Raw genomic sequence first — 49,338 nt, 5'->3', positions numbered from 1 at the left:
TCGCCGCATCGCAGCGAAGGCGTCGCGTCAGCCACTCAGCCGCTTGTGTTGTTCGCTGATCACCCGCCGAATCACATCCATCAACGCCTGCGCCACAGGCGAGTGCAGGCAGCCATTGCGATACGTCAGGCCGATGGCGCGGGTGGTTTGTTTCAGCTCCAGCGGCAGGATGCACAACTCGCCCGAAGCTATCTCCTGTTCCAGCTGGTGGGCGGACACTGCCGCGAGCATGTCCGAGCGCAGCAACAGCCCCCGGATGATTGCCATGTCGGCGCTTTCCACCACCGGCCGTGGCGGTGCAATGCTGAATCGGCTGAAGCATTCATCGAGCATCCGTCGGGCTGGCGAGCCGGCGCGAGGCAGCACCCATCGGGCGGCGCCAAGTTCATCGTGCAGGGGCGTTGTCGAAGAGAGCGGATGATCACGCCGCGCCACCACCACCATGTCTTCCGTGAGCAGTGCTTCACCGGTCAGGTCACTGGCGTAAGTGTTCGAACGCAGCGCACCGAAAATGAAGTCGACATCGCCGGCCCGCAACTCGGTCGCCAGCAGATCGAACGGGCTTTCATTGGTGATCACCTGGATCTGCGGGTGCTCGGCCATCAGGCGCACGATGGCTTCAGGCAATATGCGCGAACGGCCCAAGGGCAGGGCGCCGACCTGCACCACGCCTTGCAGGGTGCCGCGGATGGCGGTGATGTCCGTCTCGATGTGGCGCAATTCGTTGAGCGCCCGGCGTATCGGGAACAGGATTTCCTGGCTGGCGTGCGTCGGCTGCAAACCGCGAGGGGTACGCTCGAAGAGTGTCTGGCCGCAGCCGTTTTCCATGACCTTGATGGTCGAACTGATCGCCGGCTGGCTCAGGCCGAGGAGGCTGGCCACGGTCTGCATATGACGGGTTTCACAGAGTTTGACGAACACTTGCAGGCGCCGGGCCTGGAACAGATACAGCGGTTCGACCGGGCGCTTGTCCGCTGCGCTTAACAGTCGTGGCACGCTTTCCAGTTCCGCCAGAACCCGTCGCGCCCGCGGCAGCAAGCGGTCACCGTAATCGGTCAGGCGCATACCGTTGGCGTGGCGTTCGAACAGCGGCACATCGAGCCGGGTTTCCAGCTCGCCAATCGACCGGGTCACTACTGACTGTGCGCGGAACAGCACCTCGGATGCCTTGGAGACGCTGCCGTGATCGGCCACCCTGACGAAGGCTCGCACTTGCATCAGGCTGGGGAGTTCACTGGATTCCATGGCGCTCGGACTCTGCAAATGTGTGTTCGAGCCGGACTATGCCGCTGCCCCGTTCGAGTGGCAATAAAAAAAACGCATGGCTCCAACACTGCAACGCATTACTCCGCCGGCAGGTCGCGATGCGATGCTCGTTCGAAACGCAGGAGGAGTATCCGCAATGATCGAGTCAACGAAAAACGCGCTGGTGGTCAGCGCTCACTCTGCCGATTTCGTCTGGCGCGCGGGCGGTGCCATCGCGCTGCATGCGCAGCAGGGCTACAACGTGCACATCGTCTGCCTGTCGTTCGGCGAGCGCGGCGAGTCGGCCAAGTTGTGGCGCAAGGGCGAGATGAGCGAAGAGACAGTCAAGGTCGCCCGCCGTGAAGAGGCCCAGGCGGCTGCCGACATACTGGGTGCCAGCGTCGAGTTCTTCGACATCGGCGACTACCCGATGCGCGCCGACAAGGACACGCTGTTTCGCCTCGCGGACGTGTTTCGTCGCGTCCAGCCCGGGTTCGTCCTCAGCCATTCGCTGAACGATCCCTACAACTATGATCACCCGCTGGCCATGAACCTGACGCAAGAGGCACGCATCATCGCCCAGGCCGAAGGCTACAAGCCGGGCGAGAAGATCGTCGGCGCGCCACCGGTCTACAGCTTCGAACCGCACCAGCCCGAGCAATGCCAATGGCGTCCCGACGTATTGCTGGACATCACCCCGGTCTGGGACAAGAAGTACGCGGCGATCCAGTGCATGGCCGGTCAGGAACACCTCTGGGAGTATTACACCCGCGTCGCCTTGCAACGCGGCGTGCAGGCCAAGCGCAACGTCGGGATCACCTCCAGTCGTGACATCGTTTATGGCGAGGGCTACCAAAGCCTCTTCCCGCGCGTGACGGAGACTCTGGCATGAGCGAGCTGATTGGAAAAACCGGCATCGTCGTACGCAACATCGCCCGGGCCGAACGGGTACTGGTCGATGAGCTGGCGCGCTACGGCGTCGCGACCGTCCACGAGTCGCAGGGGCGAAAGGGCCTGCTGTCGCCTTCGATCACACCGATCCAACGGGGCATCGCCATCAGCGGCTCGGCGGTCACGGTGCTGGTGGCCCCAGGCGATAACTGGATGTTCCATGTGGCGGTGGAGCAGTGCCGGCCCGGCGATGTTCTGGTGGTTGCCCCCAGTTCACCCTGCACCGACGGTTACTTCGGCGACCTGCTCGCCACATCGCTCAAGGCCCACGGCGTGCGCGCGCTGGTGATCGATGCCGGCGTGCGCGACACCCATACCCTGCGCGAGATGGGCTTCCCGGTCTGGTCCCGCGCCATCAGTGCCCAGGGCACGATCAAGGAGACCCTCGGCTCGGTCAACCTGCCGCTGGTGTGCGGCGGTCAATTGGTCAACCCCGGCGACGTGGTGGTCGCCGATGACGATGGCGTGGTCATCGTGCGTCGCGGCGAAGTTGCAGAGGTTGTCGAAGCCAGTCGCGCCCGTGCCGACCTGGAAGAGCAGAAGGCGTTGCGCCTGGCCGAGGGCGAACTGGGGCTGGACATCTACAACATGCGCCAGCGGCTTGCGGAAAAGGGCTTGCGCTATGTCGACAGCCTCGACGAAATCGGAGACTGAGCATGGGCCAGACACGTATTCCTTGCCTGTTGATGCGTGGCGGGACGTCGAAAGGCGCTTACTTCCTGGCCCGCGACTTGCCGGAAGAGCCCGTGCTTCGAGACCGCGTACTGCTGGCGGTCATGGGGTCGCCGGATGCGCGGCAAATCGATGGCCTCGGTGGCGGCGACTCGCTGACCAGCAAAGTGGCGATCATCCAGCCCTCCGCCCGCGCCGACGCCGACGTGGACTACCTGTTCGCGCAAGTGCTGGTCGATGAACCGCGTGTCGATTACGGCCAGAACTGCGGCAACATCCTCGCCGGTGTCGGGCCGTTCGCCATTGAGCGTGGACTGGTGGCCGCGACGGGTGATGTCACCCCGGTGCGCATTTACATGGAAAACACCGGGCAGATCGCGATTGCTCAGGTGCCCACGCCGCATGGCACCGTCAGCTATTCGGGCCAGGCACGGATCGACGGCGTACCCGGCTGCGGTGCGCCGTTGGTCGTGGAGTTCGAGGACATCGCGGGTTCCAGTTGTGGAGCACTACTCCCCACCGGCAACGTTGTCGATGTGTTCGATGGTGTAGAGGTCACCTGCGTCGACAACGGCATGCCGGTCGTTCTGGTCCGCGCCGAAGACCTCGGGCTCAGTGGCTATGAACACCCTGAGCAACTGGATGCCGACACCCCGTTGAAAGCCCGGCTTGAATCGATCCGCTTGCAGGCCGGTCCGCGCATGAACCTGGGCGACGTGCGCCAGCGCAACGTGCCCAAGATGTGCCTGATTGCGCCAGCACAAACAGGTGGCGCATTGAGTACCCGTACCTTCATTCCGCACCGATGCCATACCAGCATCGGCGTGTTCGGGGCGGTCAGTGTGGCGGTTGCCTGTTTGATCGAGGGCAGTGTTGCAGCAGGGGTGACGAGTGTCGTTGAGGGCGACATCAAGCAACTGTCGATAGAACACCCCACGGGAGAATTCACCGTAGAATTGCGCCTTGAAAACGCTCGCTTGATGAGTTGCGGCCTGCTGAGAACGGCCCGATTGTTATTGGACGGAGGCGTTTTTATTCCGCAAACGGTATGGGAAGGTAATTAGGGTGATGAACGTTTCATGATCGTTGACTGAGGGAAAGGATCTGCCTATACAATCCGTTCTTTCAATTTTTGTTGCGGTCAGTCATGAGTGAAGAACGAGACATTCCCGAGCCCGAGCACGACCATTTGCTCGATCATGAATTCCATGATGATGAGTCATGGGGTGAAGAAGACGCTCAAGCCATTTTTGACGACGAAGAGGATGACGTTGATTTTCTTGATCAGATAGATGAAGAGGAGTGAATGGGCGGGAGGAGGAATCGCCGTGATAGGCGATTCCTCCTCCTGGCGTTCATGCCGATGATCAGGCTTGCGCCGCGCTCATCCCGCCAGTGGCCATGGATTTTTTGCGCACCGCTTGATAGAGCAGGCTGGACACCATGAAGCCCACAATGGCCAGCAGGCTCATCAGGGTGAAGACATAGTTGTAACCCTGCTCACCGGGGAAGTGGTCGAGGATTGCGCCATAGATGACGTAGGCAAACATGCCCGGCGCATAGCCAATCAGGCAACCGATGCCGAAGGCCGAGCCGGTGATGTGCTGGGGAATGCCGACTTCGCCCATGGGTGCCCAGAACACGCCGCGCATGGAGAACACGATCAGGGCGAAGGACAGGGTCGCGGCCATCCCCGCATAGATGAAGCCCGGGCTTTTCGGAATCAGCATGATCACGCCCATCAGCGGCAACAGCGCCAGGAATGCCCACTTCAGGTAGCGGCTGGTGCTCTTGAACTGTTTGTCGGCAATGAAACCGCCGGCAGGCCCGCCGAGGATCTTCAGGAAGTACTGGTTGATGATGCCGTAGGCGCCCACCAATGCCACGGGCAAGCCGTACATTTCCTTGAGGTAGGGAATGAAATAGGTCAGGCCGCAGTAGACGATGTAGACCATGAACACGTTGAGGCTGACCAGCCAGATTCCCGGAACCTTGATCGCTTCCATCAGGTTCGCCAGGCCATTCTTCGGCTTGGCCACTGACTGCGCGTTGCCGCCCTTGAGCAGGAACCAGGTGAGGGTGCCGGCCAGAATGTCGATGACCGAGTAGAACAGGATTGCCGACTTCAGGCCGGTTTCCCCCGACCCCATGGCGACGAACACGCCCAGGGCGGAAAAGGCCACCAATGTATCCACCACGCCACGCCCGCCTTCGAGCAGGCCGAACAACCGGCCTTGCTCCTGATCGTCACCCAGATTGCGGATGGCTTTGAGCAGCGATGGCCAGAACAGGCAGTCGGCACAGACGGCCAACAGGCTGAACACGATCAGCAAACTGCTGAAGGGCGGAAAGGTCGCCAGGTACAACCCCAGGCTACCGGTCCCGATCAGGCCGAGGGGGATCAGTTTGCGCGTGTCGTAGCGATCGGCGAGCAGGCCGCCAACCACAAACAGCGCAGTCGCGATGATCGCGTTGGCACTCAGCAATACGCCGATTTCAGTGTGACTCAAGCCCATGAATTCCTGCATGGGCACATAGAAGGCGTCCTTGAGGTTCGCCAGCTTGTAGATGGTGCCGCCACCGAGGATGAGGATCAGGAATCTGAGCCATTTGGCCTTGTTTTGCGTTGTCATTATTGTTCTCCGGGCGTAATCGGGTCGTCAGGTTCAGGCGTTGGAAGGGCTGGCCAGGGTCAATTCGGCCAAGGTGCGAAACTCGGCCAGCACGCTGCGGACCCAAGCCACCTGGTTGTTCGCCCAGCGGTGTTCATCGGCCAGCATTCGTTCAAGCGAGTAGCCGCTCGGAAGCGGCGTTTCGCTCATCTCCCGGTAAGCAATGAAGGGATCGGCCGCTTCAAGGCTCTGGCGGAAGGCCGGGGCCACGTAGTGGTTTTCCTGCTCGAGAATGAACGCGATCACCTGTGGCGTTGCTTCGCCCAGCATCAACAGTTCGAACAACAGGCGGGCGCCGGGCAGATCGTCCTCGTCGCTGCCCTGCAATACGCCGTAATGGCCGAAGCCGTTCTGTTCGGGGACGATGCGCACGCCCTTGAGGTGAGTCTGGCGGATGTGCGGCGCCAGGTTGCGCAGGGCCAGCAGGGGTTGTTCGCAGGCATTGATCATGTTGCCGAAGTCGAACAGGGCATGCAGGCGAGGGTGGTTGAGGCGGTTGAGCAGTTGCGCGATTTCGCCGCTCTTGAGTTCTTCATGCTGCTCGAAATCAAAGTACAGATCGTGCTCGTCGGCCTGCTGTGCGAGGTAGTGCAGGTCGGTCTCAATCACGTCCATGACCTGCGACAGCGTGCCCTCGTAACGGGAGTAAACACGGATGTTGCGCACCCCCAGGGCCTTGGCGATGGCGATCACCTGGTCGACATCCTTTTTCAGCGTGCTGCTGATTTCCAGGTGCACTTCCAGCCCCAGCGCCTTGGCCTTGATGGCAAATACCTGGAGCTGCGCGGGTGACATTTGGCTCAGGCTGTTTTCCTCGCCGTCGAGCAAGTGCAGGCTCAGGCCTTGCAGCTCGTGGCGATAGGCGAAGTCCAGCAGGTCGGCAGGGGTGACACGGCCGTGGGTGAGGTTGGTCAGTAGCGGGTAGGCGTGGGCAAACAGGCGCATTTGCCCGAGGCGCTCAAGCAACCGCCGGGCCAGTGCCTCCGTCAGCACGGGAGCAGCCCCGTGTTCGACCACCTTATGGCTCAGCAAGGCGTTGAATCGTTCCTGGATCTTATTGTTCATTAGCGTCGTTCCTGGTTCAGACACCGGGTCTACCGGCGCAGCCTTTATCGCGCCAGTCAGGAACTCTCGATAGATCCATTATCCGTTAATTGATAAGACCACTTGCCGCGCATCAAGGGGGCGGCGGCAGATAACCCAATGTGCGCAAGGTCCGGGCCAGTGCTTCGACGCGCTCCCGGGCCTGGCTTTCAGGCGTGCCGGCAAAGCCGATCAGCAGGGCGGGCGGCAGCTCATGCTGGATGCGGTAGTCGCTCAAGGCGTAGGTGTGAATGTTGTGCCGGGCCAGTTGCCGGGCGAGGTCAGTGTCACTGAGTCCGGCGGGCAGCCAGGCGATCAGGTGCATGCCGGCATCCGTCGGCGTGATCCTGAAGAAGCTGCCAATCTGCCTTTCAAGTTGTTCGATCAAGGCCTGCTGGCGCGCCTTGTACAGTGCACGCATGCGGCGGATGTGCCCCAGGAAGTGGCCTTCGCTCATGAAGTCCGCCGTTGTGGCCTGAAGCAGTGTGGGCGGACTGCGATCCATGACCGCGCGCAGGGTGCAAAAGGGCTCGACCAGGGCTTGCGGCAAAATCACGTAACCCAGTCTCAGTGACGGAAACAGCACTTTGCTGAACGTGCCGACGTAGATCACCCGGGCCATCTGATCCATGGCATACAGTGCCGGGAGAAGTCGACCGCTGTAGCGAAATTCACTGTCGCAATCGTCCTCGATGATCCAGCTCTGATGCTGTGCAGCCCAGTCGATGAGTGCTTGGCGCCGCGCATAACTCAGGGTGACACCCAAAGGATGCTGGCGCGAAGGCGTACAAAACACCAGGCGCGCATCAGGGCACTCGGTCAGGCCTTGCTCGACATCGATCCCCTGTTCATCAATACGCAACGGAACCACCCGGGCGCCTTGAGCTTGCAACGCAATGCGCGCGGCGATGTGCCCCGGGTCCTCCATCCAGACACTGTCCTGCGGATTGAGCAGCAGCATGCCCAGCAGGTTGAATGCTTGCTGCGCGCCGGAAACGATCACCACTTGTTCGGAACTGCAGTCGATGCCCCGCGCATCGAAGACGTATTCGGCAATTGCCGTGCGAAATGCCTGCAAGCCTTGCAACTCGCCATACCCCAGAATCGCCTTGGTTGGCTTTAGCAAATGACGGTTCATCAGGCGGCGCCAGACCGCCTGCGGAAATCCGTCATAGGTACTGTGGCTAGGCAGGAAGGAGGTCGGCGTCGCGGGATCCCAGTCGGCATAGGACACCCCGCGAAAATGATCGCTGCGCAGCGACAGCATGGACTGGCTCAGGTCGGACAGGCGCGGTGGCTGGCGCTGTTGCTCGTCCTCGACACCCCGGCTTTCCCACTCCGTGCCGACATACGTACCTGCGCCCGTGCGCGAGGCCAGGAAACCTTCGGCAATCAACTGATCGAACGCATTGAGAATGGTGATCCGCGACAACCCCAACTCATTGCTCAAGGTCCGGGTCGACGGCAGGCGCACGCCCCCCTGGATTCTGCCATTGAGTATCTGTTTGCGAATCTGCAGATACAGCTGGCGATACAGGGGGATGGCACTGGCACGGTCCAGCTCGATAGCCGACAGCAGCAAACCTGCGGGGGATTTCATGACATGCTCGTTTGGTGAAATTGGATTTGACCTGGAAACCGTCAGGCGACGGGGAGGTCAGGGTAGCGAGCGATACCCGATAAGTCATCCGCCGGGCGTTGATGTCCGGCGCAGTCCGGTGGCGGGATATTCCGAAAAGGGGGCGAACCACTGACCACTCACGCGGGGAAATGGGCGATCCAGTGCCTGGCAATGTCTTCGCGCCGGCAAATCCACACCGCGTCGTGGCCTTGCACGTAATCGAGAAAGCGCGCCAGCGCCATCGCGCGACCGGGATGGCCGCTGATCCGCCCATGCAGGCCGACGCTCATCATTTTCGGGTGTTGCGCGCCCTCCTGCCACAGCAGGTCGAACGCATCCTTGAGCAGCCGGAAGAAGTCTTCACCGCAGGCGAAACCATTCGGTAGCAGATAGCGGGCGTCGTTGTTGACCAGTGTGTAAGGGATCACTAGGTGGGCGGGCGAGCCTGGGAGCCAATAGGGCAGATCATCGTTGTAGGCGTCCGAGCTATAGAGAAACCCGCCTTCCTCACGCAACAGGCGGCGGGTGTTCTGGCTGACCCGTCCTGTGTACCAACCGACGGGGCGTTTACCGCAGATCTGCTCGATCACGTCGAGGGTGAGGCGGATATGACGCCGCTCCTGGTCTTCGGGCATGTCGCGATAGTCCAGCCAACGGTAGCCATGCCCGGCAATCTCATGTTCGGCCGCGCAGAGCGCATGGCCAATCGCCGGGGTGAGCTCCAGTGCCCGGCCGACGGCGAAGGCGGTCAGCGGCAGGCCTCGGGCGCTGAACAGCTCCAGAATGCGCCACACACCTGCGCGCGATCCGTATTCGTACATGCCCTCGACGCTCAAGTCCGGTTCCCCCACACGCGGCGGGCGGCCCGGTAGCTCGTGCAACCAGGCCTCCGACTGTGCATCGCCATTGTGGATGCATGACTCCGCACCTTCTTCGATGTTGAGTACGAACTGGATCGCGACGCGCGCCTCACCGGGCCATCGCGGGTGGGGTGGGCAGCCGCCGTATCCGGTGAGGTCGCGAGCGGACATCAGCCCAGCTCGAAAGTCGTGACGCCGAACACACGTTCGTGCGCGATCGCCGGGGGAGGGCCGAGGTACATGCGTGCGCAGCCGAACACCTCGATCATGCCCTGTTGGCGCACGAGCGCCATCGCGGCGGGGTTATTCTCCGGGGCATCGAGAAACAACGGGCCACCCTCTGCAAATTGCGCCAGGCGCGCGTAGAGGGCATTGGCTGCCAGGGCGTCATCGGCGAACAAGGGGCCGATCTTGTAGCCTTCCCGGCAGCGTCTTGCTACGCCATAGCCGCTGAGCCTGCCCTCGCGCCGGCAGCCCACGGCGAGTGCATCGGCTTGGGCGATCCACCCGCTCAGGAAGGTTTCGCGCGCGGCGGGAAAGCAGGTGCGGTCGTAATCGACAACCTGATCGAACGGGAAGGTGGCCAACGGGAAGATGTCCTGGTCGTCTACCGGCGAGGTCGCCGGGCGTTCGGTGATTTCGGTACGAAAACGCAGGTTGCGATGGGAGAAGACGAAACCACCCTTGGCGTAGTAGTCCTGCATCGCGAAGACGCCGTCCATGCCGATGCTCGCGCCTGGGCGCAGGCGGGCGAGGAGTCGCTCGCGGCGTGCGTGCCAGAGGGTATTGCCCAGACCTTGACCGCGATATTCAGGCCGGACGATGAAAAAACCCATGAAACCGAATTCGCCATTGTAGGAAGTGATGGCTCCGCCGCCGATCAATTCGCCACCCCGGGTGGCCGCGATGAAGGCGGCCGGGTCCGTCGCCCAGAACAGCTCGGCATCGTGAAAACCGGGATTCCACCCCTCACGGGCAGCCCAATCGACAAGCTCGTCCAGCTCGGGACGGGTCATGTTGCGTATGACCAGCTGATTCGACACCGCGAAGTACTCCTCAGTCGCTGATCGAGCGTGGGGGCCATCCCCACTCTGAACCCTTTCGGTATAGCTTCAACCCGGGTATTGATCCAGGCCGTCGCGTCACCTGCGGAATGGGGTTGTTCGCCAGTGCTTTAGTCGTGTCGTGCTTGCCAGTCATTGGCGACCCAGTTGACGAAGGCTTCTGCGACCGGTGATGGATGCATCACCCGGGATTGGGCCAGAACCACTCGCTGAGGTGATACGTCTTCGATGACAGGGAGGCATGTCAGGGGCGTGCCGTCATAACAATGATCGCCGACAGGCCGGGTGCAAGACAGCGCCACGCCGTACCCGTGAGCCACCAGACCTCGCTGCATTTCGAAGGTCTGGGTGTACTGCTGGGTGCGCGGCCGAAGGTCATGGGCCCAGAACAGCGACAGGAAATACTCGCGAGTCTGGGCGATGTCCTCAAGAATCAGGCACTCCTGGGCAAGCTCATGGAGCGAAACGGCTTCGTGCGTGGCCAATCGATGATCCTTCGATAACAACGCATAGGGTGTCAGTTCCGCCAGCACTTGCCGGGGAAGGAGAGGGTCCAGCCCCAAGTCGTACGTGAGTGCCAGCTCCGCCTTACCTGCGGTGATGCTCCTGTGAACGCCCGCCAGATCCGTTTCGAACAGCGTGACCTCAATTTCAGGATGCGCCTTTCTGAACCCCGACAGCAGACGCGGGGCGTAATACGGCCCCAAATCCTGAAAGCAGATCAGCGACAGGTTTCCGCGCAGCACTTGAGGCTGGGAATCAGCTTGAACGCTCATTTTCGCGGCCATGCTCAGGATGTCTCTCGCCTGACTGAGCAAGCGCGTGCCAGCGGGCGTCAATTCGAGCCCTCGACTGACCTGGCGCCGGAACAATCGGTCATTCACGGCATCCTCCAGTTGCGAGATGGCGATGGAAACGGATGGCTGCGAGACATGCCGCGCCCTGGCGGCTGCACTGATGCTCCCATGCTCGGCCACTGCCACGAAGTACTCGAGTTGTCTGAACGAGAAGCCTATCAATTTTTTTTATACTCCAGAATAGGATATATATTCTTTTCCTATTGAAGGCGAAAAGCAATACTGCGATCACGTTACAGCAACGCGGTTACAGATCGGGAGGGATCAGGATTTGAAGTTGCGCCGGCTTATCGAATCAGCCGCAAGTTTGTACCACTGAGCGGAGCTGCGTAATGTTTTAACAACGGGCATGGATGCGTTCGCGACAGCGCGGTCATTAGATTGACCAATAACGAAAATAATAATTACAAGAGAGGTAGACATGGCCATTTTTACCCACGTTAGTGTCGGCACTAATGATTTGAATAAAGCCCGTGACTTCTATGATGAAGTCTTGAGCAAGTTGAATCTCAAGCGCATTGCCGACCTTGATGATAACGGCTCGATCTGGGGTGAAGCTGCACCTTCCTTTTTCGTCCTCAAACCTGCCAATGGTGCGCCTGCCAGTGTAGGGAACGGTGTGACCGTGAGTTTCGAAGCTCCGAATCGCGCTTCGATCGATGCATTCCACAAGGCCGCCCTGGCCGCTGGCGGTGTCTGCGAAGGCGCGCCAGGTCCTCGCGGTTGGGCGCCACATGCCTACGCCGCTTACGCTCGTGATCTGGACGGCAACAAGCTGGCCGCTTACTGCTTCAGGCCCGTCTGAGTCCTCAAAGTGCAGTAGGGTCGAGTGACCGTTCGCTCGGCCTGCATGAGTGCGATGTCGGCAGGTAACTGAGTTCTGTCGACGGTCGCGCTGTCACAAGCGCGAGAGATGACTATGGAACTTATTTCCAGCAACAAAACCTTTGGCGGTCATTTAAACAAGTACAGGCACGCGTCTAGCGTTGTGGCGTGCGAGATGACCTTTTCCGTATTTCTCCCTGCGCAGGCTGACGTTGGTGCTCGACTCCCTGTTCTGTATTGGCTGGCAGGGCTGACGGGCAATGAAGATACCTTCGTTCAAAAAGCGGGTGCGCTTCGTGTCGCAGCGGACTTGGGCCTGATCATTGTCGCCCCTGATACCAGCCCTCGCGGCAGCGAAGTTCCTGACTCGGCTCCCGAGGAGTGGGCGTGCGGGCAAAGCGCCGGTTTCTACGTCAACGCAACCGAAAAACCCTGGTCAGATCATTACAACATGTACGACTACGTTGTGAATGAGCTTCCCGGGCTGATCGACCGCCATTTCCCGACGTCGGGTCGGTGTGGCATTTCCGGTCACTCAATGGGTGGTCACGGAGCATTGGTCTGTGCATTGAGAAACCCGCAGAAGTATCTCTCGATATCGGCGTTTGAACCGATCTGTAACCCCGCCAGGACTCCCTGGGGGATCCAGGCTTTTTCGGGCTACCTGGGTGCCGATCGACAATCCTGGCTGTCTTGGGACGCTTCTGAGTTATTAGCGAGTTGCCAGTCGAATTTATCGATTCTCGTTGAATTTGGCGGCGCCGACGAATACCTCGATGAAGAACTTAAACCCTGTACGTTACTGGGGGCGATGAGCAACAGTCATTGCGAACTCGAGATCAGGGTGCGTCAGGGTTATGACCATAGTCATTACTTCATTGCTTCTTTTATAGAAGACCATTTGCGTTATCACTACAAGAAGCTCGTGAGTTCAACACTATAAGTGGGTGAGGTTTGTTTAATCGACCTGTCGACAGTGCGCGTTGGGCGGTGGCGTGGCGGCGAATGAATATTGAATTTTCACTTAATAAGTAACGTATTTGCCAAGAGGTGCCAGATGGAAAAAGTCTCAGCATTTAAACTTCCCGCCGGAACGGAGGAGGCGTTTCAACGTGATGGCGCAGTATGCGTTCGCCAACTGTTCTCTGCAGAAGAGGTGGCGTTGCTGGAATCAGGAATCGAGCAAAATCTCAGGCATCCAAGCCCTCGCGCCAAGGTCGCCAGCCGCCCGGACGATCCCGGCTGGTTCTTCGAAGACTTCTGCAATTGGGAAGACATCGATGCCTACAAGACCTTCATTTTCGAAAGCCGGGTCGGTCATGTTGCCGCGCAACTGATGGGAAGTGACTCCGCCAGGCTTTATCACGACCACTTGCTGGTCAAGGAAGCGAACACGCGTCAACGCACCCCTTGGCATCAGGACCAGCCGTACTACAACGTCGATGGCCGTCAGAACTGCAGCATGTGGATGCCGATTGACCCGGTCGCCCGCGAGTCGACGCTGGAGTTTGTCGCCGGATCGCATCTGGGGCCCTGGCTGATGCCCCGTAGCTTCATGGACAGCCAGGCCCAATGGTTTCCCGAAGGCACCTTGAGCGACCTGCCTGACATCGAAGCGGATCGCAGTGCATGGAACATTCTGGGTTGGGAGCTCAACCCGGGCGACGTCGTGTTTTTCCACATGCTCACATTGCATGCTTCTGGTGGGGTGGGGGGCAACAGACGTCGGCGCGCGTTCTCGGTGCGTTTCCTCGGTGATGACGTTACCCATGCACCACGGCAGTGGAAAACCTCCCCCGACTTCCCGGGGCTCGAAGCTGAACTCGCGGCCGGGGCCAGGATGGAACACGCGCGGTTCCCGGTGCTCTGGTCCAAGCCCTGATCCGAGGCACGAGTGTGAGGATGGCCGGCTATTTGGCGGTTGAGGAGGCGAATGGCAGACACCGCCTGTGTGTGATCGAAAAACGTAAATCCCATGTAAAACCATTGATTAGCTATGCAGGATAAAAATATGAAAAAGATTGTGTTAGCTACGGTATTGGCTGTCGTTTCGTCCGGTGTCATGGCCAGGGATATGACGGAAATAAAGTTCGGTGTGGACCCGACCTTCGCGCCTTTCGAGTCCAAGGCGCCTGACGGCAGCCTCGTGGGTTTCGATATCGATCTCGGCAACGCGATCTGCGCCCAGCTCAAGGCCAAATGCGTGTGGGTCGAAACGTCGTTCGACAGCATCATTCCGGCGCTGCGTGCGAAGAAGTTCGACGGGATCATGTCCGCACTGTCGATCAACGAAAAACGTAAAGCGCAGATCGATTTTTCCGATCGCCTTTATAACTCCCCGACCAAGCTCATCGTCAAAAAGGGCAGCGACCTCGATGCGACGGTCGAGTCGCTGAAGGGCAAGCACGTGGGGGTGACGCAAGGCACCACGCAGGAGGCCTACATGAAATCGGCCTGGGCCCCGGGTGGTGTCGTCATCAGGTCCTATCAGACGCAGGACCTGGTGTATCAAGACCTGATGTCTGGTCGCCTGGATGCCACGCTGACGGACGCACCCGTGGCGGATATCGGGTTTATCCAGACGCCCAGAGGCGCGGGCTACACCTTCTCCAAGACAGAGGTGAAAGACGAAAAGATCCTGGGTGAAGGCATTGCGATCGGGCTGCGCAAGGGCGACGGCGAGCTTGAGACTGCGGTCAACGGGGCACTCAAGGCGTTGCATGAAAACGGCACGTACAAACAGCTGGCCGATAAATATTTCTCGTTCGACATCTACAACTGAGCTCACGGTTTTCTACTGAATACAACGATGGGTTCCCAAGCCTTTCCTGGGCGCCCATCGCGCACGATCATTTCATATAGGAACGAGAGCCATGTTTCTAGAAGGGTTCGGGTCGATCATCCTCGACGGGACAATATCCACGATCAAACTGGCATTACTGTCCATGCTGTTCTCGGTCGTGCTGGGTTTGATAGGCGCATCTGCCAAACTTTCAAAGAATCGAACGCTACGAAATCTGGCGACGGCGTATACCACGCTGATTCGCAGCGTGCCTGATCTGGTGATCATGTTGCTGTTGTTTTACAGCCTGCAAATGGGGCTGAACAACATCACCGAGGCACTCGGTTTTAATCAGATCGACATCAACCCGTTTCTTGCCGGGGTCATCACGCTAGGGTTCATTTACGGCGCTTACTTCACCGAGACGTTTCGTGGGGCGTATCAGTCCGTTCACGCAGGTCAACACGAAGCCGCAATCGCTTACGGCCTGACGCCGGCGAAGGCGTTCTGCAGAATCATGTTCCCGCAAATGATGCGTTACGCACTACCGGGCATTGGCAACAACTGGCAGGTGGTCGTCAAGGCGACCGCATTGGTCTCCATCATTGGTCTGACGGACATCGTCAAAGTGACCCAGGACGCCGGCAAAAGCACGATGCAGCTCTTTTACTTCAGTCTGGTAGGAGGGCTTATTTACCTGGCAATCACCACCGTCTCCAATGGTGTTCTCGTCTGGCTGCAGATTCATTATTCGGCGGGCGTGAGGAAGGCGGACCTATGAACATGCATGAGTTCATTGCCCAATACTGGAAAGCGTACCTGTGGACGGACGGCTACCAGCTATCCGGCGTCGCCATGACGTTGTGGCTGTTGGTCGCTTCGATCGCCATCGGTTTTCTGCTCTCGATTCCCATGTCGGTAGCGCGGGTGGCGAAGAACCCGTTCATTCGCGGGCCGGTGTGGTTCTACACCTATGTCTTCAGAGGCACGCCGCTGTATATCCAGATGCTCGTTCTCTACACGGGCGTCTACAGTCTGAGCTATGTGCGTGATCAGCCCTTGCTGGATGCTTTCTTCCGAGAGGGCTTCAACTGCACGTTACTGGCGTTTGCGCTGAACACCTGTGCCTACACGACCGAGATCTTCGCCGGGGCCATCCGGGCCACGCCCTATGGGGAAATCGAAGCCGCCCGGGCTTATGGCCTGTCGCCGTTCAAGGTCTACAAACGGGTGATTTTGCCCTCGGCGTTGAGGCGGGCGCTGCCGGCCTACAGTAATGAAGTCATCCTCATGCTGCACTCCACGACCCTGGCGTTCACCGCCACCGTGCCCGACCTCTTGAAAGTGGCTCGAGACGTCAACGCTGAAACCTATGCAACCTTCGAAGCATTTGGCGTCGCTGCCGTGCTCTATGCCGTGATGGTGTTCGGGCTGGTCTGGTTGTTCCGCAAGGGTGAGTCCCGTTGGCTCGCGTTTTTGAAGCCTCAAACACATTGATGGAGAGCACGATGTACAAGCTGAACGTAGAAAACCTCCACAAAAAATACGGCCCTCACGAGGTGTTGAAAGGCGTCTCGCTCAATGCGAAAGCCGGCGATGTCATCAGCATCATCGGTTCCAGCGGTTCAGGTAAAAGCACCTTCCTGCGGTGCATCAATTTTCTTGAGCAGCCCTGCGCCGGGAAAATCACCGTGAGCGGCGAGGAAATCAGGACCCGGCTGGACATGTCAGGTTCGATGATCGTGGCGGACACCCGGCAGCTTCAGAAGGTGAGAACCAAACTGGCGATGGTGTTTCAACACTTCAATCTCTGGCAGCACATGACGGTGCTGGAAAACGTCATCGAGGCGCCCATCCAGGCGCTGGGACTGAGCCGAAAAGACGCAGAGGAACGGGCTCGTAAGTACCTGGAAAAAGTGGGCCTGGCCGCGAGCGTTGAAAAGAAATACCCGTCCCACATGTCCGGTGGACAACAGCAACGGGTCGCGATCGCTCGAGCCCTCGCCATGGAACCTGAGGTGATGCTCTTCGACGAGCCCACGTCCGCGCTTGATCCCGAACTGGTCGGCGAGGTCCTCAAGGTCATGCAAGCGCTGGCCGAAGAAGGGCGAACCATGGTCGTGGTCACCCATGAAATGGGGTTCGCTCGACATGTCTCCAATCACGTCATGTTTTTGCACCAGGGCCTGGTAGAAGAAGAGGGCAACCCTGCTGAGGTATTGACCAATCCCCGGAGTGAGCGACTGGGCCAGTTCCTGTCGGGGCGGTTGAAGTAGCCGTGGCGTATGCGAGTGCGCTGAACCTGGCGCCCCGCGACCTTTCCAGCCCTTTATTTTCCTTGCGTCTGCCCAGGAGCACACCAATGTCCTCACCCATACCTGAACTGCTTGAAGTGCAAGATGAAATCCAGCAGATACGCCATCTGATTCACTCCCGTCCAGAGTTGGGCTACGAGGAGTACCTGACCAGCGATCTGGTGGCGCAACGGCTGACCTCATGGGGTTACGAAGTGACCCGAGGGATCGCCAAGACCGGCGTCGTCGCGGTGCTGACCCGAGGAAGCGGAACTCGCAAGATCGGGCTGCGTGCCGACATGGATGCCTTGCCGATCCATGAAGACACGCACCTTCCCTGGCGCAGCCAGGTCGACGGAAAAATGCATGCCTGTGGCCATGATGGCCATACGGCGATGCTGCTGGGTGCGGCCTATGCCCTGGCCAAGCGAAGTCTCTTCGATGGCACGCTCACCTTGATTTTTCAACCCGCGGAAGAAGGCCTGGCCGGGGCGCGCCAGATGATCAGGGAAGGCATACTCGAGCAGTTTCCCTGTGACGCGCTGTTCGCCCTGCATAACATGCCGGGCTACAAGACCGGGACCTTCGGCTTCCGTCCGGGCGCTTTCATGGCATCGGCCGATCAGGTCGATGTGACCATTCGGGGGAAGGGCGGGCATGGTGCGATGCCCCATCTGGCCGTCGACCCGATCGTGGTGTGCGCGAGCATCATCATGGCCTTGCAGACGCTGGTGTCCAGAACCGTCTCTCCCCAGGAGATGAGTGTCATCACCGTGGGTGCGATCCACGCCGGTCGGGCGTCCAATGTGATCCCCGACAGCGCACACATGCTCATCTCGGTGCGCGCGCTGAATCAGCAAGTTCGCGATCAGCTCGAGATCGACATCACTCGGGTGATCGAGTCGCAAGCGACCGGTTACGGCGCCACGGCAGAGATCAAATACAGCGCGGATTATCCCTTGCTGGTGAACGATCCCGCCGCGACGGCATTTGCCGCAAGCGTGGCGCGGGACTGGCTGGGCGATGCCGAGGTCCTGGAAAACGTTACTCCCTTCAACGGCAGCGAAGACTTCGCTTATTTCCTGCAGGAGCGGCCGGGCTGTTACCTGATTCTGGGCAATGGAGATGGGGAAGGGGGCTGCATGATCCATGATCCCCGATACGACTTTAACGACGAAATACTCATGCGCGGAGCGGAGTATTGGGTCCGCCTGGCCGAGTGCTTTCTCAAGAAAGATGCGTGAAATCTCAACCCCGTAGAGCGAGGCTTTGACATGTACAAGAAAGTTGCATCAGCACTCACCCTGGCATCCCTCTTCGTTGCACTCGGCGTTCAAGCCGAGCCCACGCTGAGGTTCGGTGTGGACCCAAGCTATCCGCCTTTCGAGAAGAAGATGCCTGATGGGTCCCTGAGTGGATTCGACATCGACCTCGGGGAGGCCATTTGCGCGAACCTGCAAGTCAAGTGCGTGTGGGTGGAGCAGAACTTCGACTCGATGATCCCAGCGTTGAAGGCCAGGAAGTTCGACGCCATTCTCTCGGCCTTCAGCGCCACGCCCGTGCGCCGTCAGCAGGTGGACTTCACCAACAAGATTTACGTGGCCCCGTCTGCATTGATTGCAAAAACCGATTCCGGGATTCTGCCGGACGACGACTCGTTGAATGGCAAGTCGGTCGGGGTCATCCAGGGTTCATTGCAGGAAGCGTACGCAAAAAGCGTGTGGGCCCCGAAAGGCGCTCGTATCCAGTCTTACCAGACTCAGGATCAGATCTTTCAGGACCTGATCACAGGTCGCCTGCAAGCCTCTTTCCAGGCGGCGGTTCAAGGCGATATCGGTTTACTGCAAACGCCTAGAGGCGCTGGTTACGCGTTTGCCGGGCCACCGATAACGGACAAGAGCATTATCGGAGACGGTGTCGCGATCGGCGTGCGAAAAGGGCAGGACGATTTGGTGCAGAAAATCAACGCGTCGATCGTCGCGATCCGGCAGTCAGGTGAATACGACAAAATCGCCAGCAGATACTTCAGCTTCAATGTCTACGGCGACTGATCCTGTCGCGCAAGAGCAGGCGGATACCCGGATGTTCGCCTGTTCCGGTTCCTCACTCGGGCCGCAACTCCTGCACCAGATCAATCAGTGCACGTAATCGAGCCGGCACCAAACGATGACCCGAGTAATAAAGCCTCAATCCGCCAAACGACGGGCACCACGGTATCAGCACCGGCACCAGGGCGCCGCTTGCCAGTTCTTCCTGGATGAACCACTCGGAAATGAAACCGATGCCAAGGCCCAACATCACGGCCTGTTTGATGGCCAGCAACTCGTTGGAGACGAAGCGCACCGGCAGATCCATCTGCAGCTTCTGGCCGTCGCGCTCCAGTTCCCAATGGTAGAGGCCTCCGTGGGCCATGCGCATGCCGATGCTCTGGTGGGTGAGCAGGTCTCGCGGGTGCTCGGGCACGCCGTGGCGCTCGAGGTACTCGGGCGTTGCCACCACGAGCATCTGGATGTCACCTGACAGCGCCACGGCAATCATGTCTTGCGGCACGGACTCTGCCAGGCGAATCCCGGCATCGAAGCCTCCGGCGACGATGTCGACCATGCTTGATTCGCTGACGATGTCGATGCGCACGTCGGGATAGCGCTGAGCGTACTGCTTGAACAGCGGCTCCAGCAGCAGGTAGGCCGCGCCATGCGGTGCATTGATGCGCAGTGTGCCGCTGGGTTCGTCGGGGCCGACGCTGGCCTCTTCGCCGGCACTTTTGATCTGCGCCAGTGCAGGTGCGATGCGCTCCACGTAGCGTTGCCCAATGTCGGTGAGGGCAACGCTGCGTGTGGAACGATTGAACAGGCGCACCTTCAGGCGCGCTTCCAGGCCGGCCACCGCGCTGCTCACGGCAGTGGTGGACATGCCCAACTCCTGTGCCGCGCCACGAAAACTGCTGCGGCGCGCAACGGCCAGCACCACTTCCAGCTCGGTCATTCCTGTTCTGTGCATGGATTGTCCTGAAAATACGGATACTTCATAAGCCAAAGGATAGCTTATCGGAACAATGAACCCCTCTTAGACTTCGCATCACAGAGGCTCGATTCAGGCGAGTCATTTTGAGCGAGGAGTTGCCATGCAACGCATTGAACACATCTACATCAACGGCGAGTTTGTCATTCCACACGGCGAGGAATGGTTCGACCTCCATAACCCGAGCACCGAGGAAGTCATCGGTCAGGTTCGGCTGGGCGATGCACTGGACGCACAGCGTGCCATTGCAGCCGCCAAGGCTGCGTTCCCGGCCTGGTCCCGTACCACTCGGGAAGAGCGTATTGCGGCACTGCAACGCCTGCACCGGGCCGTGGCGGCCAGGGAGGAAGAGCTGCTGGAAGCTGTCCTCGTGGAATACGGCGCACCTGCGGTCCGCGGGCGCTGGATGGCGACCTATCCGGCTGACGTGATTGCGCAAGCGATCGATGCACTGGAGGCGTTCGATTTCGAGGAACAGGTCGGCATGGCCAGGGTCATTCTGACGCCCGTGGGCGTTACCGGTCTGATCACACCCTGGAACAGCAATGCCGGCTTCATCTGCAACAAGCTGGCCACTGCGCTGGCGGCAGGCTGCACTGCCGTCATCAAGCCCAGCGAGATGAGCGCGTTGCAGACGCAGGTTGTGGTCAGGGCGTTGCACGAAGCGGGGCTGCCACCGGGTGTATTCAATATCGTCAACGGACGGGGCGAGGTGGTTGGCGAGGAAATCACCCGTCATCCTGACGTGGCCAAGATCTCGTTCACGGGTTCATCCGCTGTCGGTCAGCATCTGGTCAGAACCGGCGCCGACACCATGAAGCGTGTGACGCTCGAACTGGGTGGCAAGTCGCCCACCGTGGTGCTTGACGATGCGGATTTCCAGGCGGTCATGCCGTTGGTGCTGCAAGCCGGATTTCTCAACAGCGGCCAGGCGTGCATCGCGGGCACTCGCATCCTGGTGCCGCGCAGCCGGCTGGCAGAGTTCGAGCGGGTTGCGAAGGAGGGCGTCTCACAGATTCAATCGGGTGATCCGCGCAACGCCGACACCGACATCGGCCCGATGGTGAGCCAGAAGCAATGGGAACGGGTGCAGCGCTACATCCGTATCGGCCAGGAGGAAGGCGCGAGCTTGCTGGCAGGGGGCGAAGGTCGCCCGGAAGGCTTGCACGCCGGATGGTTCGTCAAGCCCACGATCTTCACCGATGCCAGCAACCGGATGCGCATCGCGCGTGAGGAAATCTTCGGCCCCGTGCTGACGATCATTCCCTACGAGGATGAGGCTGATGCGATCAGCATTGCCAACGATACGGACTATGGGCTGAGCGCCCTGGTGCTGGGAAAGAGTGCCGAACGCTGTATGAACGTCGCCCGTCAGATCGATTCGGGACGCGTGCTCATCAACACCCTGGCCCACGAACCGCGTGCCCCCTTCGGTGGATTCAAACATTCGGGCCTTGGGCGCGAAATGGGCAGGTGGGGGATGAGCGCGTATCTGGAACCGAAGACATTGATTGCGCATGACCCGTTGAATTGACCGGGTCGGGCTCCTGTCAGGGAGTGCTGGGCCCGAGGTCTTCGAGTTCCAGTGCGGTACCCGATGGCAAGAGCCCACGAAAAAATGAAGTTGGGGAAATGGGAGAAAATCTATACGCCTTCTACTGCGGCCAGGGAAGGACTGTTATTGACCAGGGCATCAAGGCAGTCCGAAGACAACAGTATTTGCCAGTTATTTTTAATCGCCGAACAAGCCGATAAGACTCCAGGCTGTCCCAGTAGTAAAGATGAAAAAAATCAGTACAAACGTAAGGACGATCGACTCATTACGCATGACGATGACTCCCTGGAATGGCATGGCACAATGAGCAGCCAATCTCCGGAGAAGGCGTTTTATGCATCTGTTTCATGCATAGGAAGTACCCTGGAGTGCTGCTTGCTCAGTTGCTCTCAATGAGTGTGTTAGTGAACACACAGCATTCTCTATGCCAATATCCAGCAGCCTGTAAGCCCTGCCGGGGTGACCACTTTTATGACTGACTCAGATATAGGTTGCGGGTAATACAGCCCACTTTTGGGGGTATTTCCTCTGAATAGGGTTGGCAATATGAAGGACAGGCGGGTCTTGGAAACTGGCTTCGGGAGCAGTGTCTGCTGGCCCCTTAGTTGCGGTTGTAATGCTGTCTTTAATTTTATCAAGTCTCAAAGCCCTCCCCCGAAGCGATACTGCCAAGCTACACCAATAGCATCGTATTCGCTGCCGGTACGAGTATGCGCCCCCTCACTCGCAAACAGCTTCAGCGAGTTATTCCGGTTCAACGGCAGAGAGAGGGTGCCCCCATAGCGCGTATTTTCCTGAAAGTCGTGATTACCGACCCCATCGACCGAGGTACTCCCGCCAGCGAAGTAGGTCCCATCCAGTGAGGCCCAGACACCGTTACTAAAGGCATAGATAAGATGCACCTGTACCTGATAAGTCGGGTTCTGGGAAAATGTATGGTCGCCAAGGTATTGGTCATTGTCGGTGTAAAAGGTGCCCGCACCGGATAACTCCAGGGTCACGGGGCCCAGGCGCTTGGAAATCCCGAGTTCGGGCTTGAATGACCAGCGGTTGTTGCCGAGATTGACCAGCCTGCTGGAGTCGTATTGGCCAAGTGGTGCCGTAATTGCCAGGCTGGCGCCGATAATCACATCCTGTTGATAGCCGGGAAACTCAGCCAGGGACATCGCCGGGGCGCCATATAGATTGACCGAGAACCGGAATCTTGGATCTATCAAGCCAGTCACATTTCGTTCCTTCGGTTCACCGGCGAACAGCGCCGAGCCTGTCAATCTGGCTTCAGGCACGACAATATCGAACTTCCCGGAGCGGCCCCAGACGTCCAGCGACCTGGCAAAGGCAAACACGACAGTCTTGATATCGAGCTTGGCATCCTGGAGTGGGACTGAGGGGTTGGCGGTCACGCTACCCCGCAGATCGCTGTAGCCCATGAGCAGGAAGTTGATACCCACCGGCGTATTGGCGTAGGACCTGGGTTCGAGATCCTCGGCGACTGCACTGGGGGCTACGATGATGAGTGAAGCGGATGCGAACCGAGCCAGCCTGACAACACAGAGTTTGTGTTTCATCCACATTCGCTCGCTTCCTGCCAGGACCTCAGGGTTCTATGTATTGTTGTAGCGCATCTTCACTCGTTTAGCACTTGCAGCTGCCACTAGCAGGGTGTGACCGCACTGACTGTTTGATCGGATACTCCGGCTCGATCAGTGAGCAGGCATACTTTCTAACGGATGAGGGTGCCTCCCTGGTTTCGTGGACAACTCGAATTCTTATAACAAGGTGCTGCAAGAGACAGATCGCCTGGGTTTCCTGAGACGAAATCGACGGGCCGCTTCTGGCCGGTTGCTGCCTGTCGCGAAGGGCAGTTGACGACCCAAAGCTGCCGATGGCCAAAGGCAGAAATCGGTCGATTTTGTTGAAAAAGTCGGTATGCCCAAATTGCCTGATCATTGACTGGTGAAAGCACTATTTTGCACGTATCTGCGTGAAATCCGAGTCCTAAAGTCTCTGCCAAAAGTAAAAAATTCAATCTCGGGCGCGTACTTTTCTGATGCGCAATGTCCGCAAGCTTGTAAAATATTTAGATCGCTCTAAACCTATAAATTGTCGAACGTGACGTCACACAAACCCAAATGACCATAAAATGAACAATCAAAAAAAAGCAATTATAATCGCTCGAGCGCCCATTGAAGCGGGCGAAAATGAGATCAACCGGCGTAACATGAAATTACAGGTTTACACAAAGGAAAACGGGCTTGACGTAATCAAAGTGTTTTCAGGGCTGGAAAATGAATTGCTGCACGAAAGCAGTCTATTCAATCAGGCATTAGATTTTATTGATAATCAATCAGGGAAAGTAATAATAGTCTCGTACAATGACTTTGTGGGTGGTGAGTCAGTTATTTTTGAAAAGTACAAGAGATTGATAAAGGAAGAAAAGGTTCAGCTAGAAATTTACGCGCACCCATGCTTTGCCGAACCCAAAAATAACGAAATAAAAATTTGGCGATATCTCACGCTACCAAAATTTATTGACCTTCTTCACAGTCGAACACTTTTTTTCACTAGGGCAGACCTTTTACGAGAAGAAGATAAGTCTGAAGGTTCCAGTCTAACCAATGCTGACCTAGCTGCGATTAAATTATTCGACGAATTGAGCAAGCGCAATATTAGTATCCCACATCAAAACTTACCGGAAATCTCAATTAATGACTTGATGGCAGCGAGCCAGAGGACTCATGAGGTTAGCGAGGGTGTGTTAATTAAACAATATTTTATAAATTGCTGGCACATGAATGAGCACGAGAGTTTTGCCATGTGGAAGATCTACTCTGAACCCTTCGGAGTCTGCATTCAGTCTACGTATAACAGCTTAACGCGCTCCTTTAATGACCCAGAATACAATTTCCACAAACACCCAAAAATATATGCCGGAGAAGTAAAATACATTGATTGGGATAGTGATAGCATCCCAAGGGATAATGGATTTTGGCCGGTAATGCACAAAAAAAGAGAATTCAAATACGAGGATGAGTTGAGATGTATTGTCTGGGAGCATAAAAAAAATATTGTTAAAGTTGGAGTTGATTTAGAGCAATTGATCCATAATATTCATATCAATCCATACACTCCACCCTGGTTTAACGACGTTATTTTCAGCTTGTGTGAAAAATATGGCGTAAGTGCGAATAAAATTATTCAGTCGAGGTTGGCGTAGGCTTTACTGAAGTTGAATATATTTCCTGGAGTCGCTAGGCAATCCCTTAGCGACGACGATCAACAAGATACTATCCTTGTGCCGGCGGCGTTCGCTCATGTCAAACCTTTCGGGTCGATTGATGCCAATCGCCAACAGCAGCTACCGACCCAAAGGGGTCGGTAAGCTCAGCCAAGGTAAGAGATGGGCTGCACATATACCTCGCAAGAGTTCTTGATTGTTATCTGGGGTCTGCTCTCAGACAGTCATCAATAGGAGAGGTGCTGCTTTGATGGTGATCCGCGTTGATCGTGGCATTAGCCATTGTCGCGGTATTCCTCTCAATCTGTATGAGTAATTTGTTGTTCGAGTACATCAGTACCCACAACGCATAAAAAGGAACGACGAACAAAAACATCAGGATCAGCCCGACGAACCCGAAAAATAGATAGGACCCTGGTGATGTAATCGAGATGGTTGTCGCGCCAAGGCCCAGGCTTACGCCGGAACCGGTATCACGAATATACGCTACTGCAACACCACCAATAACTCCCAGCAGCATGGACAGCCAGATGTTCACGAGCACGATAACCTGCATCGTTTTGATTATTAGTGAATTCATAGCAAGCCCCTATTAATCGCATTGGTACGAGATCTTAATGGTTGAGACGCAGAGCGCAGAATTAGTGCTTCAGTAGGCGCGATGCTCAAACGCGATGTCAGAACTGCGGCCCGGTACATTGACCGTTGAGCATCCGGCCATAGCAGGTCGCATGGGGTTGCGCTGCGCCGGTGCTCCCATGGCACACACCATTGACCACAGCGCCGATGCAATCCTGTGTGCGGTATACCGGTTGGCCGTACTGCTGCTGCTGCACAGGCGTTGTTTGTTGCTGCATGGGTGTTGTTTGTCGCGGCAAATCGAGCGAATTCCGCCATTGCAAGTAGTCGCGACGGGCGTCGATAAGTTCGGCGCAGCCTGTCGAGGATATCAACGCCAGTGCCAGCAGGGACGGCATAATTTTATGCATGTCAGTTTCAGTGATCAGAAAACATGTGCCAAGCGTTCACAAAGCCTTAGTCAAGCAGAACGCGCCAGTTGAAGCCCTGGAACTTCGGATCGACAAACCACTTGCTAAAGCGCTCCGGTTCATCGGCCAGCGTGGCTCCCTGTACTATGAAATATTGCACTGCCTCACCCAGCGCATTCAGGATCGCAAATTCATAGATATGGGCGCGCTGAATTTTACTGAGGGAGATAGGGAAAACGTTCCTCTTGCGGATCGCCTTTACCTGTACCGTGAAATTACTCCCAGTGTCAGGATTGTGCGCGATCAGGTCGATTGCCGGCCTTTCATTTGGCGACAGCGCTTTTTCAATTCATGACAATGCATGACCTCTGATCTGATATTGCATACGACGTTGTCAAAGTCAGTTTCTTCGGGGCAGTCCGATCTCTGGACCTACCGTGCCTTTGTCAGCGTTGTTGAAATTTGCGGCTGGGGATAGAGAAGTGCGAAATTCTGAGCGTCCCTTTTGGCCGTTTTCAGCCTGTCGCGCCTGGTTGAGTCCACAACCAAAAGCGGTCACTCCAGTGTCGCGCAAGGCACTGTCAACGGTCCCGGCGTCCTCGAACATGCGGTTCTATCCATTCACGGCCCTCAGGGTATTCCCTTGGGTAATGTGCTCGTACATACGAACCCTTCGGTGATTTCGCGCATAACCGCCCATCGCCGATACGGTGCCGCTTTGAATGTGATCCAGGTAACGGAACATCTTTCGCGGTGAAATAAAACGCACCTGGTAGCCTCGGGCAGTCATTCGATCCTGCAGTTCATATCCCGGATTACGTTCATCCATTTGAAAGTGAAAGCTGTGCTCCTTGATCAACGCCACATTCCACAGCGTGCAAAAGCTCTTCAGATGCTTTTCTCGATAGGGCTTCGGCGCTCTTGCCTGCATGCCGAGCGCCAACAAGCTCCGTCGGGCGTAGTGCTTGCAAAAACGTGAGGCCAGGCGCCAGGCCGAGCGAACGGCGCCCCGATCCAGTTGTTCCAGGCATCCGACGGCGGCCACTTCGCGTTGACCCGTACATTGGTCGATCATCATGGCGAAGACTGCCGGATCGTAAATGAAGGTATCGGTGTGCAACAGAAACAGATAGTCGGTTTCAACCTGTGCCAACGCGAGATCCAGAGCCCGGCCATGGGCCATGTTTCCCGCTTCGGGGCCTGTGTGCTTGCGTTCGATCAGTTGAATCCAGTCCAGCGTGCGCAAGTACTCGCTGCTGGCGTCGTCCGAGTGGTTATCCACCACAATCACCGGAACACCGGTTCCCCGCAAAGCCTCCTGTAACAGCGTGAGACAGGTTTTCGTCAGATCAAGTGTTTTGTAGTTAACCAACGCAATGCTGTAGTTGGCTGTCGTTGGGGTTGGAAGATTCATAACCTGTTGAGCCTCGATGATTTAACCGATACCGGCAAGACTTCTCAAAATTGACGGGGGCCTGCGCGCCGTCAATTTGAGCGCGAGACGTCATTGGAGGCGGTGTTGTGATTGCTGGCAGTGGCTGTCGCCGTGGCAGCTGCGGACTGTTGAGGCGTGGTCATGGCGGTTGCCCTGGCAGCTTCCATTTTGGCCATCACGGTATCGCCACCGCCTTCTGCCATTGCGGCGACAGACGCAGTCATCAGGGTCACGATCAAAAGGGTTTTCAGGCTTTTCATGAGTGTTCTCCAGTAGTGAGTTGAGCCAACACACTGTTTGTTGGCTTGGACTCATCCTGACGCTCACGGCCTTTCACGCTGTTCCCCGCAACTTAAATTTTTTGACAGGTTGGCGACCACGCCGGATTGCTTGTCAGTGCGGGTTCAAGTGCAACGGGGAGGGGAGGAAGTACGACGGGTATACGCAAGGCCGGACAATGCCTGCCAGCGCCTGACACTATCACCAGTCGTCAATACGAATTGGGCATCAAATCCAGTGAGGAGAATATGGAGTTCGCATCCATAGTCATAACGCACACCTACGTTAGCTCAAGTCGCTCTAACGCATAATCCTTACCTGCCAAGGTAAGTTCAAAAATGGTGGCGCCGAACGTTCCCCTTGTCACCTTTTGCTTCACAAGACGTTTGGCTTGGAGTTGCTTTAGCCCTTCTTCGACTTCTAACGTGCTGAGTGAGACAAGCTTGCAAACTGAGTTTAAATTGGCAATTTTTCTGAAGTTCGCATGATAGGCCAAAGCTTCCATCAGTAGCGTTTGGTTATCTGTCAGCTGTGGAAACTGAGGATTGTTCTTTTTGTAAATTTTTCGCTCTATCTCGTGTAACTCGCCGTAAGTTCCATCGGTGATACGGGCGTAGAAAATCGCTACAGACAAAGTGCTGATGACAATCGCGATAATCATCAGCAGCGACCAATTCGGCATTGGCGTTTCCAGCAAAAGCCAATCCAAAAAACGTAGCAGCCAGCTCGTGGTATCTGCCAACAACGTCAGGTCGAAGTAAATGTCGAGCAGCCTTATGGCAACCCCAGCGACAAGAAAAATTCCAGCCGAACAGGCCACAGCCTTGAACATGAACGGAGAGTGCTTGCCTTGTGCTGCCATGCTACTCGTCCCTGGTATAGAAACAGATGTCATCAGCATAGCAGTGGAAAAGTTACCCTTGGCAGTCGACCTGCAAGGTCAGCTACTGGCCGGGTTATGCGTCCTGCGGCACTAACGATGGTTGCGATAGCGTTCGGTCAAGGACTGCACGCGGGTGACGTAGGATTGCGTCTCGGCGTAGGGAGGCACGCCGTTGTACTCGACCACGGACGCTTCGCCGGCGTTGTAACCTGCCAACGCCAGCATCTGGTTGCCGTTGAAGCGCTTGAGCAGCCAGGCCAGGTAGCGCACGCCGCCACGAATGTTCTGTCGTGCGTCAAACGGATTGTCTACCGCGAAGCGTTCGGCGGTGGCGGGCATCAACTGCATCAGTCCCTGGGCGCCGGCTTCGGAAATGGCGTTGGGGCGAAACGCTGATTCGGCATGCATCACTGCGCGGACCAGCGCCCTGTCGACACCATAATGATCCGAAGCGGCTTCGATCTCCTGCCGATAGGACTGGGTGTCCAGGCGCAGTGAGGCGACCTTGAAATCCTTCGGCACCGTGCACAGATAGCAGCCCTTGATGTAATAGAGCTCAAGGACATCGACCCGTGCGGAGATCCCGACGGGGCGCCGGCTCACATATTGACGAACCCCCTTGTGGATGAAGGTCCACACCCGGATCCGCACCGCGTCCGGGTCGTCTTCCCGCACAAAACGTGGCAGGGCCATTGCCTTGGCGCCGACACCGGTGTCCGCCACGCCATTCAGGCGAGTGCAGCGGGCGGTGGCGATGGCTTGGCTGGTGTAGCTGATGGCTCCGTCACTGGCTTGGCACTTGAACATGGCGCTGGCGCACAGGGGAGCGACCAGCAAGGCCAGCTCGATACAGCCAAGAAGACTCTTGCGAGCCCATCGCCATGCTCTGGAACTCATCACATTGCTCCGCGCCGCAGGCGCCGATCAGGTCTGGGGCGCCTGGCCCGGGCGTTGCCTTTGGAGGAATTATTCTGGGTGACGCGCCTTTTGTTCTGATAGTTATACCCCTTGTAGCCGGCCTTGGAACTTGCGTTGACGTACGGGCTGCCGGCGTTCCTAGGCGAGCCGCAGGTCTGATTGCGCTTACGACGCGTCTTCCCGGCTTGCCAGGGCCGGACAGGCTCACGTAGTCGCACTCGAATTTCGGTCTACGCACTGACCGAAACACGGTTGCTTCCGGCGAAGATCCAGCGGTTCATAGAGTTCATAAGCAATCATCTCAACGGTGCTTAATGATTGCGATTGGGGGACAAAAGGGATGGGCTATCCAGATCGCTAGTCTCATGTCAGTCCCGTGGCAGGCATTTTTCATGAAGAGGGTGGGGCGGGGCGTCACACTGGTGGCCGAGGTGTAATGCTCGATTATCGGATCCTGTCGCCCAAAGCCTGAGTGTCGACATTCTTCGGGCGCGGAATCACCCCGCCGTGAGGAATTGACGCAGGTCATGAAGGTTCGTGCAACTACGCCGAAGTAATTCGCGCACAGGGGCCGATCGAGCGCTTCAGTCGAGGCAATCGTGTGGAGCTTGAAAAAGACGATTTGCTGCGTCTGGTCACTGCCAACGGCGGTGGTTGAGGGCCGGCAAAAGCGCGGAGCCTGGAGGCTATTCAGGATGATATAAAAAACCAATACATTTCGGTCGAACAAGCCCGGCGCTACTATCCCGAGCAGATGTCATCGGCATAGCCGAACCGGAGCTTGTGAGTGACAACGCCGGAAATAGAACCGGTATGAGAGGTGCCTGCCAGGGACGGCAGTGCTTCGCTACTGCCGAAGGAGACTCGATTACTCATTCGCGTCTCGCTCTTTTGACTCCAGACCGTGTTCCCCTCGGACGGGTTGCGCCGTCCCTTCCCAACGCTCATAGCCTCGCGGTGACTTGTGAGCTCGTCGAACTGTCCCACCAACAACAGCAGTCGAAAATGCCTCGAAAGACTTGGCGCCTGGTTCGGGTGGGTATTAATCGCAAGCGGCAAAAACAACTCCAACATGGCCATACAACATGCACCCGTTACGACAAAGCCTGCACAACGAACTACACGCGCGCCCGTCACTGTACTTCGATGAGCCGGCCCATGTGTTTCATCTGGCCTTCCTAGGCAGCGATCAGGAGTGCAATGCATTCCTTGAAAACTGCTGCCCTGGTTCCCTCGACCTGACTGCCGCCCAAGGAATTACCCGGCTCGATGGCCATGCACTGAAATGGGAGCGCCATGCCGAGTTTTTCACTCTGACCCTGGTGGTCACTTCATCCTGTGATGACCTGTCCTGGACGACGCTGCCCGAGGTGCTGGCGTCAAAGGTCGAAGTGCATTTGCCGGCCTTGATCAACTCGGTGCAAATTGTAGTGCGTGGTGAAAACAACCTGGATCTGTCCCGTTACGGCTTCAAGGATCCGAGCGGTTCTTGTGTGGGCGGCGGAGATGCAATGGTCTGGAGCGATTTTCGCCTGAGCGAGGATGGCAACAACCACATGTTGTTCGTCAACCGGCGCCTGAATGCCTACCGCCAGGGCCGGATGATACGCCGCCTGCTGGAAATCGAGACCTATAGGATGATGGCCTCGTTATCGTTGACCATGGCCAAAGATCTGAGCGCGCAGCTCGATGTTTTTGACAAGACCTTGGTCGCCCTTTCCGAACGGAACGCCGACCCCGACGGCAGTAATGCGAAAGCCCTGCTTGCGGATATTTCCAACCTTTCTGCCCAAGTGGTAAGCAACTCTGCGAAAACCCGGCACCGCTTCAGTGCCACGCAAGCCTATGCGCAATTGGTGTTCGAACGTTTGGGGGAGCTGCGAGAAAGTCATGTAGGTGATTGCCAACGCCTGGGCGTATTTATCGAGCGCCGCTTCAAACCTACAGTCAGGTACTGCACCGCCACCGAACAGCGCCTGGAGCACCTGGCCGAAAGCGTGGCCAACCTGGGCGATTTGTTACAAGCACGGGTTCAGGTAGAAATGGAGGAGCAGAACTCGGAAATTCTGAAAAGCCTGAATGCTCGGGCCGATGCTCAGATCAAGATCCAGCGTGCAGTGGAGGGACTGTCGATTATTGCTATTACCTACTACCTGCTTAACCTACTCAAACTTGGCTACTCGGGGCTGCACCTGCTCGGCGTTGCGGTGGCCCCGCGAGAGGCCATGCTCGCAATGACGCCGCTTGCAATCGGCATTCTCGTGTTGATTGTGCTTCGCATCAAGAAAGTCAAAGAGCATTGAGACGATGTTCTGCCACTCCCTTCTTCGACGTGCATGGGTCAACAGAATGCAAAACGCAGCCCAGCACTAATGTGACTTGTCATGGTCAATAAGTCCCGCACGAGCGCCAGCGCTCGTGCTGCCCGGAACCGACCGGATCCGCATCGGCATTTTGATCAAGGACAGTGAAAGCATGCTCGCCGCCATTTAATCAGCAACCGCCTGCAAAGGGTTCCGTGAATCGGGACTCGCCGTACGTTTATCCCTCAATCCAATTCGAAGATTTAAAGCATGCACCTACGCAAAATTGCAGTTGGGCTGTCGGCCCTTGTTTTGCTCTCGACCGGGGTAGAAGCCCGCAGTCTGCTGGATCTCCTCAAGCCGCCCGCCCAGCATCAGGAACAAGCATCCCGTTCAGGCTCGGTCAGCCAGAACGCGGCCCTGGACCTCTATTCAAACAAACAGAAGCAGGCATCGTTTGACGGTTGTGCAGATCTGTTCCCGGCGGCGAAACCGATCAGCACGGCCACTGTGCCCGCCACCATGAAACCCCTTGCGCTGTGTTCCGACAATTTTGCGGTGCTGTACTCGCAAACCAGCAAGACACCGCTGGTCGTGGTCGAACGCCTGAATGCCACCCAGTTGCAGGATGCAAAAGGGGAGGAGCGCACCAACCAGTTCTATCCGGACCCACGCATCCCCAAGAGTGGGCGGGCAGAGTTGAGCGACTACCGCAGCCAGCATCCGGCCGTGGATCGTGGCCATCAATCCCCGGCAGCCGATGCACCGAACCCCAATGCAATGGCCCAATCCTTTGCGCTGTCGAACATGGTGCCGCAAGACCCGACCAACAACCGGAAAATCTGGAGCAAGGTCGAGTCTGATGTCAGGAAGTTTGCCAAGCGAGCCGATGGCGATGTGTTTGTCTTTACCGGCCCGATCTTTGACCCGGACCACACCACCATCGGCACCAACAAGGTCTGGGTGCCGACCCGCCTGTTCAAATTGGTTTACGACGCCTCGTCCAGGCGTGCCTGGGCCTACGTACTGCCCAACGCTGAAACCCGTATCGAGAAACCCATGGACTACGAGGCCTTCGTGAAGAGTACCGGGCTCAATTTACTGGGGAATCTACCGGTCACAGGATCCGTCGGGCGATCGTGATCTGTGGGTATAACCTGGGAGTCGCTTGACTCCCAGAAGTCAGATAAAAGTCGCCGAGTATCTGAAGGAGGGCGCGGCTGGGGCTATATAAACTTGCTTAATATTGCGGCACTTTTTGTCCCCAATACATATTTGGCCGTAACAGCGCAAATTCTTGTCCTTTATGACGCCATCCACTTTGGAACTCTTAAAGGAGTAGCTGCATCATTTAGTTAGGGCTGTCTCACAAAGGTCACCGCCGGTGACCTTTGTGAGTGGATGGACTGCGTCCCAGCAAGCACTTTGATCCCTAAGGTTTACAATTCTTCACCGGCCTCAAGATTCAGCTTTGCAGCCGTTTCTCCCACCATATCCAGAATCTTGAGACCAGTTTCGAGAACAGCCTGGCTCAATGCTTTGTCTCGAATACCATCGCTAAGCGCAGTGAATGACACTCCTGCGGCTGCAACCACTGCTAACTGGTCCCGCTCATCCGGTCGCGGTGGTGGAGGGGGTACCAAAATCCACCACCCAGCTGGCAAATTCAACTTTATAGGGCGGCCAAGTGGGCACCAATCATCGTCGACCAACGCACGCAAGAATCCAGAAGCATCGCCGCCCTGCGCGTGGATCAACGAAGCTGCATCTGTGAGACGGTGAGCCAGATCTACCGCGGCCAACTGTGCCGTAAAGGCCCAATGATCCTCTGGGTGTGTTCTCCACGGTTCGGGGTGCGGGCCTTCTCTCCATGGGTCTGGTGATGGACCTGCTCTCCAGGGTTGGGGGCTTGGGCCTAATTGTTGTGTGAAGCGATGACCTGGACCGCCTGGACCTGCGGGGCCACCGCCCCAAATCTCCCATAAGCGAGGGTGCAATCGGACAAATATCCTGAATATGGCTGAACGTGTATCCATGACATTCTCCTTCTTTGGAATGAATGACGCGGCACTTTCGGCCAAGCAATACCAACAACGATTTCTAACGCCTGCACAGGGCAGGCCGGAAACGACGAAAACATGGTAACGACGTCAGATGGTCGTCAGTGGGATATAGAGCATAGTTCTGATTGTCTTGAGGCGAACTCCGTCCGTCTGCTGGACGTTTTTCAGAACGCGGTACTCGCACTTTGCTACAGCGCCCGGGCTGGGGCGTATCGGCTTTTGCTCTCCAGCTGTTGCGCTACATTTGCCAGGACGCGAACAACCGAAAACCAATGGACTACGAGGCCTTCGTGAAGAGTACCGGGCTCAATTTACTGGGGAATCTACCGGTCACAGGATCCGTCGGACGCTCTTGATGGCTTGATGAACTGCTTCCCTGGAAATGGCAGGGCAGACAGGCGTTTCCCACTACTGCGACGGTCCAGGCCCGACCGTCGCCATGCGGCCCAGAGCCGCCAGCAGCGTTCAGGCTGTCACCCGAAAATAAAAGAAGGAGCTATTGAGCCTGGCTGTGGTCGATTCAAATAGCGAGGCACGAAAATGCTATCGCAGCGCGATCCTACAGTTAGAGAGGTGAATACCTTGAACAGCATCATTTACATCGTCGGATTGGTAGTGGTCATTGCAGTTGTCCTGTCGTTCCTCGGACTTGCATAGTCTGAGGAGTGCTTCCTGACGGGCACGCCTGTCTATTCATACTCCAGAAGGGGCGAGCGAGCCGCCCGCCCTTTGCCAGGTTGCCCGGCTAGCGCTGAATCAATGTCCGATCAGTCTCGTGGGTCGCACTAGCGACGATAGTAGCGGTGCTCGTCCTCGTAGCGTTGCCGCATGGCTCGATCCTCGTGGCGCTCCCAATAACGATGACGCTCAGCTTCCCGGCGGGCTTGCTCTCTGCGCCACTGTTCTCTACGCCATTCGTCTCGGCGCCAATCGTCTCTACGATCGTGCCAACGGCCGTCGTGCCAGTATCGGTCGTCATGGGCAAGCAACGGCCCTGGCTGTTTGTCGGCCATACTGGCCAAGGTCGGCCAAGGGTTGCCGGTAGCCTGGGTCGGAGCCTGAACGGCTGCGACTTCAGTTGCGAAAACAGGGGTTGAGGTCTTCATCTGTGTTGCTGATGCCGAGCCCACTGCCGCGAACGCGAACAGGCCGAAGAGCACCATCCGTGGGTCATGGAATTTCATGAGCGAAGACAACCTCTGATTGACAATTGGACGAGTGGCCATCCGGCTGCGTGAAGTCTGCGAGTTCGCGTTTACCGAGCGGATGTGCCTATCCACATAGACCGATAGATAGAGAAAAGTTCTGGGGAGCCGCTGCTTAAATAGTCGGGAACGGCGGTTATGGCCCATAGCTGTCAGGCTGAATCCTTTCACATGCATTCGCGACTAGAATTTCCCTGCCGACTCTTCTAGAGCTTGATCGGATTTCAACCGTACTGCGTCAGGTCCTAAGCGTTATTTATTTCGGTCAATGGGAAACCGGTATGACAAATCCACAAGATAAAGCCGAATCCGACGAGGATTTAGCTCAGATGGTAATAGGACGAGGGCCCTGCACTTATCTATTGCTGCTCTTACTAGGATTAATCCTCCTGTTCCCCTTTCTTGAGGAAGGAATATTTGCTCGCACGTTGCTCGGCATTCTGTTTTCAATCGTGCTGCTCGTGGGCGCTTTCGCCACCCGGCAAACCCGGCAGGGGTTCATCTTCAAACTGGGTCTGGCATTGCTTGGGGTTGGCCTTCAATGGGCGGCGTTATGGGCTGGGAGTATCGCGATTCTGGACCTTGCCGGGATAGCCTATGCAGCGTCTCTTGCAGTCTCGTTTAGCGGCGTGCTTCGCTATATTCTCATGCGCGGACCGATTACCGCCGACAAGCTGCATGGCGCGCTTGCGGGGTACATCATGCTGGCCTTCGTTTGGTCCTTCGTCTATGCGCTGGTCGAGATATCCAGCGCTGGTTCATTCGGCCCTGGCCACCTCGACTTCGGACAGCCCGGCACTTTCTTCAAACTGATCTATTTTAGCCACACAACGCTCACGACCACCGGTTACGGTGATGTAATCCCGTTGACCAACCACGCCCGCTCACTGGTGATGGTTGAAGAATTTTCAGGCGTCTTTTATGTGGGTGTTGTGATAGCGCGGCTTGCCGGGCTTTATCCGTCGAATCAGACCAAGTGACTCTGGATTTGCCTGAGCTACCTTCCCGCACCGGATAGTTCCAGGGGCAAGGGTTGCGTTGTAGCGCACCTGCATTGGTTTAGCACTGACAGTTGCATGCCGCGATTCAAGGGCCGCGCCGCCCGGCCGATCCTCACCTGCGCAAAGCGCTGAAGCCCGCGGGTGGCGTGAGGTCGGCTCGAGGGCAAGAGGGCAGGCTCAACGCTCCATGACATAGGTGCCAGGTGCGGGGCACAGGGGCGGGTACTTGCGCGAGCCGAGCTTCTTCGGCGCCGGCCGGCTGTCGCCCGAGCGCTGCCCGATCCACTCCCGCCAATGCGGCCACCAGCTGCCTTGCTGGCGATCCCCGGCGTTCTGCAGCCAGGTTTCCGGAGTCTCGGCGGCAGCAGGCGCTGCGTAGTAGAACGACTTGGGGTTGCCCGGCGGGTTCACCAGGCTCTGCAGGTGCCCGGCGTTGGACAGCACGTAGGTTGCGTCCTCGCCAAACAGCCGGGCGGTGCCGTAGCAGCCCTGCCAGGGGGTGATATGGTCGGTGGTGCCGCCCACCACATAGGCGCCCACCTTCACCTGGGTCATGTCGATCGACTCGCCGGCAATCTCCAGTGAGCCCGGGTTACTGTAGGGGTTCTGCTGGATCAGATCGAGGTAGTCCGCGTGCAGTTGGGCGGGCAGACGCGTGGTGTCGTTGTTCCAGGCCAGGATGTCGAAGGCCGGCGGCTTATTGCCCAGCAGGTAGTTGTTGACCCAGTAATTCCAGATCAGGTCGTTGGGTCGCATCCAGGCGAACATGCGGGCCATACCCTGGCCGCTCAGCACGCCCTTGCGCCGGGAACTGGCCTTGGCCGCACGCAGGGCGGACGGGGTAGTGAACAGTCCCAATGTGGTGTCGTCCAGCGCCGAGGGCATGTCGAGCACGCACACGGCCCAGCTGGTGTTGGCTACCTTATGGCCTTCGCCACGGGCCGCCAGCCAACCCAGGTAAGCCGCCAGGGTGATGCCGCCCGAACAGGAGCCCCACATGTTCACATCCGGGCTACCGGTGATTTGGCGCGCCACGTCCACAGCCTGGTCGAGGCACAGCGCGTATTCGGCCAAGCCCCAGTCGCGGTGTAAACGGGTGGGATTGCGCCAGCTGATGACGAAGAGGTTCACGCCGCTGTCCTGAATCCACTTGATCAGGCTTTTCTCCGGCGACAGGTCGATGGCGTAGTACTTGTTGATTTGCGGCGGCGACATCACCAAGGGCCGGGCATAGATGTTTTCGGTGGTGGGCGCGAACTGCAACAGCTCGAACATCTCATTGCGAAACACCACTTGGCCCTTGGCCGTGGCGATGTTTTCCCCCACCTTGAACGGCGTGCTGTCCACCTGCCTCGGGAGCCCACGGTTGGTCAGCATATCCTGGCCGAATTGGCGGATGCCTCTGGCCAGGCTCATGCCACCGGTGTCCACCAGCTTGCGCAGCGCCACTGGATTAGTCAGCGGGGAGTTGCTCGGTGCAACGGCATCGGCCAGAAGCTCTGCGACAAACATGGCCCGGCTCTTTTCCAGCGGGGCAAGGTCGGTGGATTCGATGAAGCGGGTCAGCTCACTTTGGCCGGCCAGATAGCTCTGCAGCAGGGCACGCAGGAAGGCGTTGGATTGCCAGGCCGGATCGGCGAAGCGCTTGTCCTTCGGGTCCGGCGCAATACTGGAATTGCCCTTGGCGATGCCGCGCAGCGCCTTCAGGTAGCCACCCAGATGAGCGCCAGCCTTGAGCGGCGACTTGCCCACGGCCTTGAGCAGGTAGCCGGCCGAACTGGCCAGGTCCGCCGCCCGCACGCTGACCAGCGGATTGCCTGCCAGGGTCTGGTTGGCGGCCGTGCCGATCAGCTCTTGTTGCCGGGTGTTGTCCGGGACATCGCCATCCTTGCGAGCGCGACGTTTTCGGCCGGTCGCCTGGGGACGTTGGGTGGGGGTTGCGGTCTCGCTCGTTCGGGTGGATCTGCTCATGGCGGCTCTCGTGTTTCCGGGCGCATTGTTGTTTTGCACCGACTCTAGGGCAGCGGCGGCGGCGGCCACCTCGCATTGCACGACAGAGAGTTTTCATTTCATGACAAGGGCAATCGTGGGCTGACGAATCGAGCGGGTGAGCTGCGGGGGCAGTCAGCGGCCACATGGAGGGGGTAGTGGGATGGGGATATTTAGAACCGCACCTGCTTTTTTCCTTATTGCATTCGATCCAGAGCGGGCCAAGGGCCGATTTCTGCCTGTCGCGAAGGTCAGCAATTCAAAGCAAACCTTCGACCTGGCGGTGACACAACCCAGATATTTCCTGATCCGGGTTGTGGTGATGCCACTCCGTCTGAATCTAATTCAGGGACAATTGGTTAAGCCCCGGATTACCAGAACTTAATTGTGTAACCGAGAATCAGGCGGTTCTCATCAACATCGGTGGTCAAGCCGTTGCCGGAACGGAAGGTGACATTGCGCCAGCGGATGCTCAGGCCCTTGAGGGCGCCATTCTGCACCACGTAGGCAAGGTCGCTATCGCGTTCCCATTCTTTACCGTCATCCGTGCTGGCGGTCTTGACGTTGCGGCCGTCGACATAGCGGGTCATGAAAGTCAGGCCGGGGATACCCAGGCTGGCGAAGTCGAAGTCGTAGCGCAGCTGCCAGGCATCCTCCTCGGCGAGGGTGAAGTTGTTTAAGGTCACCAGGTTGACCACATAGGGGTCGCCGCCATTAAGGTAGGGAAAGGCGCTGTCGCCGGACATGCGCTGGAAGGCCGCACTGAACCGGTGCGGGCCCTTGCTGAGACTGACCATGCCGTTGAGGTTGCGGTTATCGATTTTGCCGGCGCGCTCGACACCGTCGCCACGACTGTCGAAGAAGCGAAGGTCACTGCGCAGACTGAGCCCGCCCGGCAGGGGTTGGGTGTGCACCAGGCCGATGAACTGCTGGCGGTAGATCTCGTCCAGCCGGCCGTAGTAGTAGCTGACCGCTAGTTGGGGGTTGATGGCGTATGTGCCGCCGGCGAAGTCGAACGCATCGCTCGTCGCGGCACCGTATCCGATGTCGTCGCGGCCGGAGCTGTCGCGCAGGTTCGTGCGAGTCAGTCGGCCACCGTTGAAGGTCAGGCCATCCAGTTCCTGGGAAGTTAGCACGCCACCCTGGAAGGTCGAGGAGAGCAGCCGGGTGTCGTTGTAGGTAACCACGGGCAACTGCGGCTGTAGGGTACCCAGGCGCAGCACACTCTTCGAAGCATGCAGCTTGGCGGTCAGACCGAGCTCGCTGTAGTCGTCCACTGGCTCCTTGCTAACGGGGTTGAAGGGCAAAAGGCCGGTGCCACGCCGATCGCGACTGGAGTCCAGCTTGAGCCCAAGCTGGCCCATGGCATCCAGGCCGACGCCTATCTTGCCCTCGGTGAAGCCCGACTCAAGGCGTGTGGTGAAGCCCTGGCCCCATTCAGCAGCTTTGGACTGGGCGGCGCCGCTCTGGCGGAAGTCGCGGTTCAGATAAAAGTTGCGCAGTTCCAGAGTAGCCTTGCTGTCTTCGACGAAGCCGGCCATGGCTGCGGAGACGGTAAGTAGGCAAGGAGCGGTGAATAGGATTGCAAGTCGCTGCGGGGTGAGCAAATAAGTACGGTTCATTGTTGTTGTTCCCGATACTGAGTCTTGTCGGTGAGCGTTAGCGTTCTGTGCTGAGTGGCGCGGGCAGCGCTGATCCCGGTCATGGAACGGATGCAATGGGCCAGATATCCATCACCACCTCGTCTTCGATCACCTTGCACTTGCAGGTGGGGTAGACGCCGGCGTTGCAGGAATAGGGGAGATCGGCACCTTGGGCGTTGCCGGCGCCGCGCACGCTGACGTTATCGCGGCCGTCGCTGATCAGGGTGATCTGGCTGGTGGCGCCATCGCGGCCTTCCGCGCTTCTGGCTGCTGCCGGCGACAGCGAACAGTTCGAAGTAGATGCGCTCGGCGGGCACGCCGCGTCCAAGGAGACTTGACGGCGATCCAGCGAGCGAACAGTTGACCGCGTTTGTCGGCGTCGGTCCGCCTGTTATAGAAATCCACGTCCTGCTGTTCGCGGCTGAACACGAAGATCAGGGTGAGACGCTGCAGGTAGCGGTTCTTCAGGTTTTCCAGTTGCTCACGGAACAGAGCAGGCGCTCCAGCTGGTACTGGCGCAATTGATCGACACTGGCGGTTTCCAACGTGTCGAGTCGGGAGGTTTTGGCGATCATGTTCATGGCTTCACTCGAATTGTTTTTATATAGCGGTCCATAGGAAGGGCATTGGCCGTCAGGAACAGCCAATACCTCCAGAGGGGGTTTGATCTCGGCAGATCGGCGTCACACTCGTTCGATGATTAGTGCTATCCCCTGGCCGACACCAATGCACATGGTGCATAGGGCGTAGCGTGCCTGGCGCTCCTCCAGTTCGTGCAACGCGGTGGTGACCAGGCGGGCGCCGCTCATGCCCAACGGGTGGCCGAGAGCGATGGCGCCGCCATTGGGATTGACTCGCGGATCGTCGTCGGCCAGCCCCAGTTCGCGGAGCACGGCCAGGCCTTGTGCGGCGAAGGCTTCGTTGAGTTCGATCACGTCCAGATCAGCAAGGCTCAGGTTGGCTAGTTCCAGCACCTTGCGGGTCGCCGGTACTGGGCCGATGCCCATGATGCGCGGCTCGACGCCGGCGGTGGCCATGGCCACGACCCGGCCACGAGCCTTGAGGCCATAGCGTTGGGCCTGTTCGGCGCTGGCCAGGAGCAGGGCGCAGGCGCCGTCGTTCACGCCCGAGGCGTTGCCGGCGGTAACGCTGCCACCGTTGCGAAATGGGGTGCCGAGCTTCAGCAGTTGCTCCAGGGTGGTGTCACCGCGTGGGTGCTCGTCCTGGTAAACCACCTTTGCAGGGCCTTTGCGCTGGGCAATTTCGACCGCAACTATTTCTTTGGCCAGGCGGCCGTTGGCCTGGGCGGCAGCGGCGCGCTGCTGGCTGCGCAGGGCGAAGGCGTCCTGGTCGGCGCGAGAAACATTGAACTGCTCGGCGACGTTTTCAGCGGTCTCGGGCATGGAGTCGATGCCGTACTGCTTTTGCATGAGCGGGTTGACGAAGCGCCAGCCGATGGTGGTGTCGAACAGTTCAGCCTGGCGCGAGAAGGCATGTTCGGCCTTACCCATGACCATGGGCGCGCGGGACATGGATTCGACACCGCCCACCAGCATCAGGCCGGCTTCGCCGCAGCGGATGGCGCGGGCTGCGCTGCCGATCGCGTCCAGCCCCGAGCCGCACAGACGGTTGAGGGTGGTGCCGGGCACGCTCACTGGCAGACCTGCCAGCAAGGCAGACATGCGCGCGACGTTGCGGTTGTCCTCGCCGGCCTGGTTTGCGCAACCGTAGATGACGTCGTCGACCTGGCTCCAGTCCACCTGAGGGTGGCGCTGCAACAGGGCACGCATTGGCACCGCGCCGAGGTCGTCGGCACGCACGCCGCTCAAGGCTCCGGCATAGCGACCGATGGGGGTGCGTACTGCATCGATGATCAGGGCGTCTTTCATTCGGGGGTCTCCTGCGCCAGCACTGTGCCGCGCACTTTGTAGGATTTGCCATGGAACAGCGCAATCAGCTGCTCCTGCTTGTTTGCAATGCGTACGTCGTAGTGACCGGGCCGGCGTCTGCGGCTTTGCTCGCCGCACTCGGTGGTGAGGGTGTCGTCCAGGCGAGCCGGGGCGATGTAGTCGATGCTGCAATCGATGGCGACGATTGCATCGTTGTCACTGTTGCGGACGAAGGCGAAGGCCGAGTCAGCAACGGCGAACAGGTAGCCGTCGTGGCAGGTGCCGTGGCCCTGGAGCATGTCTTCACGCACGTTCATGAAAGGCTCTCCCTTCAGCGCCAAGGCGGCGCAACAGCAGGGAAGGGCGATAGCGCTCCTCACCATAGGCCGCCTGGAGGTTGTGGAGGATGGCCACCACGGCGGGTAGGCCGATGGCATCGGCCCAAGTCAGCGGGCCCTGGGGATAGTTCACGCCGGCGCGCATGGCCAGGTCGATGTCGCTGGCCGAGCCCACACGCTGGAACACCGCGTCGGCACCCTCGTTGGCCAGCATGGCGACGGTGCGCAGTACGACGAGTCCCGGAATGTCGGCGAGGGGACTGACCTTGAGGCCGGCCCGCCGCAGTAGAGCCACTGCTTGGTCGCGGGCGGTGGCGCAGGTGCCGGCGGCCCAGGCGATACCGAGGCGGGAAGCCTTTGCGTAGTCCAGGGCGAGGTCCAGCAGCACCAGGTTGGCGAGGCCGTCCTCGCTGGCGCGCTGGCAGGCCAGGCGGCCGTCGGTCAGGGCCAGCACCGCGTCGCCGACCCGCAGCAGGCCGTCGCCGTCACGGCGGGTCACCTTCACGCCGACTTCGGCCAGGCGCTGCACCAGGGGTTCCGCAACGCCCAGGCTGCCTTCTACCACACAGGCATCGACGTGGGTCTCGCTGCCGAGCTCGACGGGCTCGGGTCGCTGCGCGCCTTCGGTGTAGTCGTAGAAGCCGAAACCGCTCTTGCGGCCCAGGCGGCCAGCGTCCACCAGCTCCTTTTGAATCAGCGAGGGCTGGAAACGGAAGTCGCCGTAGTAGGCGTCGAACACCGAGCAGGTGACGGCGTAGTTGACGTCATGGCCAATCAGGTCGGTGAGCTCGAAGGCGCCCATGCGAAAGCCGCCGGCGTCGCGGATCAGCGCATCCAGGGTCGCGCAGTCGGCGGCGCCTTCATGCAAGAGGCGCAGGCTTTCGGCGTAGAAGGGGCGCGCCACCCGGTTGACGATGAAGCCAGGTGTGGAGCGGGCGTGCACCGGCTGCTTGCCCCAGGCCTTGGCGGTTTCGTAGAGACATGCGACCAGCACCGGGTCGCTGGCCAGGCCGGAGACGATCTCCACCAGGGCCATCAGCGGCGCCGGGTTGAAGAAATGCATGCCGATCATCCGGCCCTGGTGCTCCAGGCCGGCGGCGAGGCTGGTGATTGACAGAGAGGAGGTGTTGCTGGCGAGGATGCAGTCGGGGCTGCACAGGGCTTCCAGTTGGCGCAGCAGGTCGCGCTTGACCTCCAGGTTCTCGACAATGGCCTCGATCACCAGATCGGCGTCGGCCAGAGCCTCGATGCTCTCCACTGGCTGCAGGCGGTCGACGATGGCGGCGTGCGCCTCGGCGCCGAGCTTGCCTTTCTCCACAAGGCGGCCGAGCTGGCGATCGATGCCCTCGACCGCGTGAGCGGCTGCGCCGGCGCGGGCGTCGTAGAGCTTGACCGGGTGACCGCCTTGAGCGGCGACCTGGGCAATGCCGGCACCCATGGCGCCGGCGCCGATGACGGCGACGGTAGCGGAAGTTTTCAGGGCGGGCATGGGCTTAGCGTCCTTTGAAGGTGGGGGTGCGCTTTTCCAGGAAGGCACTGACGCCTTCGCGGTAATCCTCGCTGTGGCCGGCCAGGCGCTGCAGGTCGCGCTCCAGGTCGAGTTGCTCGTCGAGGCTGTTGTTCAGACTGGCGTTGAGGCTGCGCTTGATCAGGGCCAGCCCGTAGGTGGGCTGGGTGGCCAGGTGGCGGGCGAGCTTTAAGGCCTCCTCGCGCAAGTCGGCATCGTCCACCACGCGGTAGATCAGACCCCACTGCTCGGCCTGCTCGGCGCAGAGGCGCCCCCCCAGCAGCGACAGCGCCTTGGCGCGGGCCATGCCGACGTGGCGGGGAAGGGTCCAGGTGCCGCCGGAATCCGGAAGCAGGCCGATCTTGCAAAAGGCTTGGATGAAGCTGGCGGAGCGGGCTGCCAGCACCAGGTCGCAGGCCAGGGGAATATTGGCTCCGGCGCCGGCGGCGACGCCATTCACCGCGCAGATCACCGGTAGTGGCAGGTCGCGCAGAGCGCGGATCAGCGGGTTGTAGAACTTCTCGATGGATTCGCCCAGATCCGGCGCGGCGGCGCCCGGCGTCACATTGCGGTCGGCCAGGTCCTGGCCTGCACAGAAGCCGCGACCCTCGCCGGTCAGCAGCAGAACGCGCACCTCGGCGTCCCGGCGCACCCGTTTGAGGACTTCTTGGACCTCGCCGTGCATCCTGGCATTGAAGCTGTTCAGTTGCTCCGGGCGGTTGAGACTGAGGATGGCGACGCCAGCCTCAATGGAAAAGAGGATGTGTTCTAAGTTCATGACTCGGGCGCTCCAGGGCGTCGGAAGAGGGCGGCCAGCGGTCACTGGCCGGTAAATTCGGGGCGGCGCTTTTCCTGGAAGGCGCGTATACCTTCCTCGCGGTCGCGGGTGCCGGCCAGAAGAGTGAAGGCGTGGCGCTCGAAGCGCAGGCCGCTGGCCAAATCGGTGTCTTCGGCCTTCAGCAGCGCCTCCTTGGCCAGGCGCACCGCCAGGGGCGCCTTCTGAGCGATGACCCGGGCAATGGCGATGGCCCGCTCGACGGTGAGTTCCGGTTGAGTGACTTCACTGACCAGACCAGCGCGCAGGGCGTGGCGGGCGTCGATTGCCTCGCCGGTGAGGACCATTTGCATGGCCAGGGGCTTGCCCACCGCACGCAGCAGGCGTTGTGTGCCGCCAGCGCCCGGCATAATCCCGAGATTGATTTCCGGCTGGCCGAAGCGGGCATCCTCGCCTGCAATGAGGATGTCTGCGTGCATGGCCAGTTCACAGCCACCGCCCAAGCAGAAGCCGTTGACGGCTGCAATCAGCGGCTTCGAGAAGCTGGCGATGTGTTGCCAATGGGCAATGCGCGGGTCGTTCAGGATGCCGACCAGGTCGCGTTCGGCCATTTCCTTGATGTCGGCACCGGCGGCGAAGGCCTTGCGGCTGCCGGTGATCACTACTGAACGGATATTGGCGTCCTGTTCGGCGGCAGCGAGTTCGGCGGCCAGTTCGCCGAGCAATTCGGTGTTCAATGCGTTGAGCGCTTCCGGGCGCTGCAGGGTGATCAGGCGGACGCCTGGCTCCGGGGAAAGTACGGTGAGGGTGAGAGACATTCCAAAATCCTCAGGCTGCACGCGCGGCTTCGCAAGCCGAACTGGTCATCGGTGTTAGTGCGTGTTGTCGTTACAGGGCGGCCATGGGTCACTGATCCGGCGCTGTCGTCGGCATATCGCGTCCATGGCTACGCGGGCCAGCTGCACCTGCGCGCGGCTGGCTGGCTTGCAAGCACTGGTTCGAGGCGCGGACTACCCGCGCGATCTTTCAACCGGCAAAGGCGTGGTCTTCATCAATCCGTTCTATGAATGCCGCGGCCTCTTGAAGCGATTTGCCGACGTCCGGCACTTGCGTCGACGACGAGACCCTCACCGGGTCTGGAGCGCCGCCGACCAGGACTCCCGCCTCGACAGCTGCGCACACTTCGCTCATCGACAAGCCTGCGCTGCGGAACACCTGTTCGTTGTGCTCGCCGCGAAATGCCGGCGCGCTGCGCGGGCCGAGTTCGTCGTCTGAAAAACGCCACGGATAGCCGTGAAGACGATACGAACCACCATGCCGATCAGGGACGTCCTGCACTGCGCCCCACTGCTTTGCCCAGTCGGTCTCGGCGAGTTCCTTCAGCGAACGGATCTGGCCGATGGCAATCTTCGCTTCGTCCAGCTGTGCATCGAGCGTCTGCAGGTCGCGGAACGAGAGCATCCATTTTTGGATCAGCGCATGCAGTTCGCCGTAGTTCTGTAGCCGCAGCTCAGCGGTACTGAAGCGCGGATCGCGCGCAAGATCCATCCGGCGCATCGCGCGCAGATAATTTGGAAACGTGTTGGTGCCGACGATGCTCTGCGCCGCGACAAATGCCTCGCCCGCCGGTCCGACGAAGTGCGGGCCTTCTGTCGCACCGAGCACACCCGGTTCCGCACCGGTATCGACACCCGCGAGGTCAAGGTGCGCGCGTTCGTTTATGGACAGCATCACCGCCGCCATGGCCACATCGATGTACTGTCCGCGGCCAGTCACATCTCGCTTGTGCACCGCAGCAAGCACCGCGATGGTTGCCTGTAAGCCCGCGTAGACGTCCGCGTGCGACAGCGGATCGGTCCATTTGCGCCCTGCATCGATGCCCTCGAAATGCCGCATTGTGTTGTGTGTGAAGCCGGCTTCGGCTTGCACTGTCGGCGCATAGGCCATGCGCGATGCCCAAGGTCCGCGCTGCCCGTAGCCGGTGATCGAAACATACACCAGCTTCGGATTGCGCAGGCTGAGCGTCTCGTAGTCAAGACCGAACGACTTGAGCGTGCCCGCACGGAAGTTTTCGACGATGATGTCAGCCTCGTCGCACAGGCGCAGCACCAGCTCGCGTGCGTTGCCCACATTCAGATCGACGCTGACGTTGCGCTTGCCGCTATTCTGTTGCGCGTAGTAGCCCGACATGCCGTTCTGGTTCGGGAACGCGGAGCGCGACACGTCCGGGCGTGGAGGCTCGATCTTGATCACATCCGCGCCAAGGTCGGCGAGTGTGCGTGCGCAGAGTGGTCCGGCCAGCACCCGCGAGAAGTCGACAACCTTGAGTCCGTTTAGTGGTCCAGTCATATCAGTCCCCTTTGAATTCTGCCGTGCCGGGTCCAGTCTTGCCGAAGGCTTCGAGTCCCCGCTTGAGGTCCTGCGACGCCCAGATCGGCTTCTGTAGTTCGAACATCGCTTCGTCGGCTGCTTTGAGGCCTTCGTTGAGCGCGATGCTTACAAGCTGCTTCGTAGCGCCGTGCGCGACTGTCGGGCCCGCAGCCAGTTCCTGGGCGACCGACAGCGCTGCCTCGTCGAGGTTTTCGTCGGGCACTACCAGGTTGATCAGGCCCCAGCGCTCAAGCGTTGCGGCGTCATAGCGACGGCCGAGCATCGACATCTCTTTGGCGCGGGCCGGTCCCGCGCGCACCACCTGACGCTGGATTCCGCCAAGTAGCGGATGCAAGCCGACTGCGGCCTCGACTGAACCTATCTTGGCCGACTCGGCGACCACGCTGTAGTCGCACGCGAGCACCAGTTCGAAGCCGCCGCCGAGACAGGTGCCATTGACCGCTGCGACGATCGGAATCGGCAGCGTCTCGAATGCGCGCAGGACTTCGAGCGGATCGACCAGCCCTTTACCCTCTTGCGCAATGCGATCGGGGAACAGCGACACTTCGGCGCCCGCTGAGAAATGCCGCAATGCGCTGCGCAGCAGGATTGCGCGCGAACCGCGCTCGACGGCCGCCTCAATTTCCTCGAGTAGCGCACCGTACATCGTTGGACCCATCAGATTGTGCGGACGAAAATTCATCGTCAGTACTGTCACGCGGTCCTTTATCTCGCGTATCACGATCGGTTCGTTCATTTTTGCTCCATATTACTGGTAGGTGTCTGCTACACAGACAGCGTTCGTTGCAATAGTCCGGGGGGCTTGAATTAGCGGCTTCAGCCGGGCCTCCAGATCGCGTTCATCCGGTTGTCCCTCGCAGTAACTGGACGCCGGTCAGTTCGCAGAGCGCATCGAACGACAGGTCCGTGCAGATCTCGATCACCTCCAGGCCCGATCGCGTGACATCGATAACTGCCAGATCGGTATAGATCCGGCTCACACAACCCATTCCCGTAACCGGATAGGAGCATCGTTCGACGATCTTGCTTGCACCCTCTCTGGTCAGATGCTCCATCATCACGTACACATTCTTCGCGCCGGACGCGAGATCCATTGCACCGCCAACTGCCGGAATCGCATCGGCTTGTCCGGTGTGCCAATTCGCCAGGTCGCCACGGACCGAAACCTGGAACGCGCCCAAAATGCAGTAGTCGAGATGTCCGCCGCGAATCATTGCGAACGAATCGGCATGGTGGAAGAAGGCGCCTCCTGGAACCAGCGTGACGGGTTCCTTGCCAGCGTTGATCAGGTCCTCGTCCTCTTCGCCAGGCACTGGCGCGGGTCCCATCCCGAGGACGCCGTTTTCGCTGTGCAGAATGATTTCCCGGTGTGGGTGCAGATGGTTGGCGACAAGCGTCGGGACGCCAATACCCAGATTGACATACGCGCCGTCCGGGATATCTCGCGCGACGCGCTGTGCCATTTCGATCCGTGTAAGCTTCTTCATTTCTGCGATCTCATCTCTAACTCTTCCACTCAATCAGCAGGCCGATTACGAGACCCGTACCACGCGCTGTACATATATTCCGGGCGTAACCACCGTCTCCGGATTCAACGTACCGAGTGGAACGATTTCGCTGACTTGAACGATCGTAGTTGTCGCCGCGCTGGCCATGACCGGGCCAAAATTGCGACCAGACATCCTGTACGTCAGGTTGCCCCAGCGGTCTGCGTGATAGGCCTTCACGAGGGCGAAGTCAGCTTTCAGTGGTAATTCGAAAACGTAATTCTTGTCGCCGATCGTGCGGGACTCTTTTCCTTCCGCGAGCCTGGTACCGTAGGCTGTCGGGGTATAAAAGCCGCCAATTCCAGCGCCCGCTGCCCGCATGCGTTCCGCCAAGGTACCTTGTGGAACCACTTCAAGTTCCACCTCTCCTGCCCGATAAGCCGCGTCAAACAGGGTTGCTCCGGGGAGCCGTGGAAATGAACAAATAAGTTTCCTTACGCGCTTCTGCCGAATGAGCTCACCGAATCCGGAATCATCGCTGCCGGAGTTGTTGCTGATGATGGTGAGACCGCGCGCACCTTGTTCAACCAGCGCATCAATCAGCCGTAAGGGAAGACCTGCCCGCCCGAAGCCGCTGATCATGATGGTTGCCCCATCCTTGATGTCCTCCAGTGCTGTGTCACATGTGTCCAGAATCTTGTTCATCATAAGAATCATCCGAGGGCGACTGGCATGCCCGTTCGCTTGGGTAAATGGTGTTCCATCGAGCGCCGGTGCCTGGTCTCGAGACAAACCAGGCACGAGTTCCTCCGCGAGGTTCGAAGATTCGAACCACGTTCGGCATTGATGGAAAACTCTCTAGAGAGCGATGAGCAGCCAGAAGGCCGGGAAGGGCCTCAGTAGTGGCTTGGCCGCTACCGCGGGCCGTTGCGTGTCAGCGTCCTGGATTTTTCAGGCGCAATCGGTCCGATCAGCCTTCGCTCGGATCGTAGGGTGAGGCGCAGTTCTCAAGCTTCCACCGCTTCTCGGCTACCGTATCGGGACGAGGCGGGTGAATGCTGTCGATCAACCAAAGTTCTTGCGGTGTTTCGCCGACATGCAACTCGAAGTGGTAGCCCCGATCCTGAACAAAGGGTGCGATCGCGGCATTCGCCTTGCGTAGCCAGGAAGCCGTCCACTCGGGGTCTTCGGCGATGTGCCTGGCGAAGTGGTCCAGCCGGATTCTGACAAAATCACCGCGCGCCTCTCCTCCCATGTAGAAGGAGTCTTTGGGCTGCTCATGAAACAGAACGCCTACATAGAAGCGAGGAATGATGTAGATGTCGCTAATGCGATTTGCCATCTCCCTTTTTTCTTCTGCTGTATAGGCGCCGACTGGGTGATAGATATTCCACAAAGGCATTTTTATTCTCCACACTTCATAGATGCCGCTTTCCTCATGTCAACGCATCTGAATTTCTTTCGAAAGGTACGTGACATCTGTCAGACGGCGATATCAATAGC

46 protein-coding genes and 4 pseudogenes are annotated in these 49,338 nt (G+C 58.8%); 21 read left to right on the top strand and 29 right to left on the bottom strand.

The features are described 5' to 3' along the window. Positions 1-27: 27 nt before the first annotated feature. Positions 28-1,245 (bottom strand): LysR family transcriptional regulator, encoded by a 1,218-nt coding sequence (locus GPL81_RS14770; protein WP_160107344.1) that lies wholly within the window; start codon positions 1,243-1,245, stop codon positions 28-30. 157 nt (positions 1,246-1,402) lie between these two features. On the opposite strand from GPL81_RS14770, the gene galB reads away from it, so the two are divergent. From galB to GPL81_RS31095, 4 genes are all read left to right on the top strand, one after another. Then, entirely contained in the window at positions 1,403-2,137 is a 735-nt protein-coding gene (galB, locus tag GPL81_RS14765; RefSeq protein ID WP_160107343.1) for a 4-oxalmesaconate hydratase, read from the top strand. Continuing rightward, entirely contained in the window at positions 2,134-2,850 is a 717-nt protein-coding gene (locus GPL81_RS14760; RefSeq protein ID WP_160107342.1) for a 4-carboxy-4-hydroxy-2-oxoadipate aldolase/oxaloacetate decarboxylase, read from the top strand. The genes galB and GPL81_RS14760 overlap by 4 nt, the downstream gene beginning before the upstream one ends. Positions 2,851-2,852: 2 nt before the next feature. Then, positions 2,853-3,932: a 4-oxalomesaconate tautomerase gene (locus tag GPL81_RS14755; RefSeq protein ID WP_160107341.1), complete on the top strand. Its 1,080-nt coding sequence runs from the start codon at positions 2,853-2,855 to the stop codon at positions 3,930-3,932. A gap of 83 nt (positions 3,933-4,015) precedes the next feature. Further along, positions 4,016-4,174: a hypothetical protein gene (locus GPL81_RS31095; RefSeq protein WP_172901588.1), complete on the top strand. Its 159-nt coding sequence runs from the start codon at positions 4,016-4,018 to the stop codon at positions 4,172-4,174. Between the two features lie 61 nt (positions 4,175-4,235). Here GPL81_RS31095 and GPL81_RS14750 read toward each other — a convergent pair whose 3' ends face one another. The 6 genes from GPL81_RS14750 to GPL81_RS14725 form a co-directional block, all read right to left on the bottom strand. Next, complete coding sequence (locus GPL81_RS14750; protein WP_096510382.1) at positions 4,236-5,501, bottom strand: MFS transporter; 1,266 nt, start codon at positions 5,499-5,501, stop codon at positions 4,236-4,238. 33 nt (positions 5,502-5,534) lie between these two features. Then, complete coding sequence (locus GPL81_RS14745) at positions 5,535-6,605, bottom strand: sugar phosphate isomerase/epimerase family protein (protein ID WP_160107340.1); 1,071 nt, start codon at positions 6,603-6,605, stop codon at positions 5,535-5,537. Between the two features lie 112 nt (positions 6,606-6,717). Then, positions 6,718-8,223 carry a MocR-like pyridoxine biosynthesis transcription factor PdxR gene (pdxR, locus tag GPL81_RS14740; RefSeq protein WP_160107339.1) on the bottom strand — a complete coding sequence of 502 codons (1,506 nt, stop codon included), beginning with the start codon at positions 8,221-8,223 and terminating at the stop codon, positions 6,718-6,720. A 158-nt stretch (positions 8,224-8,381) separates the two neighbouring features. Beyond that, positions 8,382-9,275, bottom strand: a complete 894-nt coding sequence (locus tag GPL81_RS14735) for a polysaccharide deacetylase family protein (protein ID WP_160107338.1) — start codon at positions 9,273-9,275, stop codon at positions 8,382-8,384. Beyond that, positions 9,275-10,147: a GNAT family N-acetyltransferase gene (locus tag GPL81_RS14730; RefSeq protein ID WP_160107337.1), complete on the bottom strand. Its 873-nt coding sequence runs from the start codon at positions 10,145-10,147 to the stop codon at positions 9,275-9,277. The genes GPL81_RS14735 and GPL81_RS14730 overlap by 1 nt, the downstream gene beginning before the upstream one ends. 131 nt (positions 10,148-10,278) lie before the next feature. Beyond that, positions 10,279-11,187: a LysR family transcriptional regulator gene (locus GPL81_RS14725; protein ID WP_160107336.1), complete on the bottom strand. Its 909-nt coding sequence runs from the start codon at positions 11,185-11,187 to the stop codon at positions 10,279-10,281. Positions 11,188-11,446: 259 nt separating this feature from the next. Here GPL81_RS14725 and GPL81_RS14720 point away from each other — a divergent pair, with 259 nt between their 5' ends. The 9 genes from GPL81_RS14720 (at position 11,447) to GPL81_RS14680 (ending at position 18,977) form a co-directional block, all read left to right on the top strand. Then, complete coding sequence (locus GPL81_RS14720; RefSeq protein WP_096510388.1) at positions 11,447-11,830, top strand: VOC family protein; 384 nt, start codon at positions 11,447-11,449, stop codon at positions 11,828-11,830. A 108-nt stretch (positions 11,831-11,938) separates the two neighbouring features. Continuing rightward, the gene (fghA, locus tag GPL81_RS14715; protein ID WP_160107335.1) at positions 11,939-12,793 is read left to right on the top strand and encodes an S-formylglutathione hydrolase; all 855 of its coding nucleotides are present in this window, start codon (positions 11,939-11,941) and stop codon (positions 12,791-12,793) included. Between the two features lie 114 nt (positions 12,794-12,907). Then, entirely contained in the window at positions 12,908-13,732 is an 825-nt protein-coding gene (locus GPL81_RS14710) for a phytanoyl-CoA dioxygenase family protein (protein WP_160107334.1), read from the top strand. A gap of 129 nt (positions 13,733-13,861) precedes the next feature. Continuing rightward, positions 13,862-14,632, top strand: coding sequence for an ABC transporter substrate-binding protein (locus GPL81_RS14705; protein ID WP_160107333.1), 771 nt, complete (start codon positions 13,862-13,864; stop codon positions 14,630-14,632). A gap of 91 nt (positions 14,633-14,723) precedes the next feature. Beyond that, complete coding sequence (locus GPL81_RS14700) at positions 14,724-15,413, top strand: ABC transporter permease (RefSeq protein ID WP_160107332.1); 690 nt, start codon at positions 14,724-14,726, stop codon at positions 15,411-15,413. A 2-nt stretch (positions 15,414-15,415) separates the two neighbouring features. Then, positions 15,416-16,129 (top strand): ABC transporter permease, encoded by a 714-nt coding sequence (locus GPL81_RS14695; protein ID WP_096515325.1) that lies wholly within the window; start codon positions 15,416-15,418, stop codon positions 16,127-16,129. Between the two features lie 11 nt (positions 16,130-16,140). Further along, complete coding sequence (locus GPL81_RS14690; protein WP_160107331.1) at positions 16,141-16,908, top strand: ABC transporter ATP-binding protein; 768 nt, start codon at positions 16,141-16,143, stop codon at positions 16,906-16,908. An 86-nt stretch (positions 16,909-16,994) separates the two neighbouring features. After that, positions 16,995-18,170, top strand: coding sequence for a M20 aminoacylase family protein (locus tag GPL81_RS14685; RefSeq protein WP_160107330.1), 1,176 nt, complete (start codon positions 16,995-16,997; stop codon positions 18,168-18,170). 30 nt (positions 18,171-18,200) lie between these two features. After that, positions 18,201-18,977 carry an ABC transporter substrate-binding protein gene (locus GPL81_RS14680; RefSeq protein WP_160107329.1) on the top strand — a complete coding sequence of 259 codons (777 nt, stop codon included), beginning with the start codon at positions 18,201-18,203 and terminating at the stop codon, positions 18,975-18,977. A gap of 52 nt (positions 18,978-19,029) precedes the next feature. Here the strand turns inward: GPL81_RS14680 and GPL81_RS14675 are convergent, their stop codons facing one another. Further along, a complete protein-coding gene (locus tag GPL81_RS14675) occupies positions 19,030-19,926 on the bottom strand; it encodes a LysR family transcriptional regulator (RefSeq protein ID WP_178122595.1) in 897 nt (298 codons plus the stop codon). Positions 19,927-20,050: 124 nt separating this feature from the next. On the opposite strand from GPL81_RS14675, the gene GPL81_RS14670 reads away from it, so the two are divergent. Then, positions 20,051-21,481 (top strand): aldehyde dehydrogenase family protein, encoded by a 1,431-nt coding sequence (locus GPL81_RS14670; RefSeq protein ID WP_160107328.1) that lies wholly within the window; start codon positions 20,051-20,053, stop codon positions 21,479-21,481. 662 nt (positions 21,482-22,143) lie between these two features. On the opposite strand, the gene GPL81_RS14665 is transcribed toward GPL81_RS14670, so the two are convergent. Next, positions 22,144-23,076 (bottom strand): transporter, encoded by a 933-nt coding sequence (locus tag GPL81_RS14665; protein WP_096510398.1) that lies wholly within the window; start codon positions 23,074-23,076, stop codon positions 22,144-22,146. Positions 23,077-23,645: 569 nt separating this feature from the next. Here GPL81_RS14665 and GPL81_RS14660 point away from each other — a divergent pair. Further along, positions 23,646-24,719 carry a hypothetical protein gene (locus tag GPL81_RS14660; RefSeq protein WP_160107327.1) on the top strand — a complete coding sequence of 358 codons (1,074 nt, stop codon included), beginning with the start codon at positions 23,646-23,648 and terminating at the stop codon, positions 24,717-24,719. Positions 24,720-24,939: 220 nt separating this feature from the next. On the opposite strand, the gene GPL81_RS14655 is transcribed toward GPL81_RS14660, so the two are convergent. Continuing rightward, the gene (locus GPL81_RS14655; protein ID WP_160107326.1) at positions 24,940-25,320 is read right to left on the bottom strand and encodes a hypothetical protein; all 381 of its coding nucleotides are present in this window, start codon (positions 25,318-25,320) and stop codon (positions 24,940-24,942) included. 97 nt (positions 25,321-25,417) lie between these two features. Further along, positions 25,418-25,729 carry a hypothetical protein gene (locus GPL81_RS14650; RefSeq protein ID WP_160107325.1) on the bottom strand — a complete coding sequence of 104 codons (312 nt, stop codon included), beginning with the start codon at positions 25,727-25,729 and terminating at the stop codon, positions 25,418-25,420. Here GPL81_RS14650 and GPL81_RS14645 point away from each other — a divergent pair. Further along, positions 25,728-26,084, top strand: coding sequence for a hypothetical protein (locus tag GPL81_RS14645; protein WP_160107324.1), 357 nt, complete (start codon positions 25,728-25,730; stop codon positions 26,082-26,084). The two genes, GPL81_RS14650 and GPL81_RS14645, sit on opposite strands and share 2 nt — an antisense overlap. Before the next feature lie 258 nt (positions 26,085-26,342). Here the strand turns inward: GPL81_RS14645 and GPL81_RS14640 are convergent, their stop codons facing one another. The 4 genes from GPL81_RS14640 to GPL81_RS14625 form a co-directional block, all read right to left on the bottom strand. Further along, on the bottom strand, positions 26,343-27,143 hold the full coding sequence (locus GPL81_RS14640) for a glycosyltransferase family protein (RefSeq protein WP_160107323.1): 801 nt from the start codon (positions 27,141-27,143) through the stop codon (positions 26,343-26,345). Between the two features lie 71 nt (positions 27,144-27,214). Continuing rightward, on the bottom strand, positions 27,215-27,424 hold the full coding sequence (locus tag GPL81_RS14635; protein WP_160107322.1) for a co-regulatory protein PtrA N-terminal domain-containing protein: 210 nt from the start codon (positions 27,422-27,424) through the stop codon (positions 27,215-27,217). A 299-nt stretch (positions 27,425-27,723) separates the two neighbouring features. Beyond that, on the bottom strand, positions 27,724-28,305 hold the full coding sequence (locus tag GPL81_RS14630; protein WP_160107321.1) for a hypothetical protein: 582 nt from the start codon (positions 28,303-28,305) through the stop codon (positions 27,724-27,726). Positions 28,306-28,416: 111 nt separating this feature from the next. Continuing rightward, entirely contained in the window at positions 28,417-29,223 is an 807-nt protein-coding gene (locus GPL81_RS14625; protein ID WP_160107320.1) for a lytic transglycosylase domain-containing protein, read from the bottom strand. Between the two features lie 243 nt (positions 29,224-29,466). On the opposite strand from GPL81_RS14625, the pseudogene GPL81_RS31440 reads away from it, so the two are divergent. The 4 genes and pseudogenes from GPL81_RS31440 to GPL81_RS14610 all read left to right on the top strand — a co-directional run. Continuing rightward, positions 29,467-29,559, top strand: a pseudogene (locus tag GPL81_RS31440) (LysR family transcriptional regulator); the annotation flags it as partial. A gap of 770 nt (positions 29,560-30,329) precedes the next feature. After that, the gene (locus GPL81_RS14620; RefSeq protein ID WP_160107319.1) at positions 30,330-31,547 is read left to right on the top strand and encodes a DUF3422 domain-containing protein; all 1,218 of its coding nucleotides are present in this window, start codon (positions 30,330-30,332) and stop codon (positions 31,545-31,547) included. Between the two features lie 270 nt (positions 31,548-31,817). Further along, positions 31,818-32,690, top strand: coding sequence for a DNA/RNA non-specific endonuclease (locus tag GPL81_RS14615; RefSeq protein WP_160107318.1), 873 nt, complete (start codon positions 31,818-31,820; stop codon positions 32,688-32,690). Positions 32,691-33,873: 1,183 nt separating this feature from the next. Next, positions 33,874-33,966: pseudogene (locus GPL81_RS14610) on the top strand (DNA/RNA non-specific endonuclease); the annotation flags it as partial. 429 nt (positions 33,967-34,395) lie between these two features. Here the strand turns inward: GPL81_RS14610 and GPL81_RS31435 are convergent. Beyond that, positions 34,396-34,794 (bottom strand): hypothetical protein, encoded by a 399-nt coding sequence (locus GPL81_RS31435; protein ID WP_246218929.1) that lies wholly within the window; start codon positions 34,792-34,794, stop codon positions 34,396-34,398. 302 nt (positions 34,795-35,096) lie between these two features. On the opposite strand from GPL81_RS31435, the gene GPL81_RS14605 reads away from it, so the two are divergent. Further along, positions 35,097-35,795 carry a potassium channel family protein gene (locus GPL81_RS14605; protein ID WP_160107317.1) on the top strand — a complete coding sequence of 233 codons (699 nt, stop codon included), beginning with the start codon at positions 35,097-35,099 and terminating at the stop codon, positions 35,793-35,795. 198 nt (positions 35,796-35,993) lie between these two features. On the opposite strand, the gene GPL81_RS14600 is transcribed toward GPL81_RS14605, so the two are convergent. The 13 genes and pseudogenes from GPL81_RS14600 to GPL81_RS14540 all read right to left on the bottom strand — a co-directional run bounded on the left by GPL81_RS14600 (position 35,994) and on the right by GPL81_RS14540 (position 49,237). Then, positions 35,994-37,787, bottom strand: a complete 1,794-nt coding sequence (locus GPL81_RS14600) for an alpha/beta fold hydrolase (protein WP_160107316.1) — start codon at positions 37,785-37,787, stop codon at positions 35,994-35,996. Between the two features lie 389 nt (positions 37,788-38,176). Next, on the bottom strand, positions 38,177-39,427 hold the full coding sequence (locus GPL81_RS14595) for an OprD family porin (RefSeq protein WP_160107315.1): 1,251 nt from the start codon (positions 39,425-39,427) through the stop codon (positions 38,177-38,179). 106 nt (positions 39,428-39,533) lie between these two features. Beyond that, positions 39,534-39,943 (bottom strand): annotated as a pseudogene (locus GPL81_RS31430) (2Fe-2S iron-sulfur cluster-binding protein); the annotation flags it as partial. 188 nt (positions 39,944-40,131) lie between these two features. Beyond that, positions 40,132-41,337 carry a 3-oxoadipyl-CoA thiolase gene (pcaF, locus tag GPL81_RS14585; RefSeq protein WP_160107314.1) on the bottom strand — a complete coding sequence of 402 codons (1,206 nt, stop codon included), beginning with the start codon at positions 41,335-41,337 and terminating at the stop codon, positions 40,132-40,134. Next, a pseudogene (gene paaI, locus GPL81_RS14580) lies at positions 41,334-41,654 on the bottom strand (hydroxyphenylacetyl-CoA thioesterase PaaI); the annotation flags it as partial. The gene pcaF and the pseudogene paaI, both read right to left, overlap by 4 nt. Beyond that, positions 41,641-43,164 (bottom strand): 3-hydroxyacyl-CoA dehydrogenase PaaH, encoded by a 1,524-nt coding sequence (gene paaH, locus GPL81_RS14575; protein WP_160107312.1) that lies wholly within the window; start codon positions 43,162-43,164, stop codon positions 41,641-41,643. The gene paaH and the pseudogene paaI, both read right to left, overlap by 14 nt. A gap of 4 nt (positions 43,165-43,168) precedes the next feature. Continuing rightward, complete coding sequence (gene paaG, locus GPL81_RS14570) at positions 43,169-43,960, bottom strand: 2-(1,2-epoxy-1,2-dihydrophenyl)acetyl-CoA isomerase PaaG (RefSeq protein WP_160107311.1); 792 nt, start codon at positions 43,958-43,960, stop codon at positions 43,169-43,171. 41 nt (positions 43,961-44,001) lie between these two features. Then, the gene (gene paaF / locus GPL81_RS14565) at positions 44,002-44,775 is read right to left on the bottom strand and encodes a 2,3-dehydroadipyl-CoA hydratase PaaF (protein ID WP_160107310.1); all 774 of its coding nucleotides are present in this window, start codon (positions 44,773-44,775) and stop codon (positions 44,002-44,004) included. Positions 44,776-44,983: 208 nt separating this feature from the next. After that, the gene (locus GPL81_RS14560; protein ID WP_160107309.1) at positions 44,984-46,306 is read right to left on the bottom strand and encodes a CaiB/BaiF CoA transferase family protein; all 1,323 of its coding nucleotides are present in this window, start codon (positions 46,304-46,306) and stop codon (positions 44,984-44,986) included. 1 nt (position 46,307) lies between these two features. Further along, a complete protein-coding gene (locus tag GPL81_RS14555) occupies positions 46,308-47,084 on the bottom strand; it encodes an enoyl-CoA hydratase/isomerase family protein (RefSeq protein WP_160107308.1) in 777 nt (258 codons plus the stop codon). A gap of 103 nt (positions 47,085-47,187) precedes the next feature. Continuing rightward, positions 47,188-47,844: a 3-oxoacid CoA-transferase subunit B gene (locus tag GPL81_RS14550; protein ID WP_281355063.1), complete on the bottom strand. Its 657-nt coding sequence runs from the start codon at positions 47,842-47,844 to the stop codon at positions 47,188-47,190. A gap of 36 nt (positions 47,845-47,880) precedes the next feature. After that, positions 47,881-48,543 carry a 3-oxoacid CoA-transferase subunit A gene (locus GPL81_RS14545; protein ID WP_160107306.1) on the bottom strand — a complete coding sequence of 221 codons (663 nt, stop codon included), beginning with the start codon at positions 48,541-48,543 and terminating at the stop codon, positions 47,881-47,883. 262 nt (positions 48,544-48,805) lie between these two features. Further along, on the bottom strand, positions 48,806-49,237 hold the full coding sequence (locus GPL81_RS14540) for a tautomerase family protein (RefSeq protein WP_160107305.1): 432 nt from the start codon (positions 49,235-49,237) through the stop codon (positions 48,806-48,808). Between the last annotated feature and the right edge of the window lie 101 nt (positions 49,238-49,338).

The sequence above is a fragment of the Pseudomonas izuensis genome (assembly GCF_009861505.1).
Taxonomy (GTDB): domain Bacteria; phylum Pseudomonadota; class Gammaproteobacteria; order Pseudomonadales; family Pseudomonadaceae; genus Aquipseudomonas; species Aquipseudomonas izuensis.
This window is presented reverse-complemented; position numbering and strand designations above follow the sequence as displayed.

Coding starts and splice junctions, on each gene's coding strand:
- GPL81_RS14745 (WP_160107340.1), bottom strand. CDS start 6,605: ATGAACAATAAGATCCAGGAACGATTCAACGCCTTGCTGAGCCATAAG.
- GPL81_RS14760 (WP_160107342.1), top strand. CDS start 2,134: ATGAGCGAGCTGATTGGAAAAACCGGCATCGTCGTACGCAACATCGCC.
- GPL81_RS14690 (WP_160107331.1), top strand. CDS start 16,141: ATGTACAAGCTGAACGTAGAAAACCTCCACAAAAAATACGGCCCTCAC.
- GPL81_RS14605 (WP_160107317.1), top strand. CDS start 35,097: ATGACAAATCCACAAGATAAAGCCGAATCCGACGAGGATTTAGCTCAG.
- GPL81_RS14650 (WP_160107325.1), bottom strand. CDS start 25,729: ATGCATAAAATTATGCCGTCCCTGCTGGCACTGGCGTTGATATCCTCG.
- GPL81_RS14595 (WP_160107315.1), bottom strand. CDS start 39,427: ATGAACCGTACTTATTTGCTCACCCCGCAGCGACTTGCAATCCTATTC.
- GPL81_RS14655 (WP_160107326.1), bottom strand. CDS start 25,320: ATGAATTCACTAATAATCAAAACGATGCAGGTTATCGTGCTCGTGAAC.
- GPL81_RS14735 (WP_160107338.1), bottom strand. CDS start 9,275: ATGTCCGCTCGCGACCTCACCGGATACGGCGGCTGCCCACCCCACCCG.
- GPL81_RS14625 (WP_160107320.1), bottom strand. CDS start 29,223: ATGAGTTCCAGAGCATGGCGATGGGCTCGCAAGAGTCTTCTTGGCTGT.
- GPL81_RS14630 (WP_160107321.1), bottom strand. CDS start 28,305: ATGGCAGCACAAGGCAAGCACTCTCCGTTCATGTTCAAGGCTGTGGCC.
- galB (WP_160107343.1), top strand. CDS start 1,403: ATGATCGAGTCAACGAAAAACGCGCTGGTGGTCAGCGCTCACTCTGCC.
- GPL81_RS14635 (WP_160107322.1), bottom strand. CDS start 27,424: ATGAAAAGCCTGAAAACCCTTTTGATCGTGACCCTGATGACTGCGTCT.
- GPL81_RS14540 (WP_160107305.1), bottom strand. CDS start 49,237: ATGCCTTTGTGGAATATCTATCACCCAGTCGGCGCCTATACAGCAGAA.
- GPL81_RS14750 (WP_096510382.1), bottom strand. CDS start 5,501: ATGACAACGCAAAACAAGGCCAAATGGCTCAGATTCCTGATCCTCATC.
- GPL81_RS31435 (WP_246218929.1), bottom strand. CDS start 34,794: ATGAAATTCCATGACCCACGGATGGTGCTCTTCGGCCTGTTCGCGTTC.
- GPL81_RS14685 (WP_160107330.1), top strand. CDS start 16,995: ATGTCCTCACCCATACCTGAACTGCTTGAAGTGCAAGATGAAATCCAG.
- GPL81_RS14710 (WP_160107334.1), top strand. CDS start 12,908: ATGGAAAAAGTCTCAGCATTTAAACTTCCCGCCGGAACGGAGGAGGCG.
- GPL81_RS14615 (WP_160107318.1), top strand. CDS start 31,818: ATGCACCTACGCAAAATTGCAGTTGGGCTGTCGGCCCTTGTTTTGCTC.
- GPL81_RS14720 (WP_096510388.1), top strand. CDS start 11,447: ATGGCCATTTTTACCCACGTTAGTGTCGGCACTAATGATTTGAATAAA.
- GPL81_RS14670 (WP_160107328.1), top strand. CDS start 20,051: ATGCAACGCATTGAACACATCTACATCAACGGCGAGTTTGTCATTCCA.
- GPL81_RS31095 (WP_172901588.1), top strand. CDS start 4,016: ATGAGTGAAGAACGAGACATTCCCGAGCCCGAGCACGACCATTTGCTC.
- GPL81_RS14640 (WP_160107323.1), bottom strand. CDS start 27,143: ATGAATCTTCCAACCCCAACGACAGCCAACTACAGCATTGCGTTGGTT.
- pdxR (WP_160107339.1), bottom strand. CDS start 8,223: ATGAAATCCCCCGCAGGTTTGCTGCTGTCGGCTATCGAGCTGGACCGT.
- GPL81_RS14545 (WP_160107306.1), bottom strand. CDS start 48,543: ATGATGAACAAGATTCTGGACACATGTGACACAGCACTGGAGGACATC.
- GPL81_RS14695 (WP_096515325.1), top strand. CDS start 15,416: ATGCATGAGTTCATTGCCCAATACTGGAAAGCGTACCTGTGGACGGAC.
- paaG (WP_160107311.1), bottom strand. CDS start 43,960: ATGAACTTAGAACACATCCTCTTTTCCATTGAGGCTGGCGTCGCCATC.
- GPL81_RS14555 (WP_160107308.1), bottom strand. CDS start 47,084: ATGAACGAACCGATCGTGATACGCGAGATAAAGGACCGCGTGACAGTA.
- GPL81_RS14600 (WP_160107316.1), bottom strand. CDS start 37,787: ATGAGCAGATCCACCCGAACGAGCGAGACCGCAACCCCCACCCAACGT.
- fghA (WP_160107335.1), top strand. CDS start 11,939: ATGACTATGGAACTTATTTCCAGCAACAAAACCTTTGGCGGTCATTTA.
- GPL81_RS14645 (WP_160107324.1), top strand. CDS start 25,728: ATGTCAGTTTCAGTGATCAGAAAACATGTGCCAAGCGTTCACAAAGCC.
- GPL81_RS14705 (WP_160107333.1), top strand. CDS start 13,862: ATGAAAAAGATTGTGTTAGCTACGGTATTGGCTGTCGTTTCGTCCGGT.
- GPL81_RS14770 (WP_160107344.1), bottom strand. CDS start 1,245: ATGGAATCCAGTGAACTCCCCAGCCTGATGCAAGTGCGAGCCTTCGTC.
- GPL81_RS14665 (WP_096510398.1), bottom strand. CDS start 23,076: ATGTGGATGAAACACAAACTCTGTGTTGTCAGGCTGGCTCGGTTCGCA.
- paaF (WP_160107310.1), bottom strand. CDS start 44,775: ATGTCTCTCACCCTCACCGTACTTTCCCCGGAGCCAGGCGTCCGCCTG.
- GPL81_RS14660 (WP_160107327.1), top strand. CDS start 23,646: ATGAACAATCAAAAAAAAGCAATTATAATCGCTCGAGCGCCCATTGAA.
- pcaF (WP_160107314.1), bottom strand. CDS start 41,337: ATGAAAGACGCCCTGATCATCGATGCAGTACGCACCCCCATCGGTCGC.
- paaH (WP_160107312.1), bottom strand. CDS start 43,164: ATGCCCGCCCTGAAAACTTCCGCTACCGTCGCCGTCATCGGCGCCGGC.
- GPL81_RS14680 (WP_160107329.1), top strand. CDS start 18,201: ATGTACAAGAAAGTTGCATCAGCACTCACCCTGGCATCCCTCTTCGTT.
- GPL81_RS14620 (WP_160107319.1), top strand. CDS start 30,330: ATGCACCCGTTACGACAAAGCCTGCACAACGAACTACACGCGCGCCCG.
- GPL81_RS14700 (WP_160107332.1), top strand. CDS start 14,724: ATGTTTCTAGAAGGGTTCGGGTCGATCATCCTCGACGGGACAATATCC.
- GPL81_RS14675 (WP_178122595.1), bottom strand. CDS start 19,926: ATGCACAGAACAGGAATGACCGAGCTGGAAGTGGTGCTGGCCGTTGCG.
- GPL81_RS14560 (WP_160107309.1), bottom strand. CDS start 46,306: ATGACTGGACCACTAAACGGACTCAAGGTTGTCGACTTCTCGCGGGTG.
- GPL81_RS14755 (WP_160107341.1), top strand. CDS start 2,853: ATGGGCCAGACACGTATTCCTTGCCTGTTGATGCGTGGCGGGACGTCG.